This window comes from Nonomuraea sp. NPDC048882 (genome assembly GCF_040649755.1).
In the GTDB taxonomy this organism is placed as follows: domain Bacteria; phylum Actinomycetota; class Actinomycetes; order Streptosporangiales; family Streptosporangiaceae; genus Nonomuraea; species Nonomuraea maheshkhaliensis.
The window spans coordinates 55,642-112,576 of record NZ_JBEZGB010000028.1; the positions used below are offsets into that span (position 1 = coordinate 55,642).

A 56,935-nucleotide genomic window follows, 5' to 3' on the forward strand; every position below is an offset into this window, starting at 1 on the left:
CGGGCCTCGCTGTTCGACGAGAACCGCCGCAAGGGCACGCGTCTCTACCAGTACAACTGAGCGAACGGCGGCTGTCGTCTTCATGACATGTCGCCATTTGCCCAGGACAAAGGGCTCCTCCGCGCCCGCGTGATCCCCCATTCTCATGAGCGACTGAAGCAGCACGACAGATCGGTTCGCTCATGAGATGGATCCCCCGCCTCGCCGCCGCCGGCGTGGGCCTGGCGATGCTCGCCGTCCCGGTGCCCGCGCAGGCCGCGGAGCCAGGGCCCGCGCAAGGCGGAGAGCTGCACCGGGTCACGCTGATCACGGGTGACGTGGTGACCGTACAGGAGTTCGCCGGCGGAAAGCGCGCCGCGACCGTGGAGCCCGGAAAGGGAAGGGAGGCCGTCAGGTTCTTCACCAAGGAGGAGAACGGCGACCTGATGATCACGCCGGCCGACATGGTGCCCTACCTGTCGCGCGGCCTGATGGACGAGCGGCTGTTCTCCGTCGGTGAGCTGATCGAGCAGGGTTACGACGACGAGAGCAGCGACGTGCTGCCGCTCATCCTGGCTTACAAGGACAGGAGCGCCAAGGCCGTCACCCTGCACAGCGTCGGCGCGCGCGCCCTCCGCGCGGACAAGGACGCCCTGCCCACCCTGTGGAGCGAGAGCGGCGAGCCGAAGCTGCGCGACGGGCTGGCCAAGGTGTGGCTGGACGGCAAGGTGAGCGCCTCGCTGGAGCACAGCGTCCCGCAGGTGGGCGCGCCGCAGGCATGGCAGGACGGCTACGACGGCAAGGGCGTCAAGGTCGCCGTCCTGGACACCGGCATCGACGAGACCCACCCCGACATCGCGGGCAAGATCACCCAGACCAGGAACTTCACCGCCGACCCCTCGGCCAAGGACGAGCACGGCCACGGCACCCACGTCGCCGCCACCGTGGCGGGCACCGGCGCGGGCTCGAACGGCCTGCGCAAGGGCGTCGCCCCCGGCGCCGAGCTGCTGATCGGCAAGGTGCTGGACAAGCGGGGCAGCGGCTCGGAGTCGCAGGTGCTGGCCGGGATGGAGTGGGCGGCCCAGGAGAGCGGCGCCGACATCATCAGCATGAGCCTCGGCGGCGGCGCCACGGACGGCACCGACCCGCTCAGCGCCGCCGTGGACACGCTGACGGAGCAGACCGGCGCTCTGTTCGTCATCGCGGCGGGCAACGAGGGTGACGACTACACGGTCGGCTCCCCCGGCGCGGCCACCTCGGCGCTGACCGTCGGAGCGGTGGACGGCAACGACGCGCTCGCGTCCTTCTCCAGCCGCGGCCCCCGCCTGGACGAGGCGATCAAGCCGGACATCACCGCGCCCGGCGTCGGCATCGCGGCCGCCAGGGCCGCGGGCACCGGCATCGGCACGCCCGTGGACGACCGCTACACCAAGCTCAACGGCACCTCCATGGCCACCCCGCACGTGTCGGGCGCGGCGGCGATCCTGGCCCAGCGCCACCCCGACTGGACGGCAGGGCAGCTCAAGGACGCCCTGGTGTCCACGGCGAAGACGATCGGCGGTCAGACGCCGTTCCAGCAGGGCGGCGGACGTCTGGACGTGGTCCGGGCCCTGCGCCAGCCGGTCACGGCCACCGCCTCGATCAGCATGGGCGTGTACGAGGACGGCGACACCGGCACCCCCGGCGGCACGATCACGTACCGCAACTCCGGCGAGTCCCCCGTGACGCTCACCCTCGCCCCCGCCCTGACCAACCTGGACGGGACCGTCCCCGGCGAGGGCGCCGTGACGCTGTCGGCGACGACGCTGACGGTCGAGCCGGGAACCAGTGCGACCACGCAGCTCAGCGTGGACCTCACCAAGCTGAGCCACGGCAGGCACGCCGGCTACGTCACCGCCACCACGGCCGACGGCACGGCCGTCGCGCACACCACGATCGCGCTGACGCGCCGCGGCCGGATGCACAAGGTGCACTTCACCGGCGTCGAGCGCGACGGCAGCGCCGCCCGGGTGCCGATCATCGCCCTGTACGGCGCCAGCGGCCTGGACGACGCCTACGGCTACATCCTCGAAGAGGACGAGGGCTGGACCGTGGAGGTGCCGGAGGGCACGTACCACATGCAGGCCATCATGGGAGAGACGCACGACGAGCTGCCCGTCGACTCCCTCGTCATCATCCCCGAGCTGCAGGTCGGCAAGGACCTGGAGGTCGTCCTCGACGCCAGGACCGCCGTCCCGATCGAGATCAGGACCTCGCAGCCGGTGTCGCAGGACGGCATCGCCACCTACTTCACCTACCGCGAGTACGGCAACCGCAAGATCAGCCTCGGCGCCATGAACTTCCCCTCGGTCGAGCAGCTCGCGGTCACCCCCACCAAGCCGGTGACCAACGGCACCTTCGAGTTCGCCTCCCGCTGGCAGCTGGCCGCGCCCCGCGTGACGGCCAAGCTCGGGCGCGACACCCTCGTGGTGCGGCCGACGATCAGGTCGCCGCGGATCGAGGGCACCAAGCGCTGGCCGCTGGCGGATGGCACGGGCGGCACTGGCGGCAAGCTCAAGGGCAAGGCCGCGGTCATCACCAGCGAGTCCTTCGGCGACTGGACCGGCAAGCTCGACGCGCTGGCCGAGGCCGGCGCGGCGGCGGCGGTCGTGGTCGGTCCTGACGGCCGCGCGATGTGGCAGCCCTGGCTGCCGACCGGCGACCGGGACCCGCTGCCCACGCTGATGATCACGCACGACCGTGGCCAGGAGCTGCTGAAGCAGGCGCGGGCGGGCCGCGGCACGCTGGAGGTCAAGGGCGCGTTCGACACCCCGTACCTGTACGAGGTCATGCAGGTCTCCCAGGGCCGGGTGCCCGAGCGGATCGTGCACGAGGTGAACTGGCGCAACACCGCCCTGGTGAACTCCGGCTACCACGAGTCGGGCGGCGAGCGCTACGGCAAGGACCAGCGCTTCGGCTGGCGTCCGTGGCAGGGCTACGACCTGGGCGTGCAGATGGAGACCCAGCGCATCGTGCCGACACCGCTGAGCAGGGCCGAGTACGTCAGCTCCGGCGACACCCAGTGGCAGCACGTCGTCCAGCACACGCTGACCTGGGAGTCCAACAGCCGGCTACGCGGCGGCCTGACCGACGCGCCGCGGTCGTACCGGGCGGGCGAGGTCGTCAAGGAGAACTGGTTCGGCCCGGTCGTCCGTCCGGCCGCGCTGGAGTCCACCCGTACGGGCGACGTGCTCTCGCTGCACGTCCCCGAACACGTGGACAGGGACGGCCACTACGGCTACACCTACGGCAGCGACGACCCGGACACCAGCACGGCCCGCGTCTACCGTGACGGCGAACTGGTCGAGGAGCGCGCCAACCTGCGTGGCATGTTCGAGACCGTGGCGCAGAACGCCGAATACCGCCTGGAGCTCGCCACGACCAGGACCTCGGAGGAGTGGCGCTACGCCACCGCCACTCAGACGGCGTGGACGTTCAGGTCCGCCCGTTCCGAGGGCACCAAGGCGCTCCCCCTGCTCGGCGTGGACTACGACGTCCCCGCCGACCTGGAGGGCAGGGTGCACAGGACGCTGCCCGTACCGATCGGCTTCACCGCCCGCCAGGCGCGCAAGCTGACGGCCGAGCTGTCCTACGACGACGGGAAGTCCTGGCGCCGCCTGGCGCTCGTCCCACTCGGCCAGGGCCGCTACACGGCGCTGGTCGCGCACCGCGCCACCTCGGCCGGGGTGTCCCTGCGGGTCACCGCGACGGGCGCGTCGGGTGAGAAGTTCGAGCAGACCATCACCCGGGCGTACGGGGTCAAGTAGTCAGATAAGTCACAACCAGCGCTCGCGGGCCGCATGCCAGGCAAGTTGCATCCTGGTCTGCGCGCCCGCGAGCCGCATCAGGTGGTAGACGCGGCGCTGCACCGTACGGAGGCTGAGCCCGAGCTGGCTCGCGATCGTCTTCTCCGGCACGCCCGCCACCAGCAGCGACAGCAGATAGAGCTCGTCGGAGTCCAGCGGGCAGGGCGGGGCCTCCGTGACCCGGCCGTCCTCCAGGAACCTGATCGGCGTGGCCCGCTCCCACTGGGCCTCGAACAGCGCGATCAGCGCCTCCAGCAGGCTGCTGCCGCGCACCAGGGCGGCCGTGGGCTCGGTCACCCCGCCCGCGTGCTGGACCAGGGGCAGCAGCGCGGTGGCCCGGTCGGCGATCATCATCCGCACCGGCAGCACGCGTACGGCGCGGGCCTGCTCGCCTAACTGGATCCCGTAGGCGACGTTGGCCACCATCCCCGGCTGCTCCAGCAGGGCCCGCTCGTAGATGACGCGATAGCTCACGCCCCGGCCGAGCGCCTCCAGCTCCTCGGTGTTGTCCTCGGACGGCATCACCACGTGCCCGGCCCGGCAGAAGTACAGCACCTCCTCCTTGGCGCTGTCCTGGAGGTGCCTGACCTGCTCGCGCAGCGCCTCCCTGCTCGGCAGCACCTCGACCAGGCCGTCCGCGTCTCTCCTGCGGGCGCTGGCCCGGTATTCCTCGGCGAGCTGCTCCACGGCCTGCCTGGCCCAGTCGATCGTCTCCTGGCGGCGTACGAGCCTGGGGCCGAGCGCCACGTCCGGCGCCACCGGCGCGTACCTGCCGGGCGCCACCTCGCGGGCCAGGCCCGCGCTCCGCATGCCCGTCAGCGCCGCGTCCGCCGCCTCCTTGGTCAGGCCCAGTTCCTCGGCCAGGCCCGGGGCGTCCGCCTCGCCCGCCCGTACGAGCAGCCGGTACGCCCGCTCCTCCAGCTCACCCAGTCCGGCAACCTCCAGCATGCCGTCCATCATGGCACCTGGGCTTTACCTGAAAGTTTCAGGCTTGATTGACGGTTTCGCGGTGCTCCCCTCAGGATCATGGTGCTTCGCACGAAATCCCCCGTTCCCCCCGTCCTTCATGCGTTCATGGTGAGGTGCGCCGATGCGTAGAACGTTCGTACGAGCCGTTTCCGCCGTCGTCCTGACGCTGGCCACCCTGAGCACCCCCACCGCGCACGCCTCCGGCGGCGCGCCCGTCGAGGTGACCGTGAACGCCCGGGCCGCGCTCGCCACCGTCCCCGAGACGAGCCTCGGCGCGAACCACGCGATCTGGGACGCGAACCTGGGCACCGACGACACCGCCGACCTGCTCAAGAACGCGGGCATGAAGCTGCTGCGCTATCCCGGCGGCTCCTACTCCGACATCTACCACTGGGCCGACCACACCGCTCCCGGCGGTTACGTGGCTCCCGGCACCGACTTCGACACGTTCATGAGCGGCGTACGGCGGACCGGGGCGCAGGCGATGGTGACCGCCAACTACGGCACCGGCACCGCCACGGAGGCCGCCGCCTGGGTGCGCGAGGCCAACATCGTCAAGAAGTACGGCGTCACGTACTGGGAGATCGGCAACGAGAACTACGGCAACGGCCACTACGGCACCGCCTGGGAGGCCGACGAGCACGCCGACAAGAGCCCGGCCGAGTACGCCCGCCACGTCGTGGCCTACGCCGACGCGATGAAGGCCGTCGACCCCACCATCAAGATCGGCGCGGTGCTGACCACCCCCGCGAACTGGCCCGACGCCATCGTCGCCGAGGGCGACAGCGGAAGCTGGAACGAGGTCGTCCTCTCCACCGCCGGCTCGAAGATCGACTTCGTCGTCCTGCACTGGTACCCCGGCGCCCTCGACCGGGCCGGCCACGTCCCCGACCTGATCCAGCTCACCCGCGAGCAGATCGCCAGGCACGCCGGCCCCGGCTCGGACCGGATCGGCATCGCGATGACCGAGTTCAACACCGGGAGCAGCAGCAACGGCAGCAACACCCAGCCCGGTGCCCTGGCCGCCGCCGATTCCTACGCCTCACTGCTGGCCGCCGGCGTCTTCACCGTCGACTGGTGGAACGTGCACAACGGCATCGGCGCCGTCACCGAGGTCGAGGGCCACACCGACTACGGCGACTTCGGCCTGCTGTCGAGCGCGGCCTGCACCTCGGACGGCAGCGTCTGCGAGCCTCCGCTCAACACCCCCTTCGCGCCGTACCACGCGCTCGGGATGATGAGCCGGTTCGCCCGTCCGGGTGACCGCTTCGTCCGCGCCGCGACCGACCGGCCGGAGGTCACCGCCCACGCCGTCCGCCGCCCTTCCGGCGACCTGGCGGTCCTGTTGATCAACACCTCGTCCGCCACCTCGTACCCCGTGGCGATCGACTACGCCGGCTTCACGCCCGCCGCCGGCGCCCCCACCGTCCTGACCCACACGAACGGCGCCACCTCGATCACCACCGCCACCACCGGCACCGCGACGAGCCAGACCCTACCGCCGCTCTCCCTCACCACCATCGTCCTGCGCCCGGCCACACCCCAGACCGGCCTGCCCGGCACGCCGGGCAAACCGTCCGCCACCGCCGTCACGGACACGACCGCCACGATCACCTGGCCCGCCTTCAAGCCGGGCGTCAAGTACGAGCTCCACCGCCAGAACGGTGCCGTCACCGAGCAGCTCGGCGAGACCACAGGAACCACCCTCACGGTCCGCAACCTCAGACCCGGCACCCGCTACACCGTCAACGTGATCGCCAGGGACGCCGGCGGCGCCCAGTCCGAGCCCTCGCCCCCGCTCACCTTCACCACCGGCACCCCCGCCACCAGCACCTGCTCCGTCCGCCTGACCGTCCAGACAGACTGGGCCAGCGGCTACGTCGCCGCCATCGACCTCACCAACCACGGCGCCCCCGTCAGCGGCTGGACCCTGACGTTCGACTGGCCGAGATCGTGGCAGCGGCTGGGCAGCGGCTGGAGCGGGGTGTGGACGCAGACGGGGTCACAGGTCAAGGTCGTCAACGAGGCCGGGAACGGGACTCTGGCCACGGGCGGGACGACCACGATCGGCTATGTGGGCGAGTACACCGGCCCGAACGTCCTGCCCCGGGTCTTCACCCTGAACGGCGACACCTGCACCCTCCACTGACGGCCACCTTCGGGGCCTCACCTGCGGATACCGCCTAGTAGCGGTGTCCCCCACGGATACACTGCCTCGACTTCGCAGAGACGGACGAGTGAGGGGCCACCATGGCGCAAACCCTGATCGACCTCGACGACGAGGCCCTCGCCGAGGCCGCGCGTCTGCTCGGCACCTCGACCCGGAAGGACAGGATCAACACGGCCCTGCGCGAAATCGTCGACCGGCGCGGCCGAGCGGAGGCCATGGCCCGGATGCGTGCCATGGTGGCGGAGGGCGAGATCGACCTGTCCCTCGTCGGGAAAGGCGCGGGCGGCTCACCGTCCTGACGCGTACGACACCATCGCCCGCCTGACCGGGCAGCCCGTGCGCCGGATCGGCTGAGTTCCCGCCGAGCACGTCAGCCGATCGGTGGATGCCCGGATCGCCGTCCGCCGACGACGCTCGACAGATGACGCACATCAACCCCTGTGGCCGTCCCGGATCCCCCGGCTACGCTGGAGATCATGAGGCTGCGGTGGTGAGGCGGTGGGACCGGGTCCAGGCCGCGCTGCCGTACGCGCTCATCCTGCTGCCCGCCCTGTTCTCCCTCCTGCGCGAGTGGCGGCCCGAGGTGCTGGCGCTGGCGCTGTTCGCGGCGGCGTGGCACTGGCTGCTCGTGACCGCGCACCCCGAGTGGATCGCCCGCCCCTGGGCGCTGGCCGGCTACTTCGCCGTGCTGCTGGCCGCCGTCGCGGCGCTGGTCAGGATCGACACGGTGTTCACGGTGACCGGCGTGGGGACGTTCCTGCAGTGTTTCGCCCTGCTGCCCGGCTTGTGGGCGTACGGCGGGGTGGCGGTGACCGTGGGCGTGCTGGTCGCCGCCCGTCCCATGGCGGGCCGTACGCCGGCCGAGCTGGTGACCTCCGCCGTCGTCGGGATGCTGATCGCGTCCATGACCGGACTGATCTTCCACACGATCAGCGACCAGAACCGCCGGCTGCAGGAGAACGGAGCCAGACTCGCGGCCCTCGCCGAGGAGAACGCGCACCTCCAGGCCCGGCTGCTGACCCAGGCCCGCGAGGCGGGAGTGCTCGGCGAGCGGCAGCGGATGGCCAGGGAGATCCACGACACCATCGCCCAGAGCCTGACCGCCATCCTCACCCAGCTGGAGGCGCTCGGCGACGTGCCGCAGGCGCGGGAGCGGCTGGAGACGGTACGCGCGCTGGCCAAGGAGAGCCTGACCGAGGCCCGCCGCTCGGTGCAGGCGCTGCGCCCGGCCCCGCTGGAGGAGGCCCAGCTCGGGGCGGCGCTGTCCGGCATCGTCGAGCGATGGTCACGGGTGTCCGGGGTGCCCGCCTCCGTGTCCGTCACCGGCGAGCCGCGACCCCTGCACGCGGAGGTGGAGAGCACGCTGCTGCGGGTGGCGCAGGAGGCGCTGGCCAACGTGGCCAAGCACGCCTCGGCGGGGCGGGTGGGGCTGACGTTGTCGTACATGGAGGACGTGGTGGCCCTGGACGTACGCGACGACGGGGCCGGCTTCACCCCCGGCCCGTCGGACGGCTTCGGCCTGGTCGGCATGCGCCAGCGCGTCACCCGGCTGGCGGGCACGTTCGACCTCGAAACCGCCCCCGGCCAGGGCACGGGCATCTCCGCCACCGTACCCGCCATCCCCGCCGACCCGAGGCCGTGACCCATGCCAGCCACCACGCATCGGACGGAGGACGTGACCCCATGCCCATCCGGCTGATCATCGTCGACGACCACCCCATCGTCCGCGACGGACTGCGCGGCATCCTCGACACCGATGACTTCGAGGTCGTCGGTGAGGCGGCCGACGGCACAGAAGCGCTCACGGTAGCCCTCCGCACCACCCCCGACGTGGTGCTCCTCGACCTCCGCATGCCGGGGATGAGCGGCGCCGAAGCCATCCGCCGCCTGCGCGAGCAGCAGCCCGGCGTCCACGTACTCGTCCTGACCACCTTCGACGACGACGCCGACGTCCTGCCCGCCATCGCGGAGGGCGCGACCGGCTACCTGCTCAAGGACACGCCCCGGGACGAGCTGCGCCGCGCGGTGCACGCGGCGGCCCGAGGCGAGACCGTCCTGTCCCCCACGGTGGCCGGCGTCCTGACCCGCAAAGCACGCGAGGCACGCGAGCCGGAGCCGCGCACGCTGAGCCCACGTGAGCTGGAGGTGCTGCGGCTCATCGCGCGAGGGGCGACCAACCGGGAGGTGGCGGGCAAACTGTTCATCACGGAGGCGACCGTGAAGACACACCTCCTGCACGTGTACGGGAAGCTCGCGGTCAACGACCGGGCGGCGGCCGTCGCGGCGGCGTACGACCTGGGCCTCCTCGACCGCCAACGCTGAGGACCCGCACCAGCACTACGCCTTGGACCAGCCGGATTCGAGCAGGTCGAAGATGGCGTTCATGGCGGCGAGCGGATCCGGCTCCGCGCCGGCGAGCTCGGGGATCTCCAGCACGTAACGGGCGAGCGCGCGAACCGCCATGTCGGAGGGATCGCGACCGCTCTCGGCGGCGATGGTCTCGGCCAGCGCCGCCGCGCCGGCGATCCAGAGCTTGCGCGAGTATTCCCGCAGGGCGGGCGTACTGACGATCAGGTCGCGCTTACGGCGCTGGTCAGGCGGAAGATCGCCTGCGAAGGGCCCGCTGCCGGCCAGACAGCGGCGCAGCGCCTCCAGCACGGACTGCCCGCTGGGCCGCTCGCGGACGGCGGCGGCCAGCCAGACGTGCCGTTCGGCGCCGTCGTCGAAGATCAACGCCTCTTTGCCGTCCGGGACGTGCGCGAACAGGGTGGCGATCGAGACATCCGCCTCCTCGGCGATCTGCGCCACGGTGACGCCGTCATAGCCGCGTTCGCTGAACAGCCGCAGCGCGGCGTCGGACAACGCCCGCCGGGTCTGTGCCTTCTTGCGCTCACGCCGCCCCGTCGCCATGCGCCCCATACTAGCGGAACCTGAAACGACTCCAATTCTAAACTGGTTATAGTTTCAGAGTCACTTCACCTATCTTCCGAGCAGGAACCACACATGCCTTCCCACCACCCCTGGGACGTACAACGCCTGCCCACGGCCGCCGGCAAGACCTTCCTCATCACCGGCGGCAACGCAGGCATCGGCTACTTCGTCGCGGAACAACTCGCCGGCACCGGCGCCACCGTCGTCCTGGGCAGCCGCGACCCCGCCAAGGCCGAGGCCGCGCGGGCCTCGATCCGCGCCCAGGTCCCCGGCGCACGCGTCCAGCACGTCCGCCTCGACCTCGCCGACCTCTCCTCCCTCAGTACCTCGGCGCGGGCCCTGCGCCTGGACCGGCTCGACGCGGTCGTCTGCAACGCGGGCGTGCTGCTCGACCGGCCGCCCCGGCGCGAGACGAGGGACGGCCACGAGCTGATGTTCGCCACCAACCACCTCGGCCACTTCGCACTGATCTCCTGGCTGGCCCCCCTGCTCGCGGCCACGCCTGACAGCCGCGTCGTCACCACCGGCAGCTTCACGGCGAAGTCCGAGAGCCTCGATCTGGACGATCTCCAGAGCAGGCGCGGCTACCGTCCCAAGCGCACGTACGCGCGCTCCAAGCTCGCGCAGATGCTCTTCGGTTTCGAACTCGACCGCCGCCTGCGTGCCGCCGGTGGCACGACGCTGAGCGTGGTGACCCACCCGGGAGGCGCGCTCGACTCCCTCACACCCGCGCGCCCGGGGGTCCACCACCGCACCACCGCGGAACGACTGCGCGCCCTGCCCGCCGGCCTCCTCCTCCAGAGCAAGCAGTCCGCCGCCTGGCCCGCCGTCCGAGCCGTCCTCGACCCTTCGGCACGGGGCGGCCAGCTCTGGGGCCCGCGTACGTTCGGCATCCGCGGCCTGCCCACCCTCGAACCCGTCCGCGGCCACCTGGCGGACGCCGACCTGGCGGCACGCCTATGGTCCGCCAGCTCCACCCTCACTGGCGTAGACCCTTTCTCTCACCTCACATGAGCCCCGCTCACCCCACCCCGTCCACGACCGGTCAGTGCACCCGCATCCCACCCCCCGGCACCGGCCCGTCACGCTCCCCAACCCTCTTGCTCAACTCGTACGCCCGGCACCACGCGACACAGTCCCGGGTGCGCTCGGAGACCGGCCCGCCATCCCACCCCGCACCCCGAGCACCAGAGCCCGATGAGCACCGCCATCAGAACGGACACACACCACCGACCCACCCGACATCACCCCGCCCCACTCCATCGCAAATCCGTCACCACAACCGAACCGCCCCCAGGTTGCCCCGCACACCACTCACCATGCACGTCGAACCCCTCAAGCGAGGCTGCCACCACCGCCCCCGGCCCAAAATACGAAGGATCAAGCTCATACGTAACCAACGTCCCATCCCTCACCGAACCACCGACCACACCCGAGGCCACCTCCCGCGGAGCAGCCAGAGGCCGCATACCAGCCAACTCCTGCCGAAACCCCCGCCCTCCCACCCACACCTCGACGACCGTACGAGCACACAACGCAGTAGCGGCCCCCCGGACCCACCGCCACCGATCGACAAGCGACCCAACCTGATCCAGCCTCGGCACCCCGCGCCCATCCGTCTCACGAACCTGATCGTCACCGACCCTGAACCGCAGATCACCGACAATCTCGACACTCACCCGCCGCCCGTGCTCACCCTCCCGAAGATGCAGCGCGTCCACCACCAACGCGACCACGATTCTGGTGGGCAACTCGGAATTCTCCCGCCCGACCCCGAAATACATGCCCGGCCGCTTCCGAACTACCTCATCCCAGCTCATCACGGTGAGGTTCGCGGCGGAGTAACGCCGTTCCCTCATACCTCTCACCTCCACCCGCAGGACCGAGTAGGCAGCCAGTCCACCCCAAAAAAAACAAGATCGCATCACAAAGTGCCACGACCTACCCTGAGGCGCATGCCTTTGCACGAATTACCAGATCCGGCCCTGCCCGAACTCTCGGCTCTATGGCATTCCAGGTGGCCGGACTGCCCGCCCATCGGCCACATGCTGTTCGGTGACCCGGATCGCTGGGTGCGCTTCCACAGCCTGCCGAACTCCAAACGCTACGCGCATTCGGAAGCCGAATATCGGACGGCGCTCCACCGCTACGACACCGTCCTGACCGAATTGTTCGCCGGCCAAGAGATGTACGTCACCACGATCACGTACGTTATGGACGAAGGTTTCACCGACCTCGCCCCCTTCGACGCCCACGCCCTGAATCCCGGCTCCCGTCCGTGGACCCGAGTCCGCGAAGACGACGACTCCGACCCCGGCTGCACCCTGCACATTCACGTCGGACGTCACCAGTGGAAGCCAGGCCTCCTCGACCCGCTGCTACGAGCGGTCGCCGACGACGAATGCAGGAGCGTCCTCATCATGGACACGGACCTACGCCGCCTCTACCACCCTTACGACGGCGGCGCCGATGTCATCCTGACCAACACCCAAGAACGCGACACACTGAAAGCCGCCCACACCGACTGGCTCTCCAAACACCCCTCCGGCCAGTAACCCACAGCACCCGTCAAACGAGGCCGAACGCGCTGCGCTGCGCCCACTGTCGTCAAGCCTACGAGAAACTCCCCGGCCGAAACCCAACCGAGGCGTTCTTGCCGGTCAAGTCTGGTGGCCGTCACCACTCAGCGCGGAACCACCTGCGCGCGGACACCCGGAAGATCATCAAAAGCGGCCGAGGCGTCCATGGTGATCACTGTTCTCGCAGTGGCCGCAGCCGTCGCGGCGATCAGCAGATCGTACGCTCCCCGAGACTTACCTTCTCGTCGGACATGCGCCATAAGACGAGCATGGACTCTGGCAACGTCCGTTGTGTACTCCTCGACCGGAATCAACGCCAGCACCTCATCCACGAAGGCCTGCCGATCAGGTCGCCGCATCGCATCGGCCATCTCCACACCGACGAGCAGTTCGGCCACCGTGATCGCCGCAATGGCCACATCATCGGCGTCCTCGATCACGGAGTCCACGGGTGCCCGGCCTCGCTCGGCGGCGATGAGCACACCCGCGTCCAGGATCAGGCGTCGGGCCACGTGCCCCTCATCTCGTCGTCGATCGCCTCCCTGGCCGCCAAGACATCAGCCTCGAAGTCCGCGTCCAGTCTCCCCACGCTTCTGGCCAGGAACGCCTTGACCATTCGCCCTGGCGCGGTGGGCGCAGGGCCGATCACGGCGATCTGCTTACCTCCGCGAGTCACCACGATCGTCTCCCCGCGCTCGGCTTCGTCGAGAACCGTCGCGAAGCTGCGAGACGCTTCAGTGGCAGTCATCACCTTCACAAAATCAGATTATCTGATTCAGTCTCACTTTGGGTGGCACCCGCCACGCTTGAGCTCCAGACGGACATGAAACGCCTCCGAGTGAGGCTCGCTTCAGGTCCCCTTGGTCCCCTTGGTCTTCCACTACCTTCAGTGCCCTCGGTTCCGGCGGCCTTTGAACGACCTCGTTCGTCGACCGTCTGCTCGTCAGCGGTCCCACTGAGTACAACTGAGAAGTGCGCGCTGGACGGCACTTCTCAGTTGCCGCTCAGTACGACCGCCCAGCCCAACGCGGCTCTCAAGGTTGCCGCGCCCCGGACAATGCCCTCCCCCGCAGATGAGAGCATCCCGTCAGGCGGTGTCGATAAAGTGGAGGATCGCATTTGCCAGTGCCTCCGGGGCCTCCATCGCGACGTCATGGCCCACGCCGTCGAACTGCACCGAGGTGATCTCGGTCGACGCTACCTAGGACAAGGTCTGTGCCATGAAGGAGCCGTCGCCCCCGACCGTCAGCACGGCCATTCGCAGCCCAGGAGACTCCGTGAGGCTCTGATCCGGGGGCTTTCCTGCAGCATCGACCGATAACGCCGCGCCAACCGGTCGGCCGTGCGTAAGCGCGGGTGAACTCGTCCAGATCAGCATCGGTGATTGCGCCCGGGGCTGCGTTCATGGCCGGGAACGCGTACTGACCGAGGAACTCGCGTTCACGGCTGCTTTGCGTCAGCCGGAGTCGGAGCCTGATCGACGATCACTTCGAGATGCCGGTTGCTCTCCTCAGCTACTCGGGATGATCCCGCAGCCATGCCTCTATCAGCCGGGCCCCCAACCAGTGCCGGTTGACGAAGGCGAAGTGCTCCGCCGAGACTCCTGTGCCGCCGTGCGATCGCCGTCGTGGATCTGCTCCATTCACGAGAAGGAGCGCCGTCATGTCGACGTGGAGCCAATCGCCTGTCTGCACGTGACCGTCCACTTCCACCTCGATCGCGTGGTGGAGAAGCGTTAGCCCGTGGTGCTCCTCATGGACATCCACGCCTCCATCCAGAAGCGCCTGAAGCTTCTCGGCGTCCTCCATCTCGACGGCGAGATACGCGGGACTCATACCGTGGTCCAACCCATGCTCGATCGCGACGTTGCTGTCACAGACACGAAAACGCCCCGGAGCGATTCTACGCTTCGGGGCATCTTGGCTGTTCGAAAAAGGTGGTCGGGGGCAGGGTCGAACTGCCGACCTTCCGCTTTTCAGGCGGACCAATCATCCTGGCCGGGCAGCGGAGACCATGGTCAGAGGGTGGTGGACGGTGGCCGAGGTGGGGTCTACGTGCGGGGACGTTGCTGTCAGCGCTGCTGTCGCCTGAACATCCGACAGACGATGGAGCGGCCCGAACAGGCCAAGCCATTCGGGACGCTCATTCGAGGCACCTGCGGTCAGGACAAAATCTCCGCACGTAGCACCTCGTCACGCAAAGCGCCGTGAACCTCGGCAAAGTCGGCGGTGTAGTTCGTCTGGCGTCGAAGCTCCTTGCGCACGGCATCGACCACCACTTCCGACAGAAGCACCTGTGCCAAGGACTTCGGCGACGTCGCGGCGCCGGCCCTCCACAGGTCACAAAGCGTCTCTTCACAGCCCTGGATCTGCGTGAGGATCTGCTCTTCGCATTGCTCACTACTGAATATCTTTTGGGCGCGGAAGCGCGTAGTCGCTTCCATGACGCCAGCCAGAGTCGATGGGCTTTTTCGCAAGTCATCTAACACGGGTTCGAAGGTTGACTCATTTGCGACAGCGTGCTCTGCTCACAGTCACCTTCAAAGCTCTGCGCCGGGTCACCCTCGATTCCTGCCGCATCGGAAAATCCTCCAGGCAGCGCTCGTCCTGCTTCATCACGAGCATGACCGGACCATGTCGCCATCACATAACGTGACCTTCAGTTACGGAGAACAGCTTACTCCGATGATACGGAATTTCCACATCACAGGTTATGGTCTGAGATCAATGAATCCGGCCCTGACCTGCACCAATCTCGGCGCCGCGCCAAACTAGTGGCCAACCCTGATGAGCTGCGCCTTCTTTCGCAACCGTTCGATCTGGCCGGAACCAGCCAGGTACAGCGCATTCTTCCCAGGGCATTTCTGAGCTATCCTTGACCCCAGCAGCCGGATTTGAAGACACCCTTGCAGACTTCGTCATAAACCGTTTCTTGTGACTGCGCACGAGGTCAGGAGTAAATAGAGCAGCGACTCTTGAAGTCGCTTACTCGCGCACATCCCGGCATGCTCAATCGACCGCGCGCTCCTAACTGGATCCCATTCAGAAACAGTCCGGCAAAAAGAAACCACTCACGCGAAGGGATCACAATGCATTTCCGAACGCGCGCCATGCGCTTGGCCGCCCTGGTGGCCATGAACTGCGCCCTGATCGCCGCTTTCACCACCAGCCCGGCCGACGCGGACCGTACCCCGTCCACGCCGTTCGCCACCGAGAACCAGAACACCCCCTGGAAGGGCTACAAGCGCTCGTACACCGTGACTCTCGTCCGGACGGCCGCCGCGGTGCCGACGAGCGGGCAGGCTCCGGCGGCCATCATCACCTGCAGTGGGGGCATCTCCAACCCGACCGTGGTCGGCGCCCAGGTGGTCGCCACCGCCTCCGCGCAGTGCGACGCCCTCGTCGACACGATCGACCTCGCCATGACTTTCGTTGTCAACGGCACCGGACTACCCTGGGAGATCACGACGGGGAGTAACGTCTCGCAAGTGGGGAACTCCAGATCCGTCGCGTGCCCGGGAGGAAGCGCCACCTACCAGTCTCTGGGAGCCGCGCGATTCACGAAGGCCGGCTACGCGAACTCACCCCTCGTGATGAGCGGCGGGTCCGCGACTTACACCCTCTCCTGCTGATCCCGCGAGCAGAGGTACGTCCATCCACCGCCGTCACCCGACCCTGCTGACGTCGCGCCCACGAAACCCTGAATCCGTCGGCGCCCCCAGGGACGGTCACATGACGGCCGAACGATCGAGGGCCTGACCGCCGTTACCAGCGATCAGGCCCTCGACCCGCGACCACCGCCTCGGGGTGGTGGGAGGGCCCGGGGACGGTTCAGCCGGAGGGGTACGGGCGCAACGCGTCATCCAGGGCCTTGAATCTCTAGTGAGGACAGGAAGCCGTCGAGCGAGAGCACGGCGTGCACGGTTCGGTGTCTGAGGAACATGGGAACCGGATCGTGCGCTAAGCGTTTGTCGTGGTGAGCATCGGTTTGACCGTCCATGATCGCTTCCGGGAACTTCGAGGGTCTTGTCGTAGACCCCATGGAGGTTCACGGTGCCGGTCGAGTTCTTGTCCGATGAGCAGGCGGCGGGGTTCGCCTCGTTTCAGGGGCCGCAAGACGGCTGATCGGCGACGAACGCCGCCACCGCCGAAGGTGCCTGCGACGGGCGCGGATCACCCGGCGCTTCTTCCGCTACCCGAGCTAGGCAGTCGGGGCGCTCCCGAGGGAGCACCTGGCCGTCGCCGTCAACCCACGTCAAAGGCTCATCGCGGGCAAGCAGTTGTACCACCTGCTCGCCGAGACGCCCGAGTCCGGCGACCTGCTGGGAGCTGGCTGAAGAAGACTGGTGACGTTGCTGTCACCAGAGATCAAAAGCCCCGAACGGTGATCCGTTCGGGGCATTCGTGCTGTTTCAAAAAGGTGGTCAGGGGCAGGGTCGAACTGCCGACCTTCCGCTTTTCAGGCGGACGCTCGTACCAACTGAGCTACCTGACCCAGAGCGGTCCTGACGGGACTTGAACCCGCGACCTCCACCTTGACAGGGTGGCGAGCACTCCAAACTGCTCTACAGGACCTTGCTTGGTGTTGCTGTCTTGCTGTTTGCGCTCGCTTAGCTTACCAGCTCTTCGGTGGCCTTAGACCATCCGTTTTGCGGGTGCGCCAGGCGCTCGCAGTGCCCCCAACGGGATTCGAACCCGTGCCGCCGCCTTGAAAGGGCGGTGTCCTAGGCCGCTAGACGATGGGGGCTCAGGATTCCCTGTCGCCTTCCGTCGGAGACCTCTGAAGCATAGGGGACGATCGCCCCTGATGCCAAAGTGGCGGACCGGCGGCCGGTGACCGGGTGCCAGTGATCGTTCCCGTTGGCGACGGGGCGGTCGTTGGCTCTGGGGAAATCATACGTTGTGGGTCGGGCTCCACGTGACGTTGGATGTAGACCGACTGCTCCCCGAGTCCGCCGAGCGTGATGTCGTCCCACGCTTGCAGCCGTCTGGTCTCCTTGTCGAAGTACAGGACGGACGCCTGTACGGGGGTCGGCTGGGCGTGTTCGAGCGCGCGCAGGCCAGCTCCGCCGGTCGAGCCCTGGACGAGCATGCGGGTGCCGGTCGGGAACAGGTTCGTCCTGCGTTCGTGGGCGTGTCCGGCGAGGATCATGGGGGCCGCGCCCGAGAAGCCCTTGCCGATCTCCCCGTCGTGCACGGCGATCACGTCCGCCTTGTTGACCTTGGGCACGTGGGAGCGGCCGAAGTGGGCCAGTGCCTTCGGGTCGGAGTCGACGGTGACCGATTTGTCGGGGGTGAAGCGGGGGTCCCCGAGGCCGTAGATGGTCAGGCCGGCGACCTTCCTGGACCGGTCGTCGAGAACGATGGCGTTCTTCTGCTTCTCGACGGCCTTCTGGGTCGTCATCGAGTCGTGGTTGCCGCGGACGAACACGTACGGGACCTTCAGGGTGCCGATCTCGTCCACGAACTTGTTCTCCGCCTTCGTGCCATGGTCGGAGATGTCGCCCGTGTCGACGATCAGGTCTACGGCGAACTGGTCCTTGAGCGAGCGGATGACGTTCCAGGCGATGGGGTTGATGTGAATGTCGGAGACGTGCAGGACGCGGATGGTCTTGGGGTTGGCGTCGTACAGGGGCAGGTTCGAGACGGTGTCGTAGAGCTTGGAGACGTTCGTGACGAGTTTGGTGAGCTGCGACCGGTACGACTCGAACTTGCTGACGATCGACTCCGCGCTGCCCACGAGCGAGGGGGCGGCGGCGATCAGGCCCGAGTAGCGCGGCTCGACGAGCGAGTTCGGGCGGAACGTGAGAGCGGCGAGGGCTCCGGTGGCGGCCAGGGCCACGGAAGCCGCCAGAAGGCCCATCAGAGCCACTTTCGGACGCCGGAACACCATCAGCACGGCGAGCAGCGCTCCGGCCCCGGCACAGAGCAGCGAGCGGATGATGAGGGCGCGCACGCCGTCGAGGAGGTCGTCCTCGATCACACCGGGCAGGCGGTCGGCCAGGCGCGGATCCTCCAGGAGGGATTTGGCACGTTCCTGGTCGATGTTCTCCAGCGTGATGCGCAGCCGCAGCGGAGCGGCGTGGGTGCGGAAGGTGAGGGTGCCGAGCGGGCTGGCGTCGACGACCGTCTCGCCGCCCCAGGCCGGCCGGAGCGACATTCCGGTCTCCACCGGACCAACCTGCGTGCGTACGGTGCCGCTGAGGAAGATGCCGAGCCAGGCACCCACGGCGGCCACGAGGAGCACGGCGGCGATCCTCGCCCCACGCGCTGCCCCTCGTGATCGAATAACTGTCTTTGCCCTGTGCGCGAACTTCATACAGATTCTTGCTTACCTGACCGGCGGGGCAGAATGGCAAGTGTGATCGAGGTTTCGCGGGAGAAGTTCGAGGAACTCGTGGCCGAGGCATTGGACACGATTCCTCCGGAGCTCACGCGCGCCATGAGCAATGTCGTGGTCACGGTCGTCGATGACCCGCCGGAGCCCCACCTGCTCGGCCTGTACACCGGTGTCCCCCTCACCGAACGCGGCGACTGGTACTCAGCTGTTCTGCCCGACCGGATCGAGATCTACCGCAATCCGATATGTCAAATTTGTGCCACCGAAGCGGACGTGATCGACGAGGTCCGCATCACGGTCGTGCATGAGGTCGGGCATCACTTCGGCATCGACGACGCGCGGCTTCACGAATTGGGCTGGTAACCCTTTGCTTTTGGTTGGCTGCTTTGGGTTGCGGCCGACCCTCCGTTCGGGCACCTTAGGTGACATAGCGAGCACCCTGAGTCAGGTACAGCGGAGTCCAATGGGGGCCATGCGGGCGAGACGGCCGCCGGGACGGCATCGCCGTGCCGGACAAGAACGACAAGTCACATATCGAGAGGTCATCGCCGTCAGGGAGTTCCGGGCGCTCTGGTACGGCCAGGGTCTCTCGCTCCTCGGCGACCAGCTCGCGCAGGTGGCGCTGGCCGTGCTCGTCTACGATCGCACGGGCTCACCCCTGGCCACGGCCGCCGTCTACGCGCTGACCTACCTGCCCAGTATCGTCGGCGGGCCGCTGCTGGCCGGCCTGGCCGACCGGTTCGCGCGCCGGGGCGTCATGGTGACCTGCGACCTGCTCAGGGCCGCGCTGGTGGGCGTGATGGCGGTGCCCGGCGTGCCGTTCTGGGCGCTGTGCGCGCTGGTCTTCCTGGTGGTGCTGCTCAGCGCACCCTTCTCGGCCGCGCGGGCGGCGCTGCTGCCGGAGGTGCTCGAAGGCGACGCGTACGTCATGGGCTCGGCCCTGCAGAACATGACCAACCAGGCCGTGCAGATGCTCGGTTTCGCGGCCGGCGGAGCGCTCATCGCCACGATGGGCCCGTACCGGGCGCTGGCCCTCGACGCGGCCACGTTCCTCGGATCGGCGCTGATCCTGGTCTCGGGCGTACGCCGCCGCCCCGCCGCCCAGCCCGACGGCGCCAAGCCGTCCATGTGGACGATGACCAAGGGCGGAGCCCGGCTGGTCTTCGGGTCGCGCAAGCTGCGCACGCTGGTGCTGTTCGCCTGGCTCTGCGGCTTCTACATCCTGCCCGAGGGCCTCGCCGCCCCCTACGCCGCCGCCCTGCACACCGGCGGCCTGCCCGTTCCCGTGATCACCGGGCTGCTGATGGCGGCCATGCCGGCCGGGACGGTGGTGGGCGCGTTCCTGTTCAGCAGGTTCGTCTCGCCGCCGAGACGGCTGCGGCTCATGGGGTGGATGGCCATGCTGAGCTGCGCGCCCCTGATCGTCACCGCGATCCGGCCGCCGCTGGCCGTGGTGCTGGTGGCGTGGGTTCTGTCCGGGATCGGTGGGGCGTACCAGCTCGCGGCCAATGCGGCCTTCGTTCAGTCCGTACCGCCCGAACGTCGCGCGCAGGCGTTCGGCCTCGTGCAGTCGGGACTGATGGCCGTACAGGGGATCGGCATCCTGGTGGGCGGTTTCGCGGCGGAGAGACTCGGCCCCGAGCCGGTGGTCGCGCTGGCGGGGATCGCCGGGGTGATCAGCGCGGCCGTGCTCGCCATGATCTGGACCGAGTCTCGTGACAAGACCGCCCGGGTGGGTGCCCAGGCCACCGCCTGATCACTGCTGGGGCTTCTGCTCGCCGCTCCAGTCCGTGGCCGCCCGGTTGGCCTGCTGCTTGTTGATCAGGTCCTGGACGATCGAGGTGTCGTGCTCCTCGTCCGGCATGAGGAGCCAGCCGATCGCGTAGACGCCGACGCCGATGCCGCCGAACAGGGTCGCGATCGCCAGCGCGATCCGGACCAGGTTGGCGTCGATCCCGACGTACTCCCCGATGCCCGCGCAGACACCCGCGATGATCCGGCCCTTGTGCGTCCGACGCAGCTTCTTGACGTTGTATTCGCTCATGCCTCAAGACTGCCCGCCGGGCCGGTGTTCGCACATCAGGATTGCCCCTGGTAGAACCCTGGTAGCCCCCTATGTACGAGGGAGAGGACCCACCATGGACGACCTGCTGCGCCTGGACGACCGCCTCGGCCCTGACCAGCGGCTCATCCGCGACACGGTCAGATCCTTCGTCGCCGACCGCGTCCTTCCGCACGTCGGGGACTGGTTCGAGGAGGCCGTCTTCCCCGCGCGCGAGCTGGCGCCCGAACTCGGCTCGCTCGGGCTCCTCGGCATGCACCTCCAAGGGTACGGCTGCGCGGGCACGGACGCGGTGTCGTACGGCGTGGCCTGCCGCGAACTGGAGGCCGGCGACTCGGGCCTGCGCTCCTTCGTGTCGGTCCAGGGCTCGCTGGCCATGTTCCCCATCTGGCGTTACGGCTCCGACGAGCAGAAGAACGAATGGCTGCCCCGCATGGCCGCCGGCCAGGCCATCGGCTGCTTCGGCCTCACCGAGCCCGACCACGGCTCCGACCCGGCCGGTATGCGGACGTACGCGAAGAAGGACGGCTCCGACTGGATCCTCAACGGCTCCAAGATGTGGATCACCAACGGCTCGATCGCCGACGTCGCTGTGGTCTGGGCGCAGACCGACGAGGGCGTACGCGGCTTCGTCGTCCCCACCTCCACCCCCGGCTTCTCCGCCCCTGAGATCCACAAGAAGCTGTCCCTGAGAGCCTCCGTCACCTCCTCCCTCTACTTCGACGACGTACGCCTGCCCGCCTCGGCCGCCCTCCCCGGCGTCGTGGGCCTGCGCGGCCCGCTCTCCTGCCTCTCCGAGGCCCGTTTCGGCATCATCTGGGGCGTCGTCGGCGCCGCCCGCGCCTGCCTGGAGGCGGCCGTCGACTACTCGAAGACGCGCGTCCAGTTCGACAAACCGATCGGGGCGTTCCAGCTGACGCAGGAGAAACTCGCCTGGATGTACGTCGGCATGACCCAGGCCGGCCTCACCGCCCTGCACCTCGGCGAACTCAAGGACGCCGGGAAACTGGAGCCGCGGCAGATCAGCTTCGGCAAACTGGCCAACGTACGAGCCGCCCTCGACATCGCCCGCCAGGCACGCTCGATCTTGGGTGGCAACGGGATCACCCTGGAGTACCCTGTGATCAGGCACATGAACAACCTGGAGAGTGTGCTGACGTACGAAGGCACCCAGGAAGTGCACACTCTGGTGCTCGGGGAGGCGCTGACGGGGCTGGCGGCCTACCGGTGATGGAGGCGTCGCGGACGGGGCGGTAATCTCTGTACCCTTGCTGGTGCGAGGGGCGTTAGCTCAATTGGCAGAGCTGCGGACTTTTAATCCGTAGGTTCCGGGTTCGAGCCCCGGGCGCCCTACCACTCCGACCTGGGGTTTCTGGTCTGTGCAAGATCCTGGTTCTTGATCTGGGTCATGCTTGGGTCACGTCTGGGGCAACCGGATTCTTCGGACTTTTCTGGCGGTCGTGCGCGCCGTCGTCAGCACCAGCCGGGCCGTTGCCTCCGCCGCCTCGTGGTACAGCTCCGGCAGCACGGACGTGTAGGTGTCCGCGGTCAGCACGATGCTGGCGTGCCCGAGTTGCCCCTGAACGGTACGCAGATCCACTTGCGCAGCCAGCGCGGTCGAGGCGGCTCCATGACGGAGGTCGTGGAGCCGCACCGGTGGGAGTCTGCTGGCCAGCACAAGCTGCCTGAACCTTTGCGTCAAGTAGTCCGGTGCTATGGGACGGCCGTCATCCCGGACGAACACATACCCGTCGGCGTTCCACTCCGAGCCGCAGCGCTGTTGTTGTTCGGCCTGACGTCGTTCGTGTTCGAGCAGGAGCCGAACCGTCTCACCGTCCAGGGCTACGGTGCGCTGGCTGGCCGCGCTCTTGGGCGGCACGACCCGAATCTGACCGCCGTGCTGGATCAACTGCTGGGCCACGGTCAGCTCGGCGGCCTCCAGATTGACCTCCACCCAGCGCAGTCCGGCCAGTTCCCCGCGACGCAGCCCGCGCAACGCCGCCAACCACCACAGTGCGAACAAGGCATCACCGTGAACGAACGCGAGGAACGCTCTCAGTTGCTGCGTGGTCCACACGGCCACTGCCGGCCGTTGTCCGTCGGCCTGCCAGGCCGCTACCCGACGTTGTGACCACACCACGGCATGAGGACATCGTGGTCGCGGCAACCGCAGGTGGCGGGCAGGGTTGCTGGTCAGCAGCCCTTCACGGACCGCCGCGTTCAGGGCCGCCCGCAGCGTCGCGTGAATTCGTTGCAACGTCGACGGCGACAACGGCCGCCCATACCGGTTACGGCGCCGGGCCAGCGCACTGAACAGCTGGCGCACATTCAGGCTCGACAGCTCCGCCAGCCGCACTCGCCCCAGGCCGGGGACGAGATGGAGCCGGACGTGGTCGGCATACCCCTGCCGTGTCCGCGGGCGGATCGATTGATCGCTGCCGAGCCAGGCCCGAAGCCACTGCGCCACGGTGCAGGTGGCGCCAACCGCTCCTTCTCGATCAGCCGCAATCAGCTGTTCGCCTGCCTGCTCGGCTTCCTCTGCGCTGGCGAAACCGCCCTTGCGCACCCGCTCACGCCGTCCGCTTGCGCCGACCACCTGGACCGCGAAGTACCACGACCCATGCCGGGGCTCGGCCAATCGCAGACAAGACCGTTCCGCTCCCTGGCACCCGCAGCGGCGGTAGACGATCAGCGCGTTCCCACCCATCGTGCATCACCTTCTTTAAGGAAACGAGGCGAAGTGCTTCTATGACGTCGACGTCAGTGATGGATACAGCCAGCGCCGAGGCCTCGTTCTATTAGTGGCTGGCCCTGCCTCAAAGATTCTCCTCAAACACCAGTCCCCCCGCTATGACGAGACCGCTTTATCGGCATGCCCGAAAAGTGAATTAAGTTTATCCATTTCAAACTGTCGTAGAGCTTCGCTACGTTACTTACGGAGGTGCTGAACAAGATCAGCAAGCTCGGAGGGGACATGGCCAAGAAGCGCGGCATATGGGCCGAACTGCAGCGTGAGCGAGCACGTCAGCAGCGATTGGAGCAGCAGGCCCGCCGAACAGCAGCTCAGGCAGCGGCCAGAGCAGAACGTGAACGGGTGCGTGCTCAGCGTGCCGCCGCGCAGCGTGCCGCTGCAAACGAGCGTGAGCGCAAACGTCTATATGTCGAGTCCCGCAAGTCCGAGGCCGCCGAATCGACGGCCGACCTTCAGTCCGTCGTCGAGGAACTAGACTCCGTGCTCGTCACAGGCGTCAGACGGCGGCCAGAGCTCACCTTTGCCTCCCTCAAACGCACCGTTCAGCCGACCACCTTCGACCCTGCGGGTCTGGATGCCCCTCCGCCTGGCAAGCCGCACTGGGCTTCGTTCGCTCCCCGCCCACCCGGCGTGTTCGGCCGGCTCTTCAACGCCGCACGATACGAGCGCGAGGAAGCCGAAGCCCGGCAGAGATACCAGGGCGAAGTGACGCGTTACGAGGCAGCTGTCGGCGAGCGCCAGAAACAGCTGGAGGAGCGGCGGCGCTCCTACCAGCAGTGGGTGGTTAGCCAGCGCAAGGAAGCAGAGGACTACAACGCCCAGGTCGACGACTTCGAGAGAAGGGCGCGAGCCGGCGACTCCGACACTGTGGCGCAATTCTTCACCCTGGTCCTCGACGCCTCACCGTACCCGGAGACGTTTCCGCACCAGACACGAGTGATCTACCGCCCAGAAGCCAAAGAACTTGTTGTCGAGTATGAACTCCCCTCCCAGGACGTGATTCCCACTACCCGGGGATACCGCTACGTCCAGTCGCGCGATGAGCTCGACGCCCTGCCCCGCCCTCCCAAGGAGATCAAAGACCGGTACGGCAACCTCATCGCCCAGGTCTCCCTGCGCACGCTGCACGACGTCTTCAGCTCCGTCCTCGCCAGCCTCGTCGACACTGCCACCTTCAACGGCCACGCGTCGACGAAGGACCGGGCGACGGGCCAACCTATCCGGCCCTGCCTCATCAGCGTCACCGCGACCAGGGACGTGTTCTCCACGTTCGTGCTGACCGACCTCGACCCCGTCCACTGCCTCAAGCAAAAACTCAACGCCCTGGTATCACCGCACCCGTACGAACTGGAAGCGGTACGTCCAGTCGTCGACTTTGAAGCTCTCCTGGCCCAGTACAAGTTCGTCGAAGGCATCGACGCCGTCGCCGGACTCGACAGCCGCCCCGACCTGCTGGCCATGACCCCCACGGAGTTCGAGCACCTGACCCGCCAACTCTTCGAAGCCATGGGAATGAAGAGCTGGGTCACCCAGCCCTCCCGCGACGACGGCGTGGACGCCGTCGCCGTCAACGAAGACCCAGTATTCGGCGGTGTATGCATCATCCAAGCCAAGCGAACCAAGAGCACCGTCGGCATCGAACCAGTCCGCGCCCTGGCCGGCGTCATGGAGGACAAGCACGCCACTAAAGGCATCCTCGTAACCACCTCCTGGGTCGGCAAGGACAGCCGTGACTTCGCCTCCCGCCACGGACGCATCCAGCTCATCGAGTGCGAGGAACTCGTCTACCTGTGCAAGGAGCATTTGGGACTCGACGTTCTCATCAGCTTGCCGAAGCGCCCGCCACACCGCCGATGAACCCGTCGCCTTGTGCCGGCCCGATGGCCCTCAGGCCGGCGAGCCACGGCCTCATCTGCCGGACGGCCCGCGAATCAAGGCGACAACTCGTCACCAACCTTCCAAGCACTTGGTCTCAAACCGCGGGATCACCCAATCTCATAGTTCACGACGGTATGGAGCGCGCTTTGCCTGAGACGGCAGACCACAGCTCGATAACACGACCACCGGCCACAGCCGTACTGCCCCCACGGCACGGAGCCCGATGGGAACGGCAGGAGCTCAACACGCTCCTCGCCGAGCTACGAGCGGGGATCCCCCTTGAAGAGATCGCGAACCTGCACGGACGCACCATCGGTACCCTTCAGTCACGCCTGGCCGAAATGATTCCTCCCAGCGAAGGCGTGGATCCCATCGACGCCTACACCTGGCATCGAGCACATATCGATCGCGTCCTGAACATCTGGCAGGCCATCACGGGCACCGGCCTGGACGCCGAGCGGCAGGCAGAGTTTCATGCCCGACCGGAAGTCGCCGACCTGTTCAAGTACTCGAAGGACGATCTCGATCGGGCAGGCCGCGCATTACTGGAACACACCGGCCGCCTGCTGTTGACGCGGTGGGCGGTGGAGTGCTCCTGGCCCGGGCTGGGACTGGTCGACCTGAGCTGGCAGGCGCTCCGCTCGGCCGATGAAGATACCCTTATCCACGCTCGAGAGTTGCCAGCAGCAGCGATCAGCGGCGTCAGCAACTCCCGTCGTCGAGACGTCCTCGCCCGTAGACTCGGCTTGTACGACTATCAGCCGCAGTCTCTGGAGACCGTCGGTGCAGCACATGAGGTGAGCAAAGAGCGAGCACGTCAGCTTCAGGAGAAGGTCCTGCAGCGGCTGCGGGCCGAGCACCGGATGCCATGGGCGATCGATCATGTCCGAAGCCTCGTCCACCGGTCGTTGGAACAGGCCGGCGAGTCCTCGGTTGATTCCGCTGAAGCTCTGCTCACCATCTCCGAGATTGCACTACCGAACGCCGATCCGCGCCTGGCCGTCCGGTTCATGGCCGCAGTCGCCAAGTACAGCTTGCAGGAAGGCAAGCAATTCGCTGCGCAGACCACCAGCATCCTCGCCCGGCGGCGTGAGAGGGAGCGGCAGCACCTTCGGCAGACGGGTGCGGCAAGGCGTGCCACCGAACGCTGTGCCAGGCTGCTCGCCGCGGTTGTGTGGCCTTCCACCCGGGGCAGCCTTCCGGACGCACGACAGGTACGGGCACGTCGCTCAATCCGTGAACGGGAACACAGCGGCCTATGGGACTCCCCCAAGCTGGGCCGCAAGGTCGCCTACGAGTCAATTGCTGAACTGCGAGTGATTCAAACCTTTGATCTAGCCGATCAAATCGCCTGGTATTGCGAACAACCTGCGGCCATCCCTTACCAGTTCAGCGGCGAGAAACACACCTATTATCCCGATCTCCTGGCCGTGACAAAGGACCAACGGTGCTTTCTCGTTGAGGTCAAACCACATGTTGAAATGGCCACGTCCATCAACCGTGTCAAGGCTGCAGCCATGTTTGCGTACTGCGCCGAGCGCGGATGGGGCCACATCGTGACAGACGGCGCTCGCCATATGCGACAATTGGCCGATCTGATGGTCGATCCGATGACGGTGGAACTGCTGCTCAGCGCCCTAACGAAACGAGACCTGTACTGGTCAGACATTTTGCACTTGAGGAAAGAAAAGCCGCTGACGAGCATCGAGATCGCGGCCATCGTCCTTCAACAAGGCTGGAACTTCCAGCTTCGCCCGTACCGCATCTCGACGAACTGTGCCGTATCAAAACCGGCCGCATAGGGCTAAACCAGCATTTTTTGGAGCGCCCTGTAGCTCGATGCTGATCGTTGATGGCTCCTCAAGGGCACAGGTCATAGGCGGGACCAGTAATCAAACTGACAGATTTAATGGTCAAGGGATGCCATCCGCGCTGTGGTTGCTCGCTGGTTGCTCATCGGCACCTGAAACGGCATAACACCGGTCGGCATTCCTGAGCATTTCGAGCAAGGACAACCGATGACACCGTGACACAATAAGACACGATCCGATAGTGGGCGACATTGAGAACTGCGACTTTTAATCCGTAGGTTCCGGGTTCGAGCCCCGGGCGCCCTACCACTCCATACCCCGTCCGACCTGCACTTTCTCGATTCTCGGCCCTCTTCTGCGAGGCGAAGATGGCCGAGTTCTTGCTCGTCACATGCTCTTCGGCACGCGTCCGGCACATCGGCGGGCCGATGGCGTGATCGAAATGAGCCGATTTGCGCCGCCGGGCGTTGGACGCCTGAGACCGGATCATCAAGCCAGACCCGAGCGACACCCAACCGAAGGGCGCAGTGGACGGGTTGCTGGGCGGGACACGCCCGGCTTGGCCACAGACCCGTCCAAGCGGTGATCAAGCCCCCTTCGGCCGAGTTCACGCGCGGTCGACGTGGCGGCTGTCCATCTTGCATGGCTCGAAGCATCGATGCATGCGCCAACCAGCAACCACTGGCGGGCTTGCAGATCCCGAGCGGTTGCCCAAACGACTTGAGCGGCCCTAAACGGTCCCGAAAGCCGAGAGCAAAGATCAAGACCATTAGTGTCTGCGTCGGTTTCCGAAGTCGTCGGGCCTTTCCCCAAGAAAGTGGACACGCGGTGGGTGTCATGCAGCCAGGGTCAGGCTAGTCGATCTTTGATGATGTAGCTGTTCGTAGGCGATGGGGCTGAGGTGCCCGTTGGCTGAATGTCTTCTGCGGGTGTTGTAGCGGGTCAGCCATCGAAACACCGTGCGTCGGCAGGTGGTGGCGTCGCCGTAGTGGGGTGCGCCTTGGAGCGTCTCGCGTTTGAGGGAGGCGTGGAAGCTTTCGCAGGCGGCGTTGTCGGCGCTGGTGCCGACGGCGCCCATGGACTGGGTGACGCCCAGCCGGTGGCACAGGGTGGCGTAGTCCGTGGAGGTGTACTGCGCCCCGTGGTCGCTGTGAAACAGTGAGCCGGCCAGGCCGCCCCGGGCTGCCGCGGCCATCGTCAGGGCGTCGGCGACCAGGTCGGTGCGCATGTGATCGGCGATCGACCAGCCCACCACCCGACGGCTGAAACAGTCCAGCACGGTGGCCAGGTAGAGGAAGGTCCCGTCGCCGAGCGGCAGGTGGGTGATGTCGCCCATGTACTTGCGGCCTGGCTCGGCAGCGGTGAAGTCGCGGGTGAACAGGTCCGGCACCGGGGTGGCGGCCGGCTCGGGAACGGTGGTGCGCACGCGCCGGCGCAGGTGGGTGCCGGCGATGGCGAAGGCCCGCATTACCCGCGCAACGCGTTTGGTGTTGATCACCATCCCCTGACCGCGGAGTTCAGCGGTGATGCGCGGAGAGCCGTAAGTGCCGTCGAACTCGGCATGCACCCCGCAGATCTGCGCCGCCAGGGCCATATCGGCGGCCTGGCGCGCAGCTCGGCGGCCGGCGGCCGCGCGCCACTTGTAGTAGCTGGCCCGATTGAGGCCGATCACCTGGCACAACCGCTTCACCCCGAAGGTGTCCCGGTGGTCGTCAACGAACTGGAAGCGGTTCACCAGTGCGTAAGGTCGGTCCGGAGCGCGGTGCCGGTCTTGCGACCGGTCCGTTTCTCCGGACCGCCTTCCGAACCCGGCGTACCCGTCTCCGAGTACCGGGCTCTCCACGGATGCTGCCGTCTATCGGGCTGGTTGGACCCATGGGCTGGGGATCTTGGCGCCGCGATAGCGATACCGGGTGACCGGGATCTTCTCGATACCGCGCCAGGTGACTCCGTTCGCCGTGAACGGCAGCCACCGCCCGGTGGGGATGGTGTGCCGTCGGCGGAACTCCTTCCAGCTCCAGCGATGCCGCTGGCGCAACAACCGGGCCACCCTCCACCAGGTGAAGGCGTCCAGGTTGGCGAACACGCGCTTGGCGATCGCATGCTGGAAGTAGAACGCCCATCCGCCCATGACCCGGTTCAGCTGGGCCAGCAGGGCGTCCAGGTTCAACGGTGAGGTCTTGCGGGTCAGCGCACGGATCTTCGCCTTCAGCCGCCGGATCGGGTCCTTGGCGATGAAGGTGTAGACGTGCCAGGTGTTCGTGCCCCGCTTGCGGCGCCACTGGATGTGAAACCCCAGGAAGTCGAACCCCTCGCTCATATGCACGACCTGGGTCTTGGCCGCAGACAGCCGTAATCCCATCGTGGCCAGTACCTGAGCGATCTGTTCGCGCAACTCGCAGACGTGCTCTTCGGAGCCGTTGACCAGGACGGCGAAGTCGTCCGCGTAGCGGACGATGCGCCAGGTCGCGGCCCCTTTGGCGCGCAGAGTCTGTCTCCGTCTCGAAGAGGAGAACGCCCCACCCGGCCGCCACTGCCCGTGCAGATGCTCATCGAGCACCGATAGCGCGATGTTGGCCAGCAACGGAGAGATGATCCCGCCCTGCGGTGTCCCGGCAGGCGTGTCCTCGCGCTCGCCGAGCTCGGTCATGATCCCGGCCTTGAGGAACGCCTTGATCAGAGCCAGGACCTTCTTGTCCTTGATCCGGTCGCGGACACGGTCCATCAGCGCGACGTGATCGATCTCGTCGAAACACGCCGCGATATCCGCATCCAGCACCCAGCGGTAGCCGTGGGTGCCCATGTGCTGGATCTCGGCAATCGCATCCTGAGCCCGTCGCCGGGGCCGAAACCCATAGGAGACCGGCAGAAAGTCGGCCTCGAAGATGGGCTCCAACACCAATTTGAGCGCGGCCTGAACGACCCGGTCGGCGATCACGGGAATGCCGAGACGCCGCACCTTCCCGGTTCCGCCCGGCTTGGGTATCAGTCTCTCCCGCACCGGCAACGGCCGGAACGCACCCGTTCTGAGCTGAGTGCGCAGGTCGTCCAGGAAGCCCGGGACGCCGATCCGCTCCTCGACGTCGGCGGCGGTCACGCCGTCCACGCCCGCGTCCGGCCGCCCCGGTTGCCCGCCACCCGGTCGAACGCCATCAACAGCGTCGCCGGGTCATGCACGAAATTGAACAAGTCCTCGAACCGGCGGCCAGGATCGGCCGCCGCCCAACGGTGAAGCTTGGCCTGCATCTCCGATACCCGCCGACCAGGCCCCAACGGGACCTGACCAGGCCAGGCGCTCCCATTCGGGGGCGCATCTTTCGGCATTACAGCCTCCAACGTCTCCTCGCTTCCACTGCCGCCTTCCCCAGGTGGCCGGCTTTCCCGGCCTCGAAGTGCTACAGCGGCTCCGCCCCACCCGGCCCGTTTGGCGGTCGATGCGCCTATCCCCGTCCATGGCCTGGCTGGCCATCGTTGCCGGGGAGGCGAGTCCGGGTGGTTCCCGTGTTCGCTGTGATCCGCTCGGCGAAGGAGGAGCCCGCCTGCATCCCTGCGGCCTCGCCATGAGTACGCCGTGGGCCTTCCTCATGGCCTCCCCGGACGGCAGAGACAAACCCTCCCAGGAGTTCCCCGGCCACCGCTCGGGTGGCGGGTACGCACCGCTCCCGGCCCCTATCCACCAGATTCGAGCCGGTCTCGCGTTGAGGGACGTAATGACGACGGTTCCTCGCGTACTCCTTTCCGCCTTGCTCGCCGGGCCCGCACCATCTGGCAGTACTGGCACGTCCCGGCTTTGTCAGGGCCGCTTGCCGCCCTCCCCGGCATCACCCGGACCAGGCTGCCCTCAGCTTCCCCGCCCTGCCACGACAAGACGGACGACGAAGGTCTTCCACCCTCGTACGGACCATCAACGCCTCACGGCGCACGTCTCCCCGGCGAAATACTTGGCCGCCTTACGGAGAATGTCGCGCTCGGTGGTGAGCTTCTTCTCGCTGGCTTCCAGCCCCCGCACACGCTCTTCCAGCTGCCGGATCCGCTGCGTGGCTTCATCATCCGGCCCCGGCGAAGTGCCGGGTGCGGCCGGTATCCGGGCCGGTCGGCGGCCTGGTCGGCTCCTCACCGCGCAGAGCGCGCGCCCGCAGCACCCACATGCGCAGGCTGCCCCGGCTCACGCCCAGATCAGCGGCGATGCCTTTATAGGTCGCGCCTGGAGTGGACTCGTACAAGGCCACGGCATCGGCCTTGAACTCATCCGAGTAGTCCTTCAACGCCATCGACGGTCTTCTCGCTTCCTCCGGATCAAGCAAGATCCAGTATCAGCGTGTCCACCAACCAGGGGGAAGTGCCCTCCTGCGCTCGCTCGCGCACGACCACGGGGTGGCCGTCTTCTCCGCGCGCGACCTTTGGAGACCGTTCGATTACACAAGGTAGCTACGATGTGGTCATGGAGCTCTTCCCTGCCATGCCGCTCGCGGAGTGGGCCGAGGCCAAGGAGACCTTTCACCGGTTCACGCAGATTGTCGGCAAGATCCGGCTGTCGGTGAGCAACCGGCGCAACCACTGGTGGCACGTGCCCTTTCATCTGATCGGGCGCGGGCTGACCACCCGGCCGATGGGTGGGCTGGGTGAGCAGCCGCTGTTCAGTATCGACTTCGACCTCGTACGCCACCGCCTGGTGGTGGACGTGCTGGACGGCCGCAGTGCGGGGTTCAGCCTGATCGGCCGGTCGGTGGCGTCGTTCCACGAGCGGCTGTTCGAGACGCTGGCGGGGCTGGGGATCCGGCCGGAGATCTGGGCGGTGCCGTTCGACCTGAGCGACGACACGCCGTTCGCCGAGGACACCCTGCACGCGCGCTACGACCCGGTGCTCATCAACCGGTACTGGCGGATCCTGTCCCAGGTGGCGCAGCTCCTCGACCGGTTCGCGGCGGACTTCTCCGGCAAGATCAGCCCCGTGCACCACTTCTGGCACACGTTCGACATTGCCGTCACCCGGTACACCGGGCGCGCCGCGCCCATATCGCCGGAGACCGATCCGGTGACGCGCGAGGCGTACAGCTGGGAGGTCATCAGCTCAGGGTTCTGGTTCGGCGACGAGGAGCGGCCGTGGCCTGCGTTCTACTCCTACACCGCGCCGGAACCCGAGGGGCTGGAGCGGGAGCCGCTCCGTCCCGAACAGGCCGAGTGGATCGCCGCGCGCGGCAGCCACCTGGCGGTACTCCGGTACGACGATGTCCGCGCGATGGGTAATCCGGTCGCCGCCGTGCTGGAGTTCCTTGACAGCGCCTATCAGGCGGGTGCCCGGCTGACGGGGCTCGATGTGCACGCGCTGGCCTGTCCGGGGGGCGTCACGGACCCGCATGACGCGAAGGCCTGAACACACGAGAGCGCCCGCCCTCCAGGGAGGGCGGGCGCTCAACGCGTGCGTACCGGTGCGCAGGTCGCCTCTCGGCGAAAGGGGCAACGCCCACCTCGCACGGTCGCATGGACGTCCTCTCCCAGTCCGACGACGGACGGTCCCTGGTCGCGGACTACCATGACGACACATGGGCACCGCCTCGATGTTCACCGTCGTCGGCGGGATGGCCGTCCGAATCGACACCGGTCAGGCGGACCGGGTACGCGGCCTCCGACTCTGACGATCGTAAGGGGAACGGATGACGCGCGATCGGCGGTCGGCGAACCCGACTCGGGCCAGGCGATGGCTCCGCACGATGCGGGCGCGGGATCCGCGCGAGGCACACCGCGCTGCTACCCCGCTAGAGCTGCTGTTCGACCTCTGTTTCGTGGTCGCGGTGGCGCAGGCGGCCGCCCAGTTGCACCACCACGTGACCGAAGCCCACCTCGGCGTCGGGCTGTTGGGCTATGCGATGGTTTTCTTCACGATCTGGTGGGCGTGGATGAACTTCACCTGGTTCGCCTCGGCCTACGACACCGATGACGTTGCCTATCGGCTGCTGACTCTGCTCCAGATGGCGGGTGCTCTGGTACTGGCGGCCGGGGTGCCCGCCGCGGCCACCTCCTATGACTTCACCGTGATCACTATTGGTTATGTGGTGATGCGCGTGGCGCTGGTCGCCCAGTGGCTGCGGGTAGCTCGGCAAGATGCCACCGGCCGCCCGGCGGGGATCCGGTATGCCGTTGGCATCATGGTGGTCCAGGCAGGCTGGCTTGTTCGGTTGGCGCTGCCGCATCCATGGGACTACACGGGGTTCGCGGTGCTCGTGGTCGCCGAACTACTGGTGCCGATGTGGGCCGAGTTCCGGGGCACGGCCACGTCGTGGCACCCTGGCCACATTTCTGAACGCTACGGGCTGTTCACCATCATCGTCCTCGGCGAGGTCATCTTCGCTAGCCTTGCCAGCATCCAATCCACATTGTCCGAACACGGCGTTTCCGGGCAAATGCTGCTGATAGCCGCCGGCGGCCTCATCCTGGTGTTGACAATGTGGTGGATCTACTTCATGGGTCCGGACGCCGCCCTGAGCACGCCGCGTATCGCATTGCTCTGGGGTTACGCCCATTACCTGCTGTTCGCCGCGGTCGCCGCACTCGGCGCAGGCCTACAGGTCGCCGTTGACGTGGCCGTGCATCGCGCCCACGTGGCCGCGACGACGGCGACGTTCGCCGTGGCGGTTCCCCTGGCCGGGTTCCTCCTGGTCATGTGCTGGCTGCGCCGACTGACACACACCGGCCTGGCACATCCGAGCCTGATGGTTACCGGGGCAGTCATCGTGCTGGTGCTGGCCTTGGCCACCCCCGTCCTGGGCGTCGGCGGGGTGATTCTGTCCATCGGCATCGCCGCTGCGGCCACGCTGACAGCAGCTCTTGTGGCCACGCACCGTGACGGGGTACCCCACCCTCCACCGGAGGCACGGTGACATGGTGCTCGATCTCCATCGACTGGCACACCTCATTGCCGCGGCGGAGGACGGCGGCATCGCCACAGCCGCACGCGCCTGACGAGTCCCAGCAAGCATCGCGATCACGCTCATGCCGAGAGGATGCTCGATGGGTCAGCGTCCTGTCAGTCGCGCGCCGTGGTAGGCCTTCGCTCCCAGCGGCGGGAACGTGTCTTCGGCCAGACGGTCCATGGGTCGTCCCTTTCGCATGGCCTGGGATTCAGTCCGTGACCTTGCTGGCCGCCCGGTACTCCAGGTGCGCGTACTCGGGGTGCCGGGTCAGCCACCCCGCGATGAAGGGACAGACCGCGAGCACCCGCAGGCCCTCCGCCCGGACGGATTCGACGCCTTCGCGCGCCAGCATGGAACCCACACCTCGTCCTTCATAGGCCGGATCGACCTCGGTGTGGACGAAGGCGACAAGCTCCGCCGTGCGAATGTAGGCGGCGAACCCCGCGAGCGTCTCGCCGTCGTGGGCCTCGAATCGGTTGGCGGTGTGATTGTCGGTCACGATGATCATGTGGCGGTCTCCGAGGGTCGGGTGATGAAGCACAGGTAGGTTGACGGTGGAGCTTCGTTCCATGGTTCGGTCTGGGACCGGGTTGGCGCCGTGAGCGACCGGCGCCAACCCGCGTCCGGGCGTCGGGCAGGGTGGTGATGGGCTTGGAGCGGGGCAGCGCGGCCAACTCCTTGGCGCTGAACAGGGCGGCGTGACGCCAGGCGGGCAGGACAGCGATCCGCTGGGCCGTCTCCCCGCCCAGCTGGGCGTCGCGGACGCATCAGGTTGAGCTGGCCGGGTTTGATGACCTGTTCGGAACCGAGCTGTCGCTGGTGCAGCCAAGCCTGCCGCGCTCCCGGTTCATCCGGGTCATTTGCCGACGAAGGCCAGCAGCGCCTCGTTGACCTCGGCGGCGTGCGTCCACAGCAGACCGTGCGGCGCGCCCTGGATCTCGACGTACTCCGCCTCCGGGAACGCCTCGTGGAAGGGGCGTCCAGTGGAGTCGATCGGGAGGATGTTGTCCTTGGTGCCGTGCAAGATCAGTGACGGCTTGCCCGCCGCGCGGACTGCGGCCACGTCCTCGCGGAAGTCCTCGATCCAGGCGGACACCACCGCGTAGGCTGCGACAGGGGCGGAGATGGTGGCGGTGTTCCAGTTGGCAGTGACGACCTCCTGGCTGATTCTGCTGCCCAGGTTCTCATCCAGGTTGTAGAAGTCCTTGTAGAATTGGGTGAACCAGGCGTAGCGGTCGGTCCGTGCGGCCTCGGCGATACCGTCGAACACCGACTGCGGCACTCCGCTCGGGTTATCGTCGGCCGCAACCAGGTACGGCTCCAGCGACGCCAGGAACGCCAGCTTGGCGACCCGTTCGTGACCGTGGGTCTTCACGTAGCGAGCAAGCTCGCCGGTGCCCATAGAGAACCCGACGAGGATGACGCCGCGCAGGTCCAGCGTCTCCAGGAGGGTGTTCAGGTCGGCGGCGAATGTGTCGTAGTCGTAGCCGCTGCCGACCTTACTGGACTGGCCGAAGCCGCGGCGGTCGTAGGTGACGACCCGATAACCGGCGGCGAGCAGCTCGCGAGTCTGGAGTTCCCAGCTGTGCCCGTTCAAGGGATAGCCGTGGATCAGGACGACCGGCTGGCCGGATCCCTGGTCCTCGTAGTACAGCTCGATGGTGGTGCTGTTCTCGGTACCGACCCTCATGTAGCCCATGAAGCCGCTCCTTTTTTGGATCCAGAGAACTCTCGTTCTCGCGATTGGACGGTGTTGACCGTCTATGCCGGGCCTTCTCCGCGAAAGCGAGATTCGGGTCACGTTGACGCCGCGCCGGGGATCGGCTGTGCGCTGCCGACGGTCCCGTGCTCGGCATGCCCGGCGCCAGCGGGAACGATTCTCCGAACGCCATCCTCCCAAGTAATTTTTCAGGCCAGATTCTCCGCCCGACCGTCACCGCCCTGGCTCACCGCCAGGCCTGCGCACGCTTCTTGGGATGAGCTGTCGCCGGGGCATTGAGGGCCGCTCGGCCCAGGCGGCGTCTCGTCGGGTGTTGGACACCGTTCTCCCTGGTGATGCTGTCGGTGTGGGTGCCGGCTCAGGCCGCGATGGTGGCGTGCATCTCCCACACCAGGATCTCGGCCGGCTCCGTGGCGATCACCCGCTGGCCGCCGATGGCGGTGAACCGGGCCGCGTCGCCGGTCACCAGCTCCCCCGCCCCCTCCAGGCTGACGGCGCCGCGCGCGACGAACAGGTGCAGGTAAGGGGCCTCGGGGAGTTGGACGGCCTGACCGGGCTGGAGCCGGGCGGCGTACAGGGCGGCGTACTTGTTCCTGATGCGGATCGCCGCTTCGCCGTCGTGCTTGCTCATGCCCGAGGCGACCGGGACCAGGCCGCCGGAGAGCAGTTCGTGCTCGATCTCCAGTTGTTCGTAGCCGGGTGTGATGTTGTTCTCATCCGGTACGACCCACATCTGGATGAAGTGCACCGGGTCGCGGTGGGCTTCCCCGCCGAGTCGCCAGGAGTCGTTCTTCTCCGAGTGCAGGATGCCGCGGCCGGCGCTCATCCGCTGCGCCAGGCCGGGATAGATCACGCCGTTGTGGCCGGTGGAGTCCTGGTGGACCAGCGAGCCCTCCAGAACCCAGGTGACGATCTCCATGTCCCGGTGCGGGTGGGTGTCGAAACCGGTGCCGGCGTCGACGACGTCGTCGTTGTTGACCAGCAGCAGCCCGTGGTGAGTGTTGCGGTGGTCGTAGTGCTGGCCGAAGGAGAACGAGTGTTTGGAGTCCAGCCAGCCGAAGTCGCTCGTGAAGCGCTCCGCGGCGCGGCGAATGTCCACGCCGTCCGGAAGGATGATGTCGCTCATGGTGCCTGACCTCTCTATGGGTGGTGAACCGGGTGCGTTTCAGGCGGTCTTGATCGCCGAGACCTCGAACGGGATGGTGATCGAGTTGGTCACGCCCCTGATGGACAGGTCACCGGTCAGCTCCAGGCTCGTCTCGCCGGTCCGGCGCACGCCGGTGGTGAAAAACGTGATCTGCGGGTGCTCGTCCATGGCGAGGAAGTCGTTGCTGCGCAGGTGCGCGTCCCGCTGCTCGTTGCGGGTGTTGATGCTGGCGGCCTGGATGGTGACGTTCGCGCTGGACCGGCTCGGGTCGGCGCCGTCGGCGGTGAAGCGGCCCTCGAACTCGTTGAACGAGCCGCGGACCTTGGTCACCATCGCGTGCCGGGCGACGAACCCGATCCGGGTGTGCGCCGCGTCGATGACGTAGACGCCGGACAGGTCGGCCAGCGCGGGGGGACGGCGTGGGCGGTGGTCATGGCTCTGTTCCTTCTGGTCAAGTGGGCGAACCCCATTTAGGTGACGCGTCACGTACTGTACTTGACGCATCCAACCTAGGTGATGTGTCAACTATTCCCGGGTAGGCTTCTGTCCATGGACGCAGCGAGCCCGTGGCTGACCGAGCAGCAGCAGCATGTCTGGCGCAGGTGGTTGGCGTTGAACGCGCGGCTGCCGGCGGCCCTCCACCGTGAGCTGCAGGCAGACGCCGGTCTGTCCCTGCAGGACTACGACGTGCTGGTCCGGCTCACTGACACGGCCGAGGGCCGCATGCGGGTCTCCGACCTCGCCCGCGCCCTGCAGTGGGAGCGCAGCAGGCTGTCGCACCATGTCACCCGTATGGCGAGCCGCGGACTCGTCGAGCGCGAGGAGTGCTCCGACGACGGGCGCGGCGCCTTCATCGTGCTGACACCGGCAGGGCGTGCGACCATCGAGCAGGCGGCACCGGCTCACGTGGGCACCGTGCGCAGACTCGTCTTCGACTCGCTCTCCGAAGAGGAGCTCGACAGCCTCGCCGCCATCACCGACAAGGTGCTCACCCAGTTGGAGCGGGACGCGATGTCGGCGTACTCATCGGCGTGCAGAGGTGCGTACGAGTATTCGTGCAGAGGAGATTAGGGGTAGGCGAAGAGGGTGAGTGCGCAGCTGGAAGCGACGGCCAGGGTGTGGCCAGTCGGCGAGAAGCCTGCTGCGCGGATCTCGCAGCTTTCTTCGCGGTGGATGTGCCACCAGGTTGATCCGGTTTCGTCGTGGTAGGGATCGCCCTTTTCGGACAGCAGGACGCTTTCGTTGGGCCAGTCGGGCGTGACCACGTCGAGGGACCATCCGTTGGGGGTAGTTGTGTGCAGGCCGCCGCCCAGGAGTCCGGAAATGGGAATGGCGGTGCCTGCGAGGGGGCCTATTCCTTGGCAGGTGAGGGTGTAGTCGTTTGGCCAGGCCGGGTCTGGATCGCGGTCGCGCGCTATGCGCTGGCCGGTGACGCAGTTGACGAGGCCACGTCCCTGGTGAGATGTCACGAGGATGAGGTCTTCGCCTGATTCGGGGTGCGGGCCGAACCCGACGCCGGTCAGGCCGCCCACCGGTAAGGGTGGCAAGGGCCGCCATGGGGCGGGTGGTGGTTGGAGCGGAGCGTTCCGGAACCGGGCGCGGAGGCGTTCGTGATGGGCGTTCAAGGCGCCGGGTCCTGTCCTCTGGTCGGATGTGATGCAGGGCTGGAGCATCGTAGTATGCCGGGCAAGTTGGGGCCAGAGTTTGCCTGGTCAGCCGGTGGCGGCGATGTCGGTGGCGACTGCGGCCAGCCGGTTCTTGAGCCGGTAGCTGGGGCCGTTGATCGCGATGACTTCGCAGTGGTGCAGCAGCCGGTCGAGGATGGCGGTGGCCAGGACCTCGTCGCCGAAGACCTGGCCCCATTCGCTGAAGGCTTTGTTGCTGGTCAGCAAGATCGAGCCCTTTTCATACCTCTTTGAGATCATCTGGAAGACCAGGTTGGCCTCGTCGCGGGCCAGGGGCAGGTAGCCGACCTCGTCCAGGACCAGGACGTGCGGGCGCAGGTAGGCGCGCAGTTTGGAGGCGAGCCGGCCGATGGTGTCGGCGGCCTTGAGCTGGCGGACCATGTCATCCAGGGTGGTGAAGTAGACGCTGAAGCCGGCTCGGCAGGCGGCGACGGCCAGCGCGACGGCGATGTGTGTCTTGCCCACCCCAGGCGGGCCGAGCAGGGCGGCGTTGGCCTTGGCCTCGGCGAAGGCCAGGCTGGCCAGGTCACGCACCTTGCGGGCGTCCAGCTCCGGTTGGTAGGAGAAGTCGTAGTCGTCGAGCGTCTTGTGGTGGGGCATCTTGGAGATGCGCAGGGCGTGCCGGATGCGGCGTTCCTCGCGGACGGCGTGTTCTTCTTCCAGTACCAGGTCCAGGAAGTCCAGGAAGTCCAGGTAGCCGAGCTGGGCGGCATCGGCGCGGCCGACGTGGTCGTTCAGCTGCTCGGCTAGGTGCGGCAGGCCCAGTTTGGTGGCGGTGGCGGTGGCGCGGATGCGGGCGGTGACCAGCTCACTCAACGTCAGATATCCCTTGCGGCTCGCGGAAGGTTGGCTCGTGGCGGTGGGGCGCGATCAGGAGAACGGGCCGGTGCCGGTGATCTGGTCATAGACCGACAGCGGCCGGCGGCCGACCTTGACGTTGGCGGCGTCGGCCCGGCTGAGCAGGAAGCGCAGCGCTCCGGTCGGTTCGGGGGTGGTTCGGCGTGCTGCCAGCTCATCCGCCGATGCCGATCTGGATGCTGGCGTCGGATCGGTTTCGCCGCTGGTCGTGGTGGCGCGGGTGTGCCCGTCGGGCAGGGCGCGCCAGTGCTCAGGATCAACCACCCGGGCGCCGCGGCCGATCGCGCGTGGGTGCACGGCCAGTAGCGTGATGCCGTGCTCGTCGGGCACCGTGGTGTGCAGGCTGACGGTGGCCGAGGAGGCGCGCACCTCCACCAGTTGCCGGGCTGTCACCTTGGTGGCCGGAACCGAATACAGGTTGGCCTCGAAGGCGACCAGGCAATCCTTGCCGACATGGCGCAGATACCGGTTGGCCACGATGTAGGGCCGCGACGGGATCGGGCGCAGCGCGGCGTGGTCGCGGCGGGCCCGCACCCCGATCACCTCGCCGTGGGTGCGATGGGTCAGGCGGCGGCGCAGCGGCACCCAGGCCTTCTGGGCCTGCCATCGGCGGGCGTTCGAGCATTTCGGCGGCGTGCCTGGCTCGATCGTCTATGACCGCACCAAAACGGTGGTGCGCCGGCACGTGGCGCCGGGCAAGGCGGTGCCGCTGCACCCCGAAGCGGTGGCATTTGCCGGGCATTACGACTTCGGCATCGACGTGCTGGCCGCCTACCGGCCCACCGGCAAGGGCCGAGTGGAGCGTCAGGTGTCCATCGTGCGCGACCATGTGCTGGCCGGCCGCTCGTTCGCCTCGCTGGACGAGCTCGACCACGCGTTCCTCAGGTGGCCAGATCCTGGCTGGTGGTGAAGCAGCAAAACGGATCGCGCGAGTACGACAGCACCATGTGGAAGGAGTAGACCTTGGCGATCCCGACATGGGCGAGGATGGCGCCCTCATCGCCCCAGTCGACCTGGGCCTGGGCACCGGGCACCACCTCGAAGCGGCGGTGCAGCCGCGCCAGCTCCTTGGGGCTATAGCCCAACTCCGCAGCGATGCGTGGCCGCGCCTGCTGCAGATAGAGCTTGACCCGCTGATAGTTGCCGGTGAAGCCGTACTCCTCAACCAGCTGCTCGTGGATCACCGTGCCCTTCAACAGCAACTCGGCCCGCAACCACGCATCGACCACCGGCGCATACGCGTCGATCACCTGGTTGCGCCGGCTCGGCCGCCTCGCCGCCACCGGAGGCGCCACCGGGCCCTCATGCTCCAGGTACTTGCGACCGTGCGCCAGTTCAGTCCGGTCTCCCGGGCGATCTCCGAGATGCTCGCCCCGGACTCCCGCAGCACCCGGAACCGGCGCAGCTCCAGCCACCGCTCGGCCTCCAGCACCATCGCCCGCCCCCGCCAAGATGATCGACATCATCTGGCAGGTTCCCTCAACGCCGCCCACCCCAGCCGCAGACACGCCGCTCACCTCTGTACGTTTACCCGTACCTGACCTTGCACCTGGCCCCGTACGCCGACACGCGACGCCTTGAACGCGGCAGATCCCCGCGTTGGCGCACCCGGCGTTGGGCGCCGAGGTGGAGTTCGAGCGTGTCGCGGTCACCGCCGAGCCTGTCGTGATCTATGTTGACTGCCCGCCTTCGGTCACCGAGTGCGGGCTGTCGTTGGTCGTGGCCCATGGTGGCTCAGCGGGTGTCGCGGGCCGCGCGCTTGATGAGGTCGGTGACCGCGGCGGGTTCGGAGATGGAGACCGCGTGGGAGGCGTCTTCCACGGTGACGGTGCGGGCGCCGGCGCGTTCGGCCATCCACTGCTGGGGCCTTGGGCGGGATGTTGTAGTCCTGTCCGGCGATCAGAGCGTAGGAGCGGATGTCCTTCCAGGCGGCCTTGGCGGCCTTCTCCTCCAGGGCCAGGATGGAGACCGGCCGCTGGGTGGCGGCCATGATCGCGGCGGTGGTGGCGGGCACGTCGGCGGCGAACTGCTTTGCGGAACTTGTCCTGCTTGATGGTCAGCTCGGTGCCGGTGCGGCCACCGGGCAGGGGTTAGAAGGCGGTGTTGAGGGTCTCGGCCAGGGTGCTGCCGGGGAACTTGGCGGCCAGCTCGCCCGCGCTCTCGCCTGCGTCGGGGATGAACGCGGCGATGTAGACCAGGGCCTTGACGTCGGGATCGCCAGCGGCGGCCTGGGTGATGACCGAGCCGCCGTAGGAGTGGCCGATCAGGACCACGGGCCCTTGCACGGAGTCCAGGACGCTGCGCAGGTAGGCGGCGTCGCTGCTCAAGGAACGGCACATGTCACGTCCCCCTCTCGTGGGCCGCGCATAGCGGCCAAGGCTCGCCAGATGCTGGTGGCGGCTCTCTTGGCCTGAAGCTTGGGTGCGGTGCGTCCGGCTTGCGCGAGATGCTGCAGCGCCGAGTGCCGGAGCTGATGCAGGGTCCAGCTCTGGCGGTGCGGGTCGAGTTCGGCGGAGGCGGTCTTGAACAGGTACTCGGCGCGAGGGTAGGACAGCCGCCCCCGGCCGGTGGTGGGGTCGATGTCGGCTGTGGCCGGCGCTCGGCGTCCGGAGGCAGGGGCGCGCCGGTCGGCCAGGAACACCGGCCCCGAGGTGCGGCCGGTCAGCAGGCGGGGCAGGATCCGGGCGGTGGGTGGGCCAGTGCACGTATTGAATGGCGCCACCCTTGGAGACGACGTGGGTCCGACGGAGCTCCAGATACGTCCGCCTGGGTGAGGAGACCTCCGCGTGTATCACCACCGAAGCCGACCCCGTCCAGCGCCGCCGTCCCCGCTGAGCTCGACCCTTCAGCCGGATGAACTCACCAGGTCACGTGATCGGCCACACTCGCAGCACCTGATCGTCGTCGGGATCGAGCGCGACCCGGTAGCCGACCGCGTGCAGCGCCTCCTCATGCGCCGCTCACGCCCGTCCCGGCCGGACGGGATCAGGCGGGCGGGTCTGCGTAGACGTCGTGCAGCATGCCGGTGGCTTGGCCGACCTCGATGAGGTGCCCGTCCGGGTCGCGCATGTAGCAGCGGATCTCGGCCTTGCGGTCGATCGGCTCGGTGAGGAACCGGGCGCCGAGCGACGTCGCGTGCGTGTGGAAGGCGGCGATGTCGGCGACGCGGACGTTCATGAAGGCGGTCACCGGGTCGCCGGGCTCGGGCGCCCGCAGCGTAACGTCCGGTTTGTCCGGGGTGGGGCCGCCGCCGGGGTTCATGATGATCCACGTGTTGGCGACCTTCACGATCGCCGGGTTCTCTTCAAGGACGACCTCGCCGCCCAGGACGTCTGCGTAGAACGCGCGCGAGCGGGCCACGTCCCGGACAGTCAGAAAGTGCGTGACTACGAGCCCCTCGACGGGCGCGGGCAGTTGTTCGCGGTCGACCATGCTCATCCCCTCACAGGTTGTGGTGCGCTTTGTGCGCCCAGCGGGCGGGGTCGGCTCCAGGGCGTCCCGATCCCAGCGGGCGACCTCGGCAGCGGGCCTCACTGCAAGGTGTCACGGGTCTCGTGCGAGTCGGCCACGCGCAGCCGCGGCCAGACCTGCCGCCCCATCGCCGTCCCCCCTCGGCCGGATGTCGTGCGCCGTTCTCGCGCAAGGGGGTCATGCCCGGCCGGACGGGGGTTAGTCAGGCAACGAACGTCACATCTGGCCGACGTCTTGGTCTGCTTCGCGACGTAGTCGACCACCTCGTCAGGAAACTCCGCCCGCCCGCGCGGGAACCGCCCGTGCTGCGTGAAGTACTTCAAGGCTCCGGGCAACCACGGCCGGCCTCTGCTGACCCATGCCGACCGTGTTCTGGTCACCGTCATCTACCTGCGTCAGGTCTGCCCGCAAAAAGTCCTGGCTGCTCTGCTCGGCACCAACGCTGTCACCATCGGCGAGGCGATCCGGGAAACCCGCGCCCTCATGGACGAACAGAAGATCACGCTGGACCAGACGACGCACTACTTCTCCCAGGCCCAGGACCTGCATGACTGGCTCGACCACGGCGCAGTTACCAGCCAGATGCACATCTTCCAGGCGCTGACTCACCCCCAGCTGACCGGCATGCCTCGCCGCGACTTCCACGCCCTGGCCGAGCGGCTCGCCATTCCCTACCAGGCCCTCCTCGAACAGCGCCGCCACCATCGCCGCGGCGGCGACCGACGACCGGGAACACGCCGCGGCGTCTTCCCCCAGAAGATCACCGACATTGACCGCATCCTGGCCACCGTCCTGGCCCAGCGCCACCTATGCAACCAACAGACCCTGGCCGATCTGTTCGGTGTCAGCCGGGGCACCATCCGCAACGCCGTCGATGATGTCCTTCCCCTGCTCAAACTGGAGGGGCATCTGCCCGAACCAGCCACCCGTCACTTCACCACGGCTGCAGACGTTCTTGCGTTCGTCACCGGCGCTTCCGTCGACAAAACGCCAAGTTGAATTTTCACAACTCCACTACCTGCGCAACCTTCTGACCTGCGTGAACAAGAGTTCCCAGCCGTTCGTGGCCACTCTGGTCCGCACCATCTTCGACCAGCCGGATGCTGCCTCGGTGCGCACCCAGCACGCCTGGGTCGTGCAAACCCTGGAGGCCAAACACCCCGCCGCGGCTGAGCATCTGGACGCTGCCCGCGAGGACCTGATCGCCTTCGCCGCCTTCCCACGCGAGATCTGGACCCAGATCTGGTCCAACTGTGAGGATCTTCTTGTACCGCCCGGACGAGGTCCTGGCCCGTGGTCCAACTGGCCGTGCTGCCTTGGGGTTGATCTGCCGGTCCTTGCTCCGGGCGGTGCTTGCTGGCGTCGGACCGGCAGACGTGTCCCGATAGGGGCCTTGCCGCTACAAGGCACCGTCACAGTTCTGACCGTCACGCCGGCCCGACGACGGCCATCCCCTCACAGGTCGTTCAAGGAGCCAGATGACTACCATCAGCAGGCCCGAGCCCGACTCCGGCCGTCAGATCGAGGACATCGTTCTGGGCGTCGATACGCATACCTCCCAGCTCTGTGGTGTCCGATCACCTGGCCCCCTTCGCCCGAATGCGGACGGCTTTCCCGTCCTCCTTGGCCGGTCGCTAGTCCGGCGACTACTACGGGGCCTCCGTCGCCATAGGAAGATCTCTTCCCTTAGGCGATCCCATGTTCGTCCTTGTCGTACGTCATAGCGTGGTGTAGGTGCCCCACTCATTCCCTTGAATGCCCGGGGGTATCACTCTAGGTGTGTTAATGGTCACCAAACGTAGACGGAAGTCTGTAAAGATCATTCACCATCTCGGGGGAGAACACGATCATGTCCACGACACGGGGAAGAACCGCGCTGGCCGCGGTGGGACAAGACCAGCGCGATGACGCATCGGCGCTGTTGGGGGCGGCTGCTCATCATGGCGGGGGAAATCCCCCCACCGTGACGGCGAGGTGCCGTTGCGGGACCTGCTCGGCGATCAGGTGCTGGACCTGCTGCTGGAACGCTCACGCGACGGGGCGGGCGGGCTGCGGCTGACCGGTGAGGGCTCGATGCTCGGCGAGTTGGTCAAGGCGGTGCTGGAACGCGCGCTAGAGGCCGAGCTGTCGTCCCATCTGGGCTATGGCAAGCACGAGGTGGCCGGCCACGGGAGCGGCAACTCCCGCAACGGCAGGATCGGCAAGACGGTGCAGACCGGGGTGGGGCCGGTCCGGCTGGCCGTGCCCCGGGACCGGGCCGGCACCTTCGAGCCGGTGCTGGTGCCCAAGCGGGCCGGCCGCGTCTCCGGCGGCCTGGACGACCTGATCATCAGCCTGTACGCGCACGGCATGAGCGTGCGTGACATCCAGCACCACCTGCGCCAGATCTACGACACCGACCTTAGTCACGAGGCCATCTCCAACATCACCGACGCCGTGCTGGAAGAGGTCCGCACCTGGCAAGCCCGGCCGCTGGAGGCCGTCTACCCGGTGGTGTTCCTGGACGCCATCGTGGTCAAGGTCCGCGACAACCACAGCGTCCAGGCCAAACCCGCCTACCTTGCCGTCGGCATCGACGCCGACGGTGACAAGCACGTGCTGGGCATCTGGCTGGCCAAGACCCCGCTCGATGCCGCCACCGCCGGTGAATCGGCCCGCTTTTGGAGTGCGGTGATGAACGACCTGCGCAACCGGGGCGTGCGCGACATCCTCATCGCCTGCACCGACGCCCTGGCCGACTTCTCCGCCTCCACCTGGGGCCAGCGGTATCCGCAGGCGGCCCGCGTGTTCGAGGCCGCCTGGGACCGCTTCATCCCGTTCTTCGCCTTCTCCCCGGCGGTCCGCAAGCTGCTCTACACCACCAACAGCATCGAGTCCCTGAACTACCAGCTGCGCAAGGTCACCAAAGCCCGCGGGCACTTCCCCGGCGACGACGCCGTGGTCAAGCTGCTGTGGCTGGCCATCATCAACATCGAGGACAAACGCGCCCGCGAACGCGCCGTGACCAAGGAGAAAACCGGCAAGATCAAAAACTCGCCCAGCACCGCCCGCCTGATCGAGGGACAGCGCACCATCGGCTGGCGCGAAGCACTCATCGAACTCGACATCGCCTATCCAGGCCGAATCAGGTAAAGACCGCTCACAAAGCATTCAGAAACGATCTTTACACACCTGAAGTGACAACCTCTTTTCGGCAGGCGCAAGTTCGACCGAGGCTGGTTGGCCGGTGGGTCGGCGGTCGAGTCTGGCCTGCCGCCAGGCGGTCAGGGTGGGCTCGATTAAGGCCCAGCGGGCGTCGGAAATGTCGCTGCAGTACGGCTTCCGTTCGCTCATGGCGGAGCTTCTACCCGAAAGATATGATCGATAGTGGGCTTCGGCTAGTCGGGAGCGCCTCCCACATTTCTAAACTAGACGGAATTTGAGCACCATTTCATCATCAAATGGTCGCTCGCATGGGCGATGAGGACTACACAAAGCTACACGTATAGGAAAAGAGCCCAAAGGGCTGCGACTACAGAGGTGGGCATATGCCAACCAACCATGCCTAAACACCCACTTAGAGTGATACCCCCGACGCGGGAGGGCTCATCAGCAATCAGCGAGTCGGGTGCGGATGTGATCGGCCTGCGGGAGGCCTAGCTCGGTGAAGATTGCCGCTGCTTGCCGCCAATGGTGGCGGGCCTGTTCCTGGTCGCTGTGCCGATGGTGCAGGCGGCCGAGATGGTCATGGATTTCGGCCCGGTTGTATGGATCACCCTGATCATTGGCAAGAACCAGTGCGGCGGTGCAGTGGTCGAGGGCCTCCGTATTTCGGTGGCCTGCTTCAGCGAGGGCCGCGAGTCCGGTGAGGGCGTCGATCTGCCCGAGCCGCGTGCCGATGTTGCGAGCAAGCTCTAATGCCTGTCGGAGGTGGGCGAGGGCATCGTGATGCCTGCCTAGGCGGCGGTGGACGACACCGAGCTTATTGAGGACGAAGATCTGCCTATCGAGGTTTCCTATGGCCTGCGCCAGGGTCAACGCCTGGCGAAGGTAGTGGAGAGCCTGGTCGAGTTGATCGGCTCTCTCGTGGATCTCCGCGAGACTGGCCAAGATCACCGCCTGTGCGGACCGGTCGCCGCTGTCGTGGGAGAGGCGTGCAGCTTCCTCAAAAACCCTTGCTGCTTCGTCGTTTCGGTCGAGCCTCAGGAGATTTCTGCCAAGGTTGTGCAGGGGGGCGGCAAGGCCGAAGTGGTTGCCCACCTCACGATAGAGGGTGATCGCCTGCTCACTATGGTCGATCGCGGCCTGATAGCGGCCCATACGCGTGTTCAGGGAGCACAGGTTGCTGTGCACGTCGCCTTCCCCTGACCGGTCGCCGGATGCCTGGTAGTGGGACAGCGCACGGGTGTAGTACTCCATGGCGGTGTGCAACTCGCCCCGCATATGGTGCACGACTGCCCGGGTGTTCAGCGTTCGACCTTGACCGGCCCGGTCGCCAACGATGGCGTAAGCGTCGTGAGCCGCTGTATTGTGCGCCAGCGCGTCGTCGTACCTCCCCAAGCGCATGGTGATCACGCCGAGATGGCGATGTGCTGCGGCCAGTCCGGCGTGATCTCCCTCACGACGAGCGGCATCAAGCGCGGCCGTGTGGAGCACCAGCGCATCGGTGTAATGGCCGTTGTTGTCCAGGTAGCGCCACAAGATCGCTGACAGCGGCGTAGCGTAGTGGAACCCGCGCTGGCCCGCGATGGCGAGCAGGTTCGCTCTTTCCGTATCCAACCAGTCCAAGGCCTCACTGGCAGTCACGAACACGACGTCAGTCGATGCGTGGCACGCGGGACGCAGGTGGGCCTCGTGCGGCCAGGCAACCGTCATAGCGGCCGCGGCGGTGTGAAGGTAGTAGTCGGCCAGACGGGTCAATGCCGCGTCACGGTCATCCCGACTGTGAGCCGATTCAGCGGTCTGGCGGGCGTGGGCCTTGAGAAGGTCGTGAAGGGTGTACCGCTGCGGAGCGCAGGCGGTCAGCAAATTGGCGGAAATCAGGGCGTCGGCCAGGGGCCTGACTTGAGCAGGCGGCAGACCGAGCAGGGCGGCGGCCGCGTGCATATCGAAGTGGTTTCCGGGATGGAGACCAGCCAAGCAGAACAGGCGCTGCTGATCGTTATCCAGCCGGCGGTAGGACGACGCGAACGCCGCCGCCACGTCCAGGTCGTCGATCTGCAATGTGGCGAGCCGATTGCGATCGTCGCGCAGCGAGGCTAGCAAATCGGTCAGGGACCATGAGGAGTTGTGGCGGAGCCGGGCGGCAGCAATGCGCAGGGCCAGCGGTAACCGGCCGCATAACTCGACCACCTCGTTCAGCTCGGCGGGCTCGGCCGACTTTCCATGCATGTCCGCGATGCGAGCGAACATGGTGATCGCGTCTGATACTGGCAAGCCCGGCAGAGACAGCGTGTGTGCGCCCTCCAGCGTGGCCAACCGCCGACGGCTGGTGACCAGAACGAGACAGCCCGGTGTTCCCGGGATGAGTGGCCGAACCTGAGCTGCGTTCGCCGCGTTGTCTAGTACCAGCAAAAGTCTGTGGCGAGCGGTCTCCGCCCGCCAGCAGGCGGCCCGTTCGGACAGCGTGGGCGGGATGTCTTTAGCCTGGACGCCGAGCGCGCGCAGCAACATCTCGAGGGCTGCTGCCACATCCATCGGATCCTGACCCGGGGTATGGCCATGCAGGTCGACAAAGAGTTGGACATCGGGGAAGCGATCGGACAACCGATGAGCCACATGGACGGCCAGTGCGGTCTTACCGACACCGGCCATGCCGTCGATCACCCCGATCATCACACCGGCGACAGCCGTTTCCGCCACATCGCTCAGCCGAGCGACCTCAGCATCGCGGCCGGTGAAGTCCAGGACCTCATACGGCAACTGGCGCGCGACACGAAGGGATTTGGGAGGCTGAGCCGAAGCCGTCGGGGACGGGGGCTCCAGCCCGGGATCGGCGCAGAGGATCCGCTCGTGTAATCGAGTCAGCTCAGGGCCGGGATCCAAGCCGAGTTCGTCTGCCAACCGTGACCGCGTCGCGCGGTAGGCCTGAAGGGCGTCGGTCTGCCGGCCGCATCGGTACAGCGCCAACATGAGCAGTCCCACCAACTGCTCATGCAGCGGATGTTCTTCAACCAGGGCGGTCATCTCGGCGACGACCGTGGCATGTAACCCCGACTCCAGTTCCAGTTCGGTCTTCGCGACGATCGCCGACAGGCGGGTCTCGGCGAGTTGGGCCGCTGCGGCCCCGACCACCGCGCCGTCGACCCCTGCCAGAGCAGGTCCTCGCCATAGCGCCAGCCCTACCTGGAGTTGTTCGAGGGCTTCTGGCCGATTCCCGGCTTCTCGCGCGTGGATCGCGCGTGCCACGCACTCATCGAACCGGACGACATCGAGCGTGGCGGGATCCAGCCGAAGGAGATATCCAGGGGCCTGCGCCGATATCACCGCTCCGAGGGACGTCTGCCTCAGCATCGAGACTGCGTTCTGCACCTGTCGACGGGCCGTGGTTGGTGGATCACAGTCCCACACCGTGTCGACCAGGTGGTTCACGGGGACCACTCTGCCGCGCGCCAAGGCCAGAGCCGCCAGCACCCGCCGTTGCTTGGGACCGCGTACCGGCAGCAGACGCCCGTCAGCCCATACCTCTAGCGGTCCCAGAATGCGTATCTCCACCTAGCCCTCCGAGTACTCCCATGCTCGGCCAGATACCGCCGATCGGCATCTACATCGAAGGCTACGGCGCGCTTATTGGCTCCGTGCGAGGAATCGAGGACGAACCGAGGACGGATGGAGGACGCCGCCGACCATTATCAATCAGGAGGAGCCTCGCTCTCTGGACCGAGCTTGTCGTTCACGTTAGTCAGGCCGCACGGCCCAGGGGCCTGTCGGAGTTTGAGAGGAGCGTCACGTTTTTCCGAAGGACAGAAGGCTATTTGACGTTACCCATGGGGCTGTGTCGCCGATCACTGGCTGAGCCGGCCACCTAAGCGCAACAGAGTCGCAACCCGGAAGGTGTCAACGGCCGCCCTCCCACACCCCCGAAAACAGGCCGCCAACTGCGGTAACGGCGTGTGGGGCGCGGGCGCGCACCGGGGCGGGCGGATCCCTGGGGCAGTGAACGACCGTGCCGAGCCCCGGCGACCCACTGCGCAGCGTCGTCGACAACTCATGCGCAGAGCAATCAAGAGAGGACTGGTCCACTCATACAGGTCGGCGCTCGACGGAGCAGTGTCGATTTCACCGGCCGGCCTCTCCTAGCCGAATCGTTTCAATCGAGATTTACAGGAGGTCGCAATGGACATCAAACGCAAGATTTCTCTGGCCGCCGCAGTACTGCTTTCTGTGGGAACGCTATCCCTCGCCGCTTCGCCAGCGGCGGCTACTGAACAGAGCAGCGAAAGCGCCCGTCTCGCCTTGCCGTCGTGCATCGAAATCGATCAGTGGAATCACAACCACCTCTACGTGATCAGCCACTGCACGACATCGTACAACATCAACGTCATCTGGAGCGGGGCGCCGGACAGCGGTTGTCACACGTTGACCGTCGGCGAGAGGGAGTACCACGCATCGAGATCCCCGTTTGCCCAATTCGACGAAGTCAGGACGTGCTGAACCGCAAGCGTCACACGGGCGCGTAATGTCCCGCCAGGCGGCATGACAGGCAGGCGATCTCGGCCGAATCGGACCGCAAGACCTTGATCCACGGCGGCCACGCATACGCTACGGCATCACCGTTGATGCCGTCGCCTCTGACGTGGTTGGTACTGATGCCACGCTGAGGTGTCCGCTGATGGCGTTTCGCCAGCACAGGTGATCGGCGAGCGGGCGCTGGACCGTCCGTATCCGCTGATGCCGATCCTGCTCGTGCCGTGGGTTCAGGATGTGAGAAGGCAGGAGCAGGTTACGTCCACGATGCTCTGGCGCTGGAAGGGCCCGCGCAAGTGCGCGGGCCCTTCCAGCGACCTGCTCCTGCCGACTGATCGAAGCTCGGCCTGAATCCAGGTGCGCCGTGAGGCGCTGATGATTTGAGTGGAGGTGAGAGACCTTCGCCGCCGTTCCTGTCGTAGCAGGACGGTGAAGCCGGCGGCAGCCTGACCCGGGAGAGGGCGGGAGCAGCCGCGACAAAGCCGGACGGGCCAGCACTGCCAGATGGCGTGGGTCCGGCGAGCGTGACGGAAAGAAGTACGCGAGGAACCAGCCCGAGCACGTCCCTTAAAGGCTCACCGGCTCAAATCTGGTGGATAGGGGCCGGGTGCGGTGCGCCCTCGTCCGGATGGGCGGGGAACTTCCAGATCGCCACGTGGATGTCGTTCTGGGAGGTCATGAGGAAGGTCTGCGGCGTATTCATGGCGATGCCGCAGAGGTAGGGCTGGATTCCTCCTCCGTCGAGCGAATAACAGCGAACACGGGAACCGTCTCGGCTCTGCCCGGCTGACGTGCATCCGGTGCGGAAGGCGGGCTGGGCTCATCGTCGGCCGAACGGGTCGGGACGGGGCGGAGCCGCCGTAGTAGTCCGAGTCCGGGAGAGCCGGACACATGGCCAAGGGCGGCAGCGGTATCGACGATGCTGCCGTGCCTCAGCGTGCCCTGCACCACCCGCAGATCCGAGCCCGAGGCCAGGGCGAGAGTTGCCGTACCGTGCCGCAGGTCATGCAGCCGCATCGGTGGCATGTCGCTGGCTCGTACCAGCTGGCGGAACCGGACGGTGAGGTAGTCCGGCCGCATCGGGGACCCGTCTACACGGGCGGAGACCGGCCCGGATTCGTTCCAGGTGTCGCCCAGCAGCTGTCGTCGGGCCCGCTCGTGGCGGATCGCCGCGGGCGAAGGCGAGGAGAACTCGGCCAACTGCTCGGCGGTCCACACCGCCACCGTGGGTCGCTGACCGCTCCGCCGCCATGCGACGACCCGGCGCTCGGTCCACACCTGTGGATACGGCTGGCGCGGTGCCGGCAGCCGGATCATCCGCGCCGGGTTGGCACGATCAGCCCTCACGAACGGCGGCGTTCGATGCCGCGCGCAGCGTCGCCCGGATCCGGTGCAGGGTGGAGGACGCGGTCGGCTCCCTCATACGGTTGCGCCGGTTGGCCAAGACGGCGAAGATCCGCGCGATGTCGCGGCTGGCCGGCTCAGCCAGCCCGAATTCGGGAACCCTGACGTTGGGGATCAGCACGTACGGCGATAGGGGAGTTCGGGGATGTAGGTCTTCCACTCGTCGGGGGACAGTGAGCCGACATCCCGGCAGAGCGCCTTCCTGATCTGGTCGGGGCCTATGAGGTGGGTGCGGAGCCGGCCTTGGTCATCGGTGCTGAAGATCGTGGATCCGTCGGCGGAGAAGGCGAGGGCAGTGACCGGATGAGGCTCGGGGGTGTCTTTGGGCATGAAGAATCCGGTGAGAGGGAGGCCGAAGGGGCGACGGTTGGCCATGTCCCATAGCTGGATCTGCCCCGTCTTGTCTGAGCTGGCGAGGACCCGGCCGTCGGGGGAGAAAGCCATGAGGGGGTTATAGCCCAGTTGGGTGCCCGGGCGGACGGTGAACTTCGGCTGGAGGGTCGAGGCGTCCAGGATGGTGATCTCAGTGTCGCCCCAGTCGGCGATGAAGTCCTTGCTGATCGCCTCGCCGGTGTTCGGGGCGCCGTTGGCGGGCAGCAATATTCGCGCGGTGGCGGTTTCGATGACGCCCAGGTCCTGACCGGCGATGATGGTCTTGCCGTCCCGTGAGAACAGCGGGCGGGGCAAGCCGAAGCCGAGCTCCAGCGAGGCGGCCTGCCGCCCGTCGGCCTGGAACCGTTTGGCGCCTGTCGTCACGTCCCACAGTTGCAGGATGGTGCCCGTCTTCGTACCGCCGGAAAAGGCGACTGCCACGGTGCGGCCATCTGGGGAGAACTGCACCTGGCCGCTTTGGCGGAAGGTTGCCGCTCCCGTTTTGTCGACCTTGAGTGTAGTGCGCTTGGCGCCCCGAGCGACGTCCCAGATCTCGATGGAGAGGTCCTTGCGGCGGCTGGCGAGCAGCTTGCCGTCCCGAGATAGCGTGTAGAAGCCGTCGCTGGTCCCGTCTGCTGAGGTGATCGGCAGTTCTGTGCGTTTTACGCGCTTGGCCGGATCCCAGATCTCCAGCTTGCGGTGAGCACCGAGTGCGAGTGTCGACCCGTCCTCGCTGAGCGCGGCGGAGTTCCTGCCGAACGAGAAGGCCACCGTGTCCGTGACGGCGCGCAGCGAGATGAACTTGGCGGTGCCGTCTTTTGCGAAGCAGCGAAGGGTGCGGCCGTCGGGCCCGATGACCTGGTCGTGGCACCTCGGGTCGGAGTACCACCAGACCGGACCGGGGCCGCTGCCCAGCGACCAGATCACGCCGTCGATGCCGACGAGGCGGCTGTCGGGACTGAAGAAGATCTCCTCGTTGATGTCGGGTTCCGCTTTGGGGATCGTGTATTCGATCTCGTCGTTCTCATTGAGGAGGCGGAGCACGATGTGCTTGTTCTGCCGGATGGCGAGGATCTTGCCATCGGGGCTGTAGCTCAGGGAGCTGACGTGGACGTCTTTGCCGATCGGCTGAGAGTGCAATCGCTTCCCGGTTTTCAGATCCCAGGTCTCGAAGCTGGTCTCGCCGTTCCAGGCGAGAACTCGCTCGTCCGGCGAGGTCTCCACGTTGAACCACGAGGCGACCGGGATCCGCAGGACGCGCTGTCCCGTCCTGAGATCCCACGCCCTGATGACCTTGTTTTTGTTGGACGCGGAGACGAGAAAGTTGCCCTTCGCGCTGAGGAACGTCTCGGCTCCTTCGGGGTTTCCCACATCGAGCGACTTCGGAATCTGCCGGATGGTCGTGGTGTCCCAGATGCCGGTCGTCCCGTCTGCGTGGATGACCCCGAGCAGGCGTGCGTCCCCGCTGAACGTGACGTCGAAGATCGGGGCTCCGGGAATCGCGAACTCCGAGACCACTTTGCGGGCATCCAGATCCACAAGCTTGATCATGTTCGCTTCGCGCCTGAAATACGCGACGAGGTGCCCGGTGCGGGCGACTTTCCAGATCGAGTTCGCGGCCAGGGGCGGCCTGTAGTAGTGGCTCTCCCACTGGTTGTAGGTGGTCACGAGGGCGCTACGGCTATCGAATCCGTCGGGTGAAAGGGCTCCCGACGCTATCGCCAGTTGTTTGGCCGATGTCGGGTCGGTACGGCGCAGCGCGGTCGCGACCCCGGCGACACGGCTGCCGACGGACGCCTCAAGCTGCCGGGAGACCGTCTTGTTCTTGTCGGACAGCTCTGATCCCTGGTAGATCGCCAGCACGGCTGTACCGGTCGCCACCACCAGCAGGGCGGCGAGTACCGCGCTCAGCAGGGTCCGATTACGCCGTCGGCGTTCGGCCGCCTTGGCTGAGGCGTCCAGGTAAGCGCGTTCCATCACATTGAGCCGGAGATGCCGCAGGCCTCCGGCTATCCAACCGACAGCCCGGTCGAGCTTGCTGCCCTGCAGCAGGTCGCCGTTCTTGCGTCCGTGCTCGATCCAGTTCCGTGTCGCCTCCGCCAGATCATGGTGGGCGTTCAGCGCCCCGTGATCGCCGTTCACCCAGGCCCGCAGCCTCGGCCACGCACGGATGAGCGCAGGTGTCGCCAGCGTGAACACCGCCCCCTTACGGGCGACCAAGCCGCCAGCGCACAAGACCTCCAACAGCTTCTGGAGGGTTCGATCGTCGAACTCGCCGTCGTGAAACTCCACGTACGGGACCTTGCGGAGTGTGTGCTGCGCGTCAGGGAACGCGGCGATCATCCGAAGCAGCAGGCGGGGAACCAGTGTCTGCTCCTCGGCAGTGCACTCCGCGAACACCTTCTCCGCGGTCTCCCCCAGCGTGGGGTCATCGTCCGCCCCGGCCCTGTCGTGGTCGGCGGCCCGCTGTCCCGCGGCGAGCGCAGCGTGGCCGTCACCGCCCGGCAGGCCGAGAAGTCCGGCGAGCAGGGCGGGGGCGGTCGGGCGGTCGGTTGCGTCCTGGGAGAGGGCTCGGGCGACCAGTGGCTGGAGCTGCGGAGGCAGCCTGTCCAGGTCAGGCCGATGGTTGAGGATCTGGTAGGCGAGAGCGGAGAGGTTGTCTCCGTTGAAGGGGACTTCACCGGTGGCGGCGAACAGCACGATCGTGCCCCAGGCCCAGATGTCAACGGCCGGTGTGGCTCGGTCTCCCCGGAACAGTTCGGGAGCCATCCAACGGGGAGTGCCTTTGAGTTGGTCCGTGGCGCTGCGAGACATTTCTTCGGTGCGGGCGATCCCGAAGTCGATGACGCGTGGCCCGTCGGGTCCGATGAGGACATTGGCCGGCTTGAGGTCACGGTGCATGACCCCGGCCTGATGGATCGACGACAGCGCCGTGACGACCCCGATGGCCAGTCGGACGAGCTCCTCAGCCCTGTAAGGTCCCTTCTCGTCGACCCAGCTCTGCAGGTCGGGTCCAGCGACGTACTCGCTGACCAGGTAGGGCGGATTGTGGACGAGGTCAGCGGAGATGATCCGTGCGGTGCAGAAGGGCGCGACTCTGCTGAGTGCTGCGACCTCACGTCGCAACTGGTTGCGATAGGCGTCGGTCAAGTAGTTGGCGTGCAGCGCCTTGACCGCGACCCGTTCACCCACGTCGTCGTACCCCTCGTACACCACGCCCTGCCCACCCGCGCCGAGGCGTCCGGCCAGCCAGTACGCGCCGAGCTGGCGCGGGTCGCTCGATGCCAATGGCGCTGCCACAAGCCGCACCCTCCATTCAGGGACATGATCGACAAGTTAGATGCCCGATATCGTCCTTTTGTTGTTGGCATAGCGCCCCGAAGGTTCCCGTATGGGTCGCGGCTCCGATCTCGGGCCCGAATATTCGCTGGTGACGTCCCTCAGCACTTCCGAAGTGCCGCGATTCCGCTCAGGAAGGCGGAACTACTGCCAGCTGACCCGACGGACGGTTAGCTCGTCTGGGTGCGCCCCTTCGTTGCCGACGTCGTTCGCGCCCGATCCGAATTGAGCACCCTGAGCCGAAGATGGACCTGCGGCGTACATGAAAAGCATCCTGGTCATCACTAGCGGCCGGCTTGGCCATACTGCCGCACGGTAGGTGCTGGCGGGCTTGATGCGGGCGGTGCTCACGGTAGCGACCGTGTCGGCCAGCAGGGCGAACGCGTGGCTTCGTGGTGGACGGGCACATGATCAAGGAGTTTGCGACTGCGCTTGCCGAAAACTCTGCCCACACAGGTCAAGCGGCACGTTATCCTCCCAGCTGGCCAATTGAATGTAAAGTGAGAATGGTCAAGCGATGCCATCCGGTCCGTGGTTGCTCGATGGGTGCTCGTCGGCACCGGATATGACATGGCGCCGGGCGGCATTCTTAGGCATTTTGATAGCGGAATTCGCGAACAGCGCGGCACTTTGAGCCATAGTGCGGCATGGCTCGGCAGAATGTCTTTCGACTTTTAATCCGTAGGTTCCGGGTTCGAGCCCCGGGCGCCCTACCATCCTCCACCTCAGATCATGCCCCTGACCTGGGGCTTCGCCGTTGGACGGCCGGAGTTCCGTAGGCAGTCGCAGGCTGCTGGAAGCCGTCGGATGCCACCCTTCCCGGCATATACACGGAATGGATCTTGGCGCGTTTCCGCAGGTCGCGCCGACAATCCGAGACCGTTCGCGGAGCCGTTCCGCGACAACGACGAAGAACCCCGAGATGTCCCCGGGGTCCTCTCGCGAAGGTCTAGCCTCGATCTTTCGTGATCAAGGTGTGGCCAGCTGAACGGTTCGGCTGAGGGTCGAATACAGGCGGTGGTCAGCGCGCTGGCCCGGCTGTCGCGCC

The 56,935-nt window shown here is 66.9% G+C and carries 47 protein-coding genes, 4 tRNA genes and 4 pseudogenes (1 of these 55 cut by a window edge); 23 read left to right on the plus strand and 32 right to left on the minus strand.

Going from position 1 to position 56,935, the window contains the following annotated elements; all coding sequences use genetic code 11:
- Window positions 1-60 carry the end of a hypothetical protein gene (locus AB0C27_RS51695; RefSeq protein ID WP_357861927.1) on the plus strand. Its footprint begins 741 nt before the window's first position, so only the last 60 of its 801 coding nucleotides appear in the window; its start codon lies beyond the left edge, outside the window; the stop codon is at window positions 58-60.
- A 122-nt stretch (window positions 61-182) separates the two neighbouring features.
- Window positions 183-3,785 (plus strand): S8 family peptidase, encoded by a 3,603-nt coding sequence (locus AB0C27_RS51700; RefSeq protein ID WP_357861929.1) that lies wholly within the window; start codon window positions 183-185, stop codon window positions 3,783-3,785.
- A 9-nt stretch (window positions 3,786-3,794) separates the two neighbouring features.
- Here the strand turns inward: AB0C27_RS51700 and AB0C27_RS51705 are convergent, their stop codons facing one another.
- The gene (locus AB0C27_RS51705; protein WP_357861931.1) at window positions 3,795-4,772 is read right to left on the minus strand and encodes a helix-turn-helix domain-containing protein; all 978 of its coding nucleotides are present in this window, start codon (window positions 4,770-4,772) and stop codon (window positions 3,795-3,797) included.
- Window positions 4,773-4,914: 142 nt separating this feature from the next.
- On the opposite strand from AB0C27_RS51705, the gene AB0C27_RS51710 reads away from it, so the two are divergent.
- The 4 genes from AB0C27_RS51710 (at window position 4,915) to AB0C27_RS51725 (ending at window position 9,285) form a co-directional block, all read left to right on the plus strand.
- On the plus strand, window positions 4,915-6,942 hold the full coding sequence (locus AB0C27_RS51710) for a cellulose binding domain-containing protein (protein ID WP_357861932.1): 2,028 nt from the start codon (window positions 4,915-4,917) through the stop codon (window positions 6,940-6,942).
- Between the two features lie 101 nt (window positions 6,943-7,043).
- On the plus strand, window positions 7,044-7,262 hold the full coding sequence (locus AB0C27_RS51715; RefSeq protein ID WP_357861934.1) for a type II toxin-antitoxin system VapB family antitoxin: 219 nt from the start codon (window positions 7,044-7,046) through the stop codon (window positions 7,260-7,262).
- Window positions 7,263-7,453: 191 nt separating this feature from the next.
- Window positions 7,454-8,605 carry a sensor histidine kinase gene (locus AB0C27_RS51720; RefSeq protein ID WP_357861936.1) on the plus strand — a complete coding sequence of 384 codons (1,152 nt, stop codon included), beginning with the start codon at window positions 7,454-7,456 and terminating at the stop codon, window positions 8,603-8,605.
- Window positions 8,606-8,646: 41 nt separating this feature from the next.
- Window positions 8,647-9,285 (plus strand): response regulator transcription factor, encoded by a 639-nt coding sequence (locus AB0C27_RS51725; RefSeq protein ID WP_357861938.1) that lies wholly within the window; start codon window positions 8,647-8,649, stop codon window positions 9,283-9,285.
- 15 nt (window positions 9,286-9,300) lie between these two features.
- Here AB0C27_RS51725 and AB0C27_RS51730 read toward each other — a convergent pair whose 3' ends face one another.
- The gene (locus AB0C27_RS51730; protein WP_357861940.1) at window positions 9,301-9,873 is read right to left on the minus strand and encodes a TetR family transcriptional regulator; all 573 of its coding nucleotides are present in this window, start codon (window positions 9,871-9,873) and stop codon (window positions 9,301-9,303) included.
- Window positions 9,874-9,966: 93 nt separating this feature from the next.
- Between AB0C27_RS51730 and AB0C27_RS51735 the strand changes: the two genes are divergently transcribed.
- Both AB0C27_RS51735 and AB0C27_RS51740 read left to right on the plus strand, forming a co-directional pair.
- Window positions 9,967-10,908: an SDR family NAD(P)-dependent oxidoreductase gene (locus AB0C27_RS51735; protein ID WP_357861942.1), complete on the plus strand. Its 942-nt coding sequence runs from the start codon at window positions 9,967-9,969 to the stop codon at window positions 10,906-10,908.
- A gap of 941 nt (window positions 10,909-11,849) precedes the next feature.
- Window positions 11,850-12,449: a hypothetical protein gene (locus AB0C27_RS51740; protein ID WP_357861944.1), complete on the plus strand. Its 600-nt coding sequence runs from the start codon at window positions 11,850-11,852 to the stop codon at window positions 12,447-12,449.
- Between the two features lie 128 nt (window positions 12,450-12,577).
- Here the strand turns inward: AB0C27_RS51740 and AB0C27_RS51745 are convergent, their stop codons facing one another.
- The 4 genes from AB0C27_RS51745 to AB0C27_RS51760 all read right to left on the minus strand — a co-directional run bounded on the left by AB0C27_RS51745 (window position 12,578) and on the right by AB0C27_RS51760 (window position 14,916).
- Window positions 12,578-12,985 carry a PIN domain-containing protein gene (locus AB0C27_RS51745; protein WP_357861946.1) on the minus strand — a complete coding sequence of 136 codons (408 nt, stop codon included), beginning with the start codon at window positions 12,983-12,985 and terminating at the stop codon, window positions 12,578-12,580.
- Window positions 12,970-13,221: a type II toxin-antitoxin system prevent-host-death family antitoxin gene (locus AB0C27_RS51750; RefSeq protein WP_357862018.1), complete on the minus strand. Its 252-nt coding sequence runs from the start codon at window positions 13,219-13,221 to the stop codon at window positions 12,970-12,972. The genes AB0C27_RS51745 and AB0C27_RS51750 overlap by 16 nt, the downstream gene beginning before the upstream one ends.
- A gap of 766 nt (window positions 13,222-13,987) precedes the next feature.
- The gene (locus AB0C27_RS51755; RefSeq protein ID WP_357861948.1) at window positions 13,988-14,308 is read right to left on the minus strand and encodes an ankyrin repeat domain-containing protein; all 321 of its coding nucleotides are present in this window, start codon (window positions 14,306-14,308) and stop codon (window positions 13,988-13,990) included.
- A 326-nt stretch (window positions 14,309-14,634) separates the two neighbouring features.
- On the minus strand, window positions 14,635-14,916 hold the full coding sequence (locus tag AB0C27_RS51760; protein WP_357861950.1) for a hypothetical protein: 282 nt from the start codon (window positions 14,914-14,916) through the stop codon (window positions 14,635-14,637).
- Window positions 14,917-15,561: 645 nt separating this feature from the next.
- Here AB0C27_RS51760 and AB0C27_RS51765 point away from each other — a divergent pair.
- A complete protein-coding gene (locus tag AB0C27_RS51765; protein ID WP_219532519.1) occupies window positions 15,562-16,104 on the plus strand; it encodes a hypothetical protein in 543 nt (180 codons plus the stop codon).
- 789 nt (window positions 16,105-16,893) lie between these two features.
- Here AB0C27_RS51765 and AB0C27_RS51770 read toward each other — a convergent pair.
- The 4 genes from AB0C27_RS51770 to AB0C27_RS51785 form a co-directional block, all read right to left on the minus strand.
- Window positions 16,894-16,967 (minus strand) — tRNA-Phe (locus tag AB0C27_RS51770).
- A 5-nt stretch (window positions 16,968-16,972) separates the two neighbouring features.
- Window positions 16,973-17,047 (minus strand) — tRNA-Asp (locus AB0C27_RS51775).
- Between the two features lie 99 nt (window positions 17,048-17,146).
- Window positions 17,147-17,219, minus strand: a tRNA-Glu gene (locus AB0C27_RS51780).
- Complete coding sequence (locus AB0C27_RS51785; RefSeq protein WP_357861952.1) at window positions 17,220-18,719, minus strand: metallophosphoesterase; 1,500 nt, start codon at window positions 18,717-18,719, stop codon at window positions 17,220-17,222. It lies immediately after the preceding tRNA gene.
- Window positions 18,720-18,833: 114 nt separating this feature from the next.
- Between AB0C27_RS51785 and AB0C27_RS51790 the strand changes: the two genes are divergently transcribed.
- Both AB0C27_RS51790 and AB0C27_RS51795 read left to right on the plus strand, forming a co-directional pair.
- Window positions 18,834-19,175 carry a metallopeptidase family protein gene (locus tag AB0C27_RS51790; protein WP_346105549.1) on the plus strand — a complete coding sequence of 114 codons (342 nt, stop codon included), beginning with the start codon at window positions 18,834-18,836 and terminating at the stop codon, window positions 19,173-19,175.
- 109 nt (window positions 19,176-19,284) lie between these two features.
- Window positions 19,285-20,568, plus strand: coding sequence for an MFS transporter (locus AB0C27_RS51795; protein WP_357861954.1), 1,284 nt, complete (start codon window positions 19,285-19,287; stop codon window positions 20,566-20,568).
- Here the strand turns inward: AB0C27_RS51795 and AB0C27_RS51800 are convergent, their stop codons facing one another.
- Complete coding sequence (locus AB0C27_RS51800; protein ID WP_357861956.1) at window positions 20,569-20,856, minus strand: PspC domain-containing protein; 288 nt, start codon at window positions 20,854-20,856, stop codon at window positions 20,569-20,571.
- A gap of 94 nt (window positions 20,857-20,950) precedes the next feature.
- On the opposite strand from AB0C27_RS51800, the gene AB0C27_RS51805 reads away from it, so the two are divergent.
- Both AB0C27_RS51805 and AB0C27_RS51810 read left to right on the plus strand, forming a co-directional pair.
- A complete protein-coding gene (locus AB0C27_RS51805) occupies window positions 20,951-22,105 on the plus strand; it encodes an acyl-CoA dehydrogenase family protein (protein WP_357861958.1) in 1,155 nt (384 codons plus the stop codon).
- A 49-nt stretch (window positions 22,106-22,154) separates the two neighbouring features.
- Window positions 22,155-22,230: transfer RNA gene (locus tag AB0C27_RS51810), tRNA-Lys, on the plus strand.
- A 61-nt stretch (window positions 22,231-22,291) separates the two neighbouring features.
- Here AB0C27_RS51810 and AB0C27_RS51815 read toward each other — a convergent pair.
- The gene (locus tag AB0C27_RS51815) at window positions 22,292-23,581 is read right to left on the minus strand and encodes a tyrosine-type recombinase/integrase (RefSeq protein WP_357861960.1); all 1,290 of its coding nucleotides are present in this window, start codon (window positions 23,579-23,581) and stop codon (window positions 22,292-22,294) included.
- A 234-nt stretch (window positions 23,582-23,815) separates the two neighbouring features.
- On the opposite strand from AB0C27_RS51815, the gene AB0C27_RS51820 reads away from it, so the two are divergent.
- Together AB0C27_RS51820 and AB0C27_RS51825 are read left to right on the plus strand one after the other, a co-directional pair.
- Window positions 23,816-25,483, plus strand: a complete 1,668-nt coding sequence (locus tag AB0C27_RS51820; protein ID WP_357861962.1) for a restriction endonuclease — start codon at window positions 23,816-23,818, stop codon at window positions 25,481-25,483.
- 383 nt (window positions 25,484-25,866) lie between these two features.
- The gene (locus AB0C27_RS51825; protein ID WP_357861964.1) at window positions 25,867-27,306 is read left to right on the plus strand and encodes a TnsA endonuclease N-terminal domain-containing protein; all 1,440 of its coding nucleotides are present in this window, start codon (window positions 25,867-25,869) and stop codon (window positions 27,304-27,306) included.
- An 844-nt stretch (window positions 27,307-28,150) separates the two neighbouring features.
- On the opposite strand, the pseudogene AB0C27_RS51830 reads toward AB0C27_RS51825, so the two are convergent.
- The 4 genes and pseudogenes from AB0C27_RS51830 to AB0C27_RS51845 form a co-directional block, all read right to left on the minus strand.
- Window positions 28,151-29,053 (minus strand): annotated as a pseudogene (locus AB0C27_RS51830) (IS3 family transposase); the annotation flags it as partial.
- Between the two features lie 117 nt (window positions 29,054-29,170).
- Complete coding sequence (gene ltrA / locus AB0C27_RS51835) at window positions 29,171-30,421, minus strand: group II intron reverse transcriptase/maturase (protein ID WP_357861966.1); 1,251 nt, start codon at window positions 30,419-30,421, stop codon at window positions 29,171-29,173.
- Window positions 30,409-30,561: a hypothetical protein gene (locus AB0C27_RS51840; protein WP_357861968.1), complete on the minus strand. Its 153-nt coding sequence runs from the start codon at window positions 30,559-30,561 to the stop codon at window positions 30,409-30,411. The genes ltrA and AB0C27_RS51840 overlap by 13 nt, the downstream gene beginning before the upstream one ends.
- Window positions 30,562-31,361: 800 nt before the next feature.
- A complete protein-coding gene (locus tag AB0C27_RS51845) occupies window positions 31,362-31,586 on the minus strand; it encodes a transposase (protein WP_357861970.1) in 225 nt (74 codons plus the stop codon).
- A 170-nt stretch (window positions 31,587-31,756) separates the two neighbouring features.
- Here AB0C27_RS51845 and AB0C27_RS51850 point away from each other — a divergent pair, with 170 nt between their 5' ends.
- Together AB0C27_RS51850 and AB0C27_RS51855 are read left to right on the plus strand one after the other, a co-directional pair.
- Entirely contained in the window at window positions 31,757-32,689 is a 933-nt protein-coding gene (locus AB0C27_RS51850; RefSeq protein WP_357861972.1) for a DUF5996 family protein, read from the plus strand.
- Window positions 32,690-32,969: 280 nt separating this feature from the next.
- On the plus strand, window positions 32,970-34,193 hold the full coding sequence (locus AB0C27_RS51855) for a low temperature requirement protein A (RefSeq protein WP_357861974.1): 1,224 nt from the start codon (window positions 32,970-32,972) through the stop codon (window positions 34,191-34,193).
- 241 nt (window positions 34,194-34,434) lie between these two features.
- On the opposite strand, the gene AB0C27_RS51860 is transcribed toward AB0C27_RS51855, so the two are convergent.
- The 4 genes from AB0C27_RS51860 to AB0C27_RS51875 form a co-directional block, all read right to left on the minus strand.
- Entirely contained in the window at window positions 34,435-34,734 is a 300-nt protein-coding gene (locus AB0C27_RS51860; protein WP_357861976.1) for a GNAT family N-acetyltransferase, read from the minus strand.
- Between the two features lie 348 nt (window positions 34,735-35,082).
- Window positions 35,083-35,925 (minus strand): alpha/beta hydrolase, encoded by an 843-nt coding sequence (locus AB0C27_RS51865; protein WP_357861978.1) that lies wholly within the window; start codon window positions 35,923-35,925, stop codon window positions 35,083-35,085.
- Between the two features lie 379 nt (window positions 35,926-36,304).
- On the minus strand, window positions 36,305-37,072 hold the full coding sequence (locus AB0C27_RS51870; protein ID WP_357861980.1) for a pirin family protein: 768 nt from the start codon (window positions 37,070-37,072) through the stop codon (window positions 36,305-36,307).
- Window positions 37,073-37,111: 39 nt separating this feature from the next.
- Complete coding sequence (locus AB0C27_RS51875; RefSeq protein ID WP_357861982.1) at window positions 37,112-37,597, minus strand: YceI family protein; 486 nt, start codon at window positions 37,595-37,597, stop codon at window positions 37,112-37,114.
- A gap of 45 nt (window positions 37,598-37,642) precedes the next feature.
- On the opposite strand from AB0C27_RS51875, the gene AB0C27_RS51880 reads away from it, so the two are divergent.
- Window positions 37,643-38,164, plus strand: coding sequence for a MarR family transcriptional regulator (locus AB0C27_RS51880; protein WP_357861984.1), 522 nt, complete (start codon window positions 37,643-37,645; stop codon window positions 38,162-38,164).
- Here the strand turns inward: AB0C27_RS51880 and AB0C27_RS51885 are convergent.
- From AB0C27_RS51885 to AB0C27_RS51895, 3 genes are all read right to left on the minus strand, one after another.
- The gene (locus AB0C27_RS51885) at window positions 38,161-38,625 is read right to left on the minus strand and encodes a hypothetical protein (protein WP_357861986.1); all 465 of its coding nucleotides are present in this window, start codon (window positions 38,623-38,625) and stop codon (window positions 38,161-38,163) included. The genes AB0C27_RS51880 and AB0C27_RS51885 overlap by 4 nt on opposite strands.
- Window positions 38,626-38,805: 180 nt before the next feature.
- On the minus strand, window positions 38,806-39,594 hold the full coding sequence (gene istB, locus AB0C27_RS51890; RefSeq protein WP_357861988.1) for an IS21-like element helper ATPase IstB: 789 nt from the start codon (window positions 39,592-39,594) through the stop codon (window positions 38,806-38,808).
- A 54-nt stretch (window positions 39,595-39,648) separates the two neighbouring features.
- Window positions 39,649-40,221, minus strand: a complete 573-nt coding sequence (locus AB0C27_RS51895) for a hypothetical protein (protein WP_357861989.1) — start codon at window positions 40,219-40,221, stop codon at window positions 39,649-39,651.
- Here AB0C27_RS51895 and AB0C27_RS51900 point away from each other — a divergent pair.
- On the plus strand, window positions 40,190-40,546 hold the full coding sequence (locus AB0C27_RS51900; RefSeq protein ID WP_357861991.1) for a hypothetical protein: 357 nt from the start codon (window positions 40,190-40,192) through the stop codon (window positions 40,544-40,546). The two genes, AB0C27_RS51895 and AB0C27_RS51900, sit on opposite strands and share 32 nt — an antisense overlap.
- Here AB0C27_RS51900 and AB0C27_RS51905 read toward each other — a convergent pair.
- From AB0C27_RS51905 to AB0C27_RS51920, 4 genes are all read right to left on the minus strand, one after another.
- Window positions 40,518-41,102, minus strand: coding sequence for a hypothetical protein (locus AB0C27_RS51905; protein ID WP_357861993.1), 585 nt, complete (start codon window positions 41,100-41,102; stop codon window positions 40,518-40,520). The genes AB0C27_RS51900 and AB0C27_RS51905 overlap by 29 nt on opposite strands.
- 624 nt (window positions 41,103-41,726) lie before the next feature.
- Window positions 41,727-41,963 (minus strand): alpha/beta hydrolase, encoded by a 237-nt coding sequence (locus AB0C27_RS51910; RefSeq protein ID WP_357861994.1) that lies wholly within the window; start codon window positions 41,961-41,963, stop codon window positions 41,727-41,729.
- A complete protein-coding gene (locus AB0C27_RS51915; protein WP_357861996.1) occupies window positions 41,960-42,358 on the minus strand; it encodes a hypothetical protein in 399 nt (132 codons plus the stop codon). Before AB0C27_RS51915 ends, AB0C27_RS51910 begins: the two co-directional genes overlap by 4 nt.
- 263 nt (window positions 42,359-42,621) lie before the next feature.
- Entirely contained in the window at window positions 42,622-43,074 is a 453-nt protein-coding gene (locus AB0C27_RS51920) for a VOC family protein (RefSeq protein ID WP_346114098.1), read from the minus strand.
- A gap of 342 nt (window positions 43,075-43,416) precedes the next feature.
- Between AB0C27_RS51920 and AB0C27_RS51925 the strand changes: the two genes are divergently transcribed.
- The 3 genes and pseudogenes from AB0C27_RS51925 to AB0C27_RS51935 form a co-directional block, all read left to right on the plus strand.
- Entirely contained in the window at window positions 43,417-44,106 is a 690-nt protein-coding gene (locus AB0C27_RS51925) for a hypothetical protein (RefSeq protein WP_357861998.1), read from the plus strand.
- Window positions 44,063-44,359 (plus strand): annotated as a pseudogene (locus AB0C27_RS51930) (transposase); the annotation flags it as partial. The gene AB0C27_RS51925 and the pseudogene AB0C27_RS51930, both read left to right, overlap by 44 nt.
- A 791-nt stretch (window positions 44,360-45,150) precedes the next feature.
- Window positions 45,151-46,239 (plus strand): annotated as a pseudogene (locus AB0C27_RS51935) (IS256 family transposase); the annotation flags it as partial.
- Between the two features lie 69 nt (window positions 46,240-46,308).
- Here AB0C27_RS51935 and AB0C27_RS51940 read toward each other — a convergent pair.
- Both AB0C27_RS51940 and AB0C27_RS51945 read right to left on the minus strand, forming a co-directional pair.
- Window positions 46,309-46,440 (minus strand): annotated as a pseudogene (locus tag AB0C27_RS51940) (IS5/IS1182 family transposase); the annotation flags it as partial.
- 255 nt (window positions 46,441-46,695) lie between these two features.
- Entirely contained in the window at window positions 46,696-49,677 is a 2,982-nt protein-coding gene (locus AB0C27_RS51945; protein ID WP_357862000.1) for a BTAD domain-containing putative transcriptional regulator, read from the minus strand.
- Window positions 49,678-50,421: 744 nt separating this feature from the next.
- Between AB0C27_RS51945 and AB0C27_RS51950 the strand changes: the two genes are divergently transcribed.
- Window positions 50,422-50,739, plus strand: coding sequence for a hypothetical protein (locus tag AB0C27_RS51950; protein ID WP_357862002.1), 318 nt, complete (start codon window positions 50,422-50,424; stop codon window positions 50,737-50,739).
- A 732-nt stretch (window positions 50,740-51,471) separates the two neighbouring features.
- Here AB0C27_RS51950 and AB0C27_RS51955 read toward each other — a convergent pair.
- Genes AB0C27_RS51955 through AB0C27_RS51965 form a run of 3 tightly spaced genes read right to left on the minus strand, consistent with a single transcriptional unit; the run spans window position 51,472 to window position 55,848 of the window.
- A complete protein-coding gene (locus AB0C27_RS51955) occupies window positions 51,472-52,089 on the minus strand; it encodes a tyrosine-type recombinase/integrase (RefSeq protein ID WP_357862004.1) in 618 nt (205 codons plus the stop codon).
- 19 nt (window positions 52,090-52,108) lie between these two features.
- A complete protein-coding gene (locus tag AB0C27_RS51960) occupies window positions 52,109-52,297 on the minus strand; it encodes a hypothetical protein (protein WP_357862006.1) in 189 nt (62 codons plus the stop codon).
- Window positions 52,291-55,848 (minus strand): WD40 repeat domain-containing serine/threonine-protein kinase, encoded by a 3,558-nt coding sequence (locus tag AB0C27_RS51965; protein ID WP_357862008.1) that lies wholly within the window; start codon window positions 55,846-55,848, stop codon window positions 52,291-52,293. The genes AB0C27_RS51960 and AB0C27_RS51965 overlap by 7 nt, the downstream gene beginning before the upstream one ends.
- Window positions 55,849-56,935: the final 1,087 nt, after the last annotated feature.

What these genes read in the sequence shown, in the direction of transcription:
- AB0C27_RS51700 (WP_357861929.1), top strand. Translation starts at nt 183, where the DNA reads ATGAGATGGATCCCCCGCCTCGCCGCCGCCGGCGTGGGCCTGGCGATG.
- AB0C27_RS51705 (WP_357861931.1), bottom strand. Translation starts at nt 4,772, where the DNA reads ATGCTGGAGGTTGCCGGACTGGGTGAGCTGGAGGAGCGGGCGTACCGG.
- AB0C27_RS51710 (WP_357861932.1), top strand. Translation starts at nt 4,915, where the DNA reads ATGCGTAGAACGTTCGTACGAGCCGTTTCCGCCGTCGTCCTGACGCTG.
- AB0C27_RS51715 (WP_357861934.1), top strand. Translation starts at nt 7,044, where the DNA reads ATGGCGCAAACCCTGATCGACCTCGACGACGAGGCCCTCGCCGAGGCC.
- AB0C27_RS51725 (WP_357861938.1), top strand. Translation starts at nt 8,647, where the DNA reads ATGCCCATCCGGCTGATCATCGTCGACGACCACCCCATCGTCCGCGAC.
- AB0C27_RS51730 (WP_357861940.1), bottom strand. Translation starts at nt 9,873, where the DNA reads ATGGCGACGGGGCGGCGTGAGCGCAAGAAGGCACAGACCCGGCGGGCG.
- AB0C27_RS51735 (WP_357861942.1), top strand. Translation starts at nt 9,967, where the DNA reads ATGCCTTCCCACCACCCCTGGGACGTACAACGCCTGCCCACGGCCGCC.
- AB0C27_RS51740 (WP_357861944.1), top strand. Translation starts at nt 11,850, where the DNA reads ATGCCTTTGCACGAATTACCAGATCCGGCCCTGCCCGAACTCTCGGCT.
- AB0C27_RS51750 (WP_357862018.1), bottom strand. Translation starts at nt 13,221, where the DNA reads ATGACTGCCACTGAAGCGTCTCGCAGCTTCGCGACGGTTCTCGACGAA.
- AB0C27_RS51755 (WP_357861948.1), bottom strand. Translation starts at nt 14,308, where the DNA reads ATGAGTCCCGCGTATCTCGCCGTCGAGATGGAGGACGCCGAGAAGCTT.
- AB0C27_RS51760 (WP_357861950.1), bottom strand. Translation starts at nt 14,916, where the DNA reads ATGGAAGCGACTACGCGCTTCCGCGCCCAAAAGATATTCAGTAGTGAG.
- AB0C27_RS51765 (WP_219532519.1), top strand. Translation starts at nt 15,562, where the DNA reads ATGCATTTCCGAACGCGCGCCATGCGCTTGGCCGCCCTGGTGGCCATG.
- AB0C27_RS51795 (WP_357861954.1), top strand. Translation starts at nt 19,285, where the DNA reads ATGCGGGCGAGACGGCCGCCGGGACGGCATCGCCGTGCCGGACAAGAA.
- AB0C27_RS51800 (WP_357861956.1), bottom strand. Translation starts at nt 20,856, where the DNA reads ATGAGCGAATACAACGTCAAGAAGCTGCGTCGGACGCACAAGGGCCGG.
- AB0C27_RS51805 (WP_357861958.1), top strand. Translation starts at nt 20,951, where the DNA reads ATGGACGACCTGCTGCGCCTGGACGACCGCCTCGGCCCTGACCAGCGG.
- AB0C27_RS51815 (WP_357861960.1), bottom strand. Translation starts at nt 23,581, where the DNA reads ATGGGTGGGAACGCGCTGATCGTCTACCGCCGCTGCGGGTGCCAGGGA.
- AB0C27_RS51840 (WP_357861968.1), bottom strand. Translation starts at nt 30,561, where the DNA reads ATGCAGGCCAAGCTTCACCGTTGGGCGGCGGCCGATCCTGGCCGCCGG.
- AB0C27_RS51845 (WP_357861970.1), bottom strand. Translation starts at nt 31,586, where the DNA reads ATGGCGTTGAAGGACTACTCGGATGAGTTCAAGGCCGATGCCGTGGCC.
- AB0C27_RS51850 (WP_357861972.1), top strand. Translation starts at nt 31,757, where the DNA reads ATGGAGCTCTTCCCTGCCATGCCGCTCGCGGAGTGGGCCGAGGCCAAG.
- AB0C27_RS51855 (WP_357861974.1), top strand. Translation starts at nt 32,970, where the DNA reads ATGACGCGCGATCGGCGGTCGGCGAACCCGACTCGGGCCAGGCGATGG.
- AB0C27_RS51860 (WP_357861976.1), bottom strand. Translation starts at nt 34,734, where the DNA reads ATGATCATCGTGACCGACAATCACACCGCCAACCGATTCGAGGCCCAC.
- AB0C27_RS51865 (WP_357861978.1), bottom strand. Translation starts at nt 35,925, where the DNA reads ATGGGCTACATGAGGGTCGGTACCGAGAACAGCACCACCATCGAGCTG.
- AB0C27_RS51870 (WP_357861980.1), bottom strand. Translation starts at nt 37,072, where the DNA reads ATGAGCGACATCATCCTTCCGGACGGCGTGGACATTCGCCGCGCCGCG.
- AB0C27_RS51875 (WP_357861982.1), bottom strand. Translation starts at nt 37,597, where the DNA reads ATGCGTCAAGTACAGTACGTGACGCGTCACCTAAATGGGGTTCGCCCA.
- AB0C27_RS51880 (WP_357861984.1), top strand. Translation starts at nt 37,643, where the DNA reads ATGGACGCAGCGAGCCCGTGGCTGACCGAGCAGCAGCAGCATGTCTGG.
- AB0C27_RS51905 (WP_357861993.1), bottom strand. Translation starts at nt 41,102, where the DNA reads ATGATGTCGATCATCTTGGCGGGGGCGGGCGATGGTGCTGGAGGCCGA.
- AB0C27_RS51920 (WP_346114098.1), bottom strand. Translation starts at nt 43,074, where the DNA reads ATGAGCATGGTCGACCGCGAACAACTGCCCGCGCCCGTCGAGGGGCTC.
- AB0C27_RS51950 (WP_357862002.1), top strand. Translation starts at nt 50,422, where the DNA reads ATGGACATCAAACGCAAGATTTCTCTGGCCGCCGCAGTACTGCTTTCT.
- AB0C27_RS51955 (WP_357862004.1), bottom strand. Translation starts at nt 52,089, where the DNA reads ATGATCCGGCTGCCGGCACCGCGCCAGCCGTATCCACAGGTGTGGACC.